Origin of the sequence: Pseudomonas psychrophila HA-4 (assembly GCF_000282975.1) — a bacterium.
GTDB lineage: Bacteria > Pseudomonadota > Gammaproteobacteria > Pseudomonadales > Pseudomonadaceae > Aquipseudomonas > Aquipseudomonas psychrophila_A.
On record NZ_ALJC01000032.1, the window covers coordinates 1 to 56,684 of the forward strand.

At 57.5% G+C, this 56,684-nt stretch carries 52 protein-coding genes (1 of these 52 running past the window's edge); 20 read left to right on the forward strand and 32 right to left on the reverse strand.

What is annotated here, in order from left to right:
• Positions 1 to 296: 296 nt before the first annotated feature.
• On the forward strand, positions 297 to 2,159 hold the full coding sequence (locus B347_RS0104280) for a DEAD/DEAH box helicase (protein WP_019408473.1): 1,863 nt from the start codon (positions 297 to 299) through the stop codon (positions 2,157 to 2,159).
• Between the two features lie 72 nt (positions 2,160 to 2,231).
• On the opposite strand, the gene B347_RS0104285 is transcribed toward B347_RS0104280, so the two are convergent.
• Positions 2,232 to 2,810, reverse strand: a complete 579-nt coding sequence (locus B347_RS0104285; protein WP_019408474.1) for a YceI family protein — start codon at positions 2,808 to 2,810, stop codon at positions 2,232 to 2,234.
• Between the two features lie 32 nt (positions 2,811 to 2,842).
• Positions 2,843 to 3,394 (reverse strand): cytochrome b, encoded by a 552-nt coding sequence (locus B347_RS0104290; RefSeq protein ID WP_019408475.1) that lies wholly within the window; start codon positions 3,392 to 3,394, stop codon positions 2,843 to 2,845.
• Positions 3,395 to 3,681: 287 nt separating this feature from the next.
• On the opposite strand from B347_RS0104290, the gene B347_RS0104295 reads away from it, so the two are divergent.
• Positions 3,682 to 5,088 (forward strand): adenosylmethionine--8-amino-7-oxononanoate transaminase, encoded by a 1,407-nt coding sequence (locus B347_RS0104295; protein WP_019408476.1) that lies wholly within the window; start codon positions 3,682 to 3,684, stop codon positions 5,086 to 5,088.
• Positions 5,089 to 5,160: 72 nt separating this feature from the next.
• Entirely contained in the window at positions 5,161 to 5,880 is a 720-nt protein-coding gene (locus tag B347_RS0104300; protein ID WP_019408477.1) for a 16S rRNA (uracil(1498)-N(3))-methyltransferase, read from the forward strand.
• Between the two features lie 30 nt (positions 5,881 to 5,910).
• Here the strand turns inward: B347_RS0104300 and B347_RS0104305 are convergent, their stop codons facing one another.
• Both B347_RS0104305 and B347_RS26525 read right to left on the reverse strand, forming a co-directional pair.
• Positions 5,911 to 6,876: a GlxA family transcriptional regulator gene (locus B347_RS0104305; protein WP_019408478.1), complete on the reverse strand. Its 966-nt coding sequence runs from the start codon at positions 6,874 to 6,876 to the stop codon at positions 5,911 to 5,913.
• Between the two features lie 28 nt (positions 6,877 to 6,904).
• Positions 6,905 to 7,069: a hypothetical protein gene (locus tag B347_RS26525; RefSeq protein ID WP_019408479.1), complete on the reverse strand. Its 165-nt coding sequence runs from the start codon at positions 7,067 to 7,069 to the stop codon at positions 6,905 to 6,907.
• Here B347_RS26525 and B347_RS0104315 point away from each other — a divergent pair.
• On the forward strand, positions 7,068 to 7,709 hold the full coding sequence (locus B347_RS0104315) for an HD domain-containing protein (RefSeq protein ID WP_019408480.1): 642 nt from the start codon (positions 7,068 to 7,070) through the stop codon (positions 7,707 to 7,709). The two genes, B347_RS26525 and B347_RS0104315, sit on opposite strands and share 2 nt — an antisense overlap.
• An 8-nt stretch (positions 7,710 to 7,717) precedes the next feature.
• Here B347_RS0104315 and B347_RS0104320 read toward each other — a convergent pair whose 3' ends face one another.
• Positions 7,718 to 8,959 (reverse strand): D-amino acid dehydrogenase, encoded by a 1,242-nt coding sequence (locus B347_RS0104320; protein WP_019408481.1) that lies wholly within the window; start codon positions 8,957 to 8,959, stop codon positions 7,718 to 7,720.
• Between the two features lie 109 nt (positions 8,960 to 9,068).
• Here B347_RS0104320 and B347_RS0104325 point away from each other — a divergent pair, with 109 nt between their 5' ends.
• On the forward strand, positions 9,069 to 10,001 hold the full coding sequence (locus tag B347_RS0104325; protein WP_019408482.1) for a LysR family transcriptional regulator: 933 nt from the start codon (positions 9,069 to 9,071) through the stop codon (positions 9,999 to 10,001).
• A gap of 348 nt (positions 10,002 to 10,349) precedes the next feature.
• Here the strand turns inward: B347_RS0104325 and B347_RS0104330 are convergent, their stop codons facing one another.
• The 3 genes from B347_RS0104330 to B347_RS0104340 all read right to left on the reverse strand — a co-directional run bounded on the left by B347_RS0104330 (position 10,350) and on the right by B347_RS0104340 (position 14,104).
• Complete coding sequence (locus B347_RS0104330; RefSeq protein WP_019408483.1) at positions 10,350 to 12,341, reverse strand: pyrroloquinoline quinone-dependent dehydrogenase; 1,992 nt, start codon at positions 12,339 to 12,341, stop codon at positions 10,350 to 10,352.
• Position 12,342: 1 nt separating this feature from the next.
• Complete coding sequence (locus B347_RS0104335) at positions 12,343 to 12,714, reverse strand: hypothetical protein (RefSeq protein WP_019408484.1); 372 nt, start codon at positions 12,712 to 12,714, stop codon at positions 12,343 to 12,345.
• A gap of 124 nt (positions 12,715 to 12,838) precedes the next feature.
• On the reverse strand, positions 12,839 to 14,104 hold the full coding sequence (locus B347_RS0104340) for a cation:proton antiporter (protein ID WP_019408485.1): 1,266 nt from the start codon (positions 14,102 to 14,104) through the stop codon (positions 12,839 to 12,841).
• 322 nt (positions 14,105 to 14,426) lie between these two features.
• On the opposite strand from B347_RS0104340, the gene B347_RS0104345 reads away from it, so the two are divergent.
• Positions 14,427 to 14,813, forward strand: a complete 387-nt coding sequence (locus B347_RS0104345; protein ID WP_019408486.1) for an MAPEG family protein — start codon at positions 14,427 to 14,429, stop codon at positions 14,811 to 14,813.
• An 87-nt stretch (positions 14,814 to 14,900) separates the two neighbouring features.
• Here B347_RS0104345 and queC read toward each other — a convergent pair whose 3' ends face one another.
• Together queC and B347_RS0104355 are read right to left on the reverse strand one after the other, a co-directional pair.
• On the reverse strand, positions 14,901 to 15,602 hold the full coding sequence (queC, locus tag B347_RS0104350; protein WP_019408487.1) for a 7-cyano-7-deazaguanine synthase QueC: 702 nt from the start codon (positions 15,600 to 15,602) through the stop codon (positions 14,901 to 14,903).
• Between the two features lie 121 nt (positions 15,603 to 15,723).
• Positions 15,724 to 16,866, reverse strand: coding sequence for a murein transglycosylase A (locus B347_RS0104355; RefSeq protein ID WP_019408488.1), 1,143 nt, complete (start codon positions 16,864 to 16,866; stop codon positions 15,724 to 15,726).
• 128 nt (positions 16,867 to 16,994) lie between these two features.
• Here B347_RS0104355 and B347_RS0104360 point away from each other — a divergent pair, with 128 nt between their 5' ends.
• A complete protein-coding gene (locus B347_RS0104360) occupies positions 16,995 to 17,444 on the forward strand; it encodes a c-type cytochrome (RefSeq protein WP_019408489.1) in 450 nt (149 codons plus the stop codon).
• Between the two features lie 161 nt (positions 17,445 to 17,605).
• On the opposite strand, the gene B347_RS0104365 is transcribed toward B347_RS0104360, so the two are convergent.
• The 4 genes from B347_RS0104365 to B347_RS0104380 form a co-directional block, all read right to left on the reverse strand.
• On the reverse strand, positions 17,606 to 18,001 hold the full coding sequence (locus B347_RS0104365; RefSeq protein WP_019408490.1) for a DUF1090 domain-containing protein: 396 nt from the start codon (positions 17,999 to 18,001) through the stop codon (positions 17,606 to 17,608).
• Between the two features lie 91 nt (positions 18,002 to 18,092).
• A complete protein-coding gene (gene ligB, locus B347_RS0104370) occupies positions 18,093 to 19,730 on the reverse strand; it encodes an NAD-dependent DNA ligase LigB (RefSeq protein ID WP_019408491.1) in 1,638 nt (545 codons plus the stop codon).
• 191 nt (positions 19,731 to 19,921) lie between these two features.
• Positions 19,922 to 21,112, reverse strand: a complete 1,191-nt coding sequence (gene metK / locus B347_RS0104375; protein WP_019408492.1) for a methionine adenosyltransferase — start codon at positions 21,110 to 21,112, stop codon at positions 19,922 to 19,924.
• Positions 21,113 to 21,131: 19 nt separating this feature from the next.
• The gene (locus B347_RS0104380; RefSeq protein ID WP_019408493.1) at positions 21,132 to 22,127 is read right to left on the reverse strand and encodes an ArsR/SmtB family transcription factor; all 996 of its coding nucleotides are present in this window, start codon (positions 22,125 to 22,127) and stop codon (positions 21,132 to 21,134) included.
• A 261-nt stretch (positions 22,128 to 22,388) separates the two neighbouring features.
• On the opposite strand from B347_RS0104380, the gene tkt reads away from it, so the two are divergent.
• The 5 genes from tkt to fba all read left to right on the forward strand — a co-directional run bounded on the left by tkt (position 22,389) and on the right by fba (position 28,304).
• On the forward strand, positions 22,389 to 24,386 hold the full coding sequence (gene tkt, locus B347_RS0104385) for a transketolase (protein ID WP_019408494.1): 1,998 nt from the start codon (positions 22,389 to 22,391) through the stop codon (positions 24,384 to 24,386).
• 121 nt (positions 24,387 to 24,507) lie between these two features.
• Positions 24,508 to 25,563, forward strand: a complete 1,056-nt coding sequence (epd, locus tag B347_RS0104390; protein ID WP_019408495.1) for an erythrose-4-phosphate dehydrogenase — start codon at positions 24,508 to 24,510, stop codon at positions 25,561 to 25,563.
• A 26-nt stretch (positions 25,564 to 25,589) separates the two neighbouring features.
• Complete coding sequence (locus B347_RS0104395; protein ID WP_019408496.1) at positions 25,590 to 26,753, forward strand: phosphoglycerate kinase; 1,164 nt, start codon at positions 25,590 to 25,592, stop codon at positions 26,751 to 26,753.
• Positions 26,754 to 26,785: 32 nt separating this feature from the next.
• Positions 26,786 to 27,004, forward strand: a complete 219-nt coding sequence (locus B347_RS0104400; protein WP_019408497.1) for a hypothetical protein — start codon at positions 26,786 to 26,788, stop codon at positions 27,002 to 27,004.
• Positions 27,005 to 27,239: 235 nt separating this feature from the next.
• Positions 27,240 to 28,304 carry a class II fructose-bisphosphate aldolase gene (gene fba, locus B347_RS0104405; protein WP_016782491.1) on the forward strand — a complete coding sequence of 355 codons (1,065 nt, stop codon included), beginning with the start codon at positions 27,240 to 27,242 and terminating at the stop codon, positions 28,302 to 28,304.
• Positions 28,305 to 28,392: 88 nt separating this feature from the next.
• Here the strand turns inward: fba and B347_RS0104410 are convergent, their stop codons facing one another.
• Positions 28,393 to 28,770: a hypothetical protein gene (locus tag B347_RS0104410; protein ID WP_019408498.1), complete on the reverse strand. Its 378-nt coding sequence runs from the start codon at positions 28,768 to 28,770 to the stop codon at positions 28,393 to 28,395.
• A 189-nt stretch (positions 28,771 to 28,959) separates the two neighbouring features.
• Here B347_RS0104410 and B347_RS0104415 point away from each other — a divergent pair, with 189 nt between their 5' ends.
• Positions 28,960 to 29,454 carry a M48 family metallopeptidase gene (locus B347_RS0104415; RefSeq protein ID WP_019408499.1) on the forward strand — a complete coding sequence of 165 codons (495 nt, stop codon included), beginning with the start codon at positions 28,960 to 28,962 and terminating at the stop codon, positions 29,452 to 29,454.
• A gap of 33 nt (positions 29,455 to 29,487) precedes the next feature.
• Positions 29,488 to 29,784: a winged helix-turn-helix domain-containing protein gene (locus tag B347_RS0104420; protein WP_019408500.1), complete on the forward strand. Its 297-nt coding sequence runs from the start codon at positions 29,488 to 29,490 to the stop codon at positions 29,782 to 29,784.
• Between the two features lie 6 nt (positions 29,785 to 29,790).
• On the opposite strand, the gene B347_RS0104425 is transcribed toward B347_RS0104420, so the two are convergent.
• From B347_RS0104425 to B347_RS0104485, 13 genes are all read right to left on the reverse strand, one after another.
• The gene (locus B347_RS0104425) at positions 29,791 to 30,243 is read right to left on the reverse strand and encodes a GNAT family N-acetyltransferase (RefSeq protein WP_019408501.1); all 453 of its coding nucleotides are present in this window, start codon (positions 30,241 to 30,243) and stop codon (positions 29,791 to 29,793) included.
• 74 nt (positions 30,244 to 30,317) lie between these two features.
• Complete coding sequence (gene yccS / locus B347_RS0104430; protein WP_019408502.1) at positions 30,318 to 32,492, reverse strand: YccS family putative transporter; 2,175 nt, start codon at positions 32,490 to 32,492, stop codon at positions 30,318 to 30,320.
• Positions 32,493 to 32,785: 293 nt separating this feature from the next.
• Positions 32,786 to 33,964 (reverse strand): NAD(P)/FAD-dependent oxidoreductase, encoded by a 1,179-nt coding sequence (locus B347_RS0104435; RefSeq protein ID WP_026013986.1) that lies wholly within the window; start codon positions 33,962 to 33,964, stop codon positions 32,786 to 32,788.
• 144 nt (positions 33,965 to 34,108) lie between these two features.
• Positions 34,109 to 35,446, reverse strand: coding sequence for an ATP-dependent RNA helicase DbpA (gene dbpA, locus B347_RS0104440; protein ID WP_237719100.1), 1,338 nt, complete (start codon positions 35,444 to 35,446; stop codon positions 34,109 to 34,111).
• A gap of 153 nt (positions 35,447 to 35,599) precedes the next feature.
• Positions 35,600 to 37,030: a multidrug transporter subunit MdtD gene (mdtD, locus tag B347_RS0104445; protein WP_019408505.1), complete on the reverse strand. Its 1,431-nt coding sequence runs from the start codon at positions 37,028 to 37,030 to the stop codon at positions 35,600 to 35,602.
• Between the two features lie 138 nt (positions 37,031 to 37,168).
• On the reverse strand, positions 37,169 to 38,506 hold the full coding sequence (locus B347_RS0104450; RefSeq protein ID WP_019408506.1) for a TldD/PmbA family protein: 1,338 nt from the start codon (positions 38,504 to 38,506) through the stop codon (positions 37,169 to 37,171).
• A complete protein-coding gene (locus B347_RS0104455) occupies positions 38,506 to 39,948 on the reverse strand; it encodes a TldD/PmbA family protein (protein WP_019408507.1) in 1,443 nt (480 codons plus the stop codon). Before B347_RS0104455 ends, B347_RS0104450 begins: the two co-directional genes overlap by 1 nt.
• Before the next feature lie 230 nt (positions 39,949 to 40,178).
• Positions 40,179 to 41,882: a choline dehydrogenase gene (gene betA, locus B347_RS0104460; protein WP_019408508.1), complete on the reverse strand. Its 1,704-nt coding sequence runs from the start codon at positions 41,880 to 41,882 to the stop codon at positions 40,179 to 40,181.
• Between the two features lie 138 nt (positions 41,883 to 42,020).
• Positions 42,021 to 43,493, reverse strand: coding sequence for a betaine-aldehyde dehydrogenase (gene betB, locus B347_RS0104465; protein WP_019408509.1), 1,473 nt, complete (start codon positions 43,491 to 43,493; stop codon positions 42,021 to 42,023).
• A gap of 111 nt (positions 43,494 to 43,604) precedes the next feature.
• Complete coding sequence (betI, locus tag B347_RS0104470; RefSeq protein ID WP_019408510.1) at positions 43,605 to 44,198, reverse strand: transcriptional regulator BetI; 594 nt, start codon at positions 44,196 to 44,198, stop codon at positions 43,605 to 43,607.
• Positions 44,199 to 44,659: 461 nt separating this feature from the next.
• The gene (choV, locus tag B347_RS0104475) at positions 44,660 to 45,838 is read right to left on the reverse strand and encodes a choline ABC transporter ATP-binding protein (protein WP_019408511.1); all 1,179 of its coding nucleotides are present in this window, start codon (positions 45,836 to 45,838) and stop codon (positions 44,660 to 44,662) included.
• The gene (gene choW, locus B347_RS0104480; RefSeq protein ID WP_019408512.1) at positions 45,835 to 46,680 is read right to left on the reverse strand and encodes a choline ABC transporter permease subunit; all 846 of its coding nucleotides are present in this window, start codon (positions 46,678 to 46,680) and stop codon (positions 45,835 to 45,837) included. Before choW ends, choV begins: the two co-directional genes overlap by 4 nt.
• A gap of 69 nt (positions 46,681 to 46,749) precedes the next feature.
• Positions 46,750 to 47,697: a choline ABC transporter substrate-binding protein gene (locus B347_RS0104485; protein WP_019408513.1), complete on the reverse strand. Its 948-nt coding sequence runs from the start codon at positions 47,695 to 47,697 to the stop codon at positions 46,750 to 46,752.
• A gap of 358 nt (positions 47,698 to 48,055) precedes the next feature.
• On the opposite strand from B347_RS0104485, the gene B347_RS0104490 reads away from it, so the two are divergent.
• Positions 48,056 to 49,432 carry an L-serine ammonia-lyase gene (locus B347_RS0104490; RefSeq protein WP_019408514.1) on the forward strand — a complete coding sequence of 459 codons (1,377 nt, stop codon included), beginning with the start codon at positions 48,056 to 48,058 and terminating at the stop codon, positions 49,430 to 49,432.
• A gap of 175 nt (positions 49,433 to 49,607) precedes the next feature.
• Complete coding sequence (locus B347_RS25515) at positions 49,608 to 50,597, forward strand: RHS repeat-associated core domain-containing protein (protein WP_019408515.1); 990 nt, start codon at positions 49,608 to 49,610, stop codon at positions 50,595 to 50,597.
• Between the two features lie 55 nt (positions 50,598 to 50,652).
• Here B347_RS25515 and B347_RS0104500 read toward each other — a convergent pair whose 3' ends face one another.
• Complete coding sequence (locus B347_RS0104500; protein ID WP_019408516.1) at positions 50,653 to 51,003, reverse strand: DUF6124 family protein; 351 nt, start codon at positions 51,001 to 51,003, stop codon at positions 50,653 to 50,655.
• 559 nt (positions 51,004 to 51,562) lie between these two features.
• Here B347_RS0104500 and B347_RS26375 point away from each other — a divergent pair.
• Together B347_RS26375 and B347_RS0104510 are read left to right on the forward strand one after the other, a co-directional pair.
• Positions 51,563 to 52,210: a hypothetical protein gene (locus B347_RS26375; protein WP_192812350.1), complete on the forward strand. Its 648-nt coding sequence runs from the start codon at positions 51,563 to 51,565 to the stop codon at positions 52,208 to 52,210.
• A gap of 338 nt (positions 52,211 to 52,548) precedes the next feature.
• Positions 52,549 to 53,652, forward strand: a complete 1,104-nt coding sequence (locus B347_RS0104510; protein WP_019408518.1) for a GlxA family transcriptional regulator — start codon at positions 52,549 to 52,551, stop codon at positions 53,650 to 53,652.
• 172 nt (positions 53,653 to 53,824) lie between these two features.
• On the opposite strand, the gene B347_RS0104515 is transcribed toward B347_RS0104510, so the two are convergent.
• From B347_RS0104515 to B347_RS0104525, 3 genes are all read right to left on the reverse strand, one after another.
• Complete coding sequence (locus B347_RS0104515; protein WP_019408519.1) at positions 53,825 to 54,079, reverse strand: hypothetical protein; 255 nt, start codon at positions 54,077 to 54,079, stop codon at positions 53,825 to 53,827.
• 247 nt (positions 54,080 to 54,326) lie between these two features.
• Complete coding sequence (locus B347_RS0104520; protein ID WP_019408520.1) at positions 54,327 to 54,743, reverse strand: DUF3010 family protein; 417 nt, start codon at positions 54,741 to 54,743, stop codon at positions 54,327 to 54,329.
• 14 nt (positions 54,744 to 54,757) lie between these two features.
• Entirely contained in the window at positions 54,758 to 55,159 is a 402-nt protein-coding gene (locus B347_RS0104525) for a lysozyme inhibitor LprI family protein (RefSeq protein ID WP_019408521.1), read from the reverse strand.
• Positions 55,160 to 55,388: 229 nt separating this feature from the next.
• On the opposite strand from B347_RS0104525, the gene B347_RS0104530 reads away from it, so the two are divergent.
• Both B347_RS0104530 and B347_RS0104535 read left to right on the forward strand, forming a co-directional pair.
• On the forward strand, positions 55,389 to 56,366 hold the full coding sequence (locus tag B347_RS0104530) for a dipeptidase (RefSeq protein ID WP_019408522.1): 978 nt from the start codon (positions 55,389 to 55,391) through the stop codon (positions 56,364 to 56,366).
• A gap of 88 nt (positions 56,367 to 56,454) precedes the next feature.
• Positions 56,455 to 56,684: the start of a 4-vinyl reductase gene (locus tag B347_RS0104535; RefSeq protein WP_019408523.1), read on the forward strand. 301 nt of this gene lie beyond the right edge of the window; the window shows 230 of its 531 coding nt (coding positions 1–230); its start codon is at positions 56,455 to 56,457; its stop codon lies off the right edge, out of view.

Genomic DNA, 56,684 nt, shown 5'->3' on the forward strand with positions numbered 1-56,684 from the left:
CGCTCGCTCCTACAGGGGATGTGCGGTACCGCTCCACAAAACCGTTGAGCAGCATGAAATCGGCGCGCCGTGAATGCTCTGTTATACTCCGGTTTTTCCGCCAGGCTTACGCCCGGCCGCTCGTCCTTGTACAAGGCATTCCACCCCGTTACGGCGCAGCTTTCGGCCAGCGCGAGCGGTGTGAGTGGGCCTTCAGGACTGGAGCAGGACCGGACGGGATTGCGTCACCTTAAACGCCATTCACGCCAGGCAAGACTATCCCTTTGGGCCAAGCCCTAACTAAAACAGGATTACTCATGTCCTTTGCTTCCCTCGGTCTCTCCGAGGCTTTAGTCCGCGCCATTGAAGCTGCGGGCTATACCGAGCCTACTCCGGTGCAACAGCGGGCCATTCCCGCCGTGTTGCAAGGTCGCGATTTGATGGTCGCGGCTCAGACAGGTACTGGTAAAACCGGTGGTTTCGCTCTTCCGATCCTGGAAAAGCTGTTTCCCAATGGCCACCCAGACAAATCCCAGCGTCACGGTCCGCGCCAACCCCGCGTACTGGTCCTGACCCCAACTCGCGAACTCGCCGCTCAGGTACACGAGAGCTTCAAGCTCTATGCCCGCGACTTGAAGTTCGTCAGTGCCTGCATCTTCGGCGGCGTCGGCATGAACCCACAAGTTCAAGCCATGTCTCGCGGTGTTGACGTACTGGTTGCCTGCCCGGGTCGTTTGCTCGACCTGTGCGGCCAAGGCAGTGTTGACCTGTCCCACGTTGAAATCCTGGTGCTCGATGAAGCCGACCGGATGCTCGACATGGGCTTCGTCCACGACGTGAAAAAAGTCCTCGCGCGTCTGCCGGCCAAGCGTCAAAACCTGCTGTTTTCGGCGACGTTCTCCAAGGACATCACCGACCTGGCCGGCAAGCTTTTGCGCAACCCTGAACGCATTGAAGTCACGCCGCCGAACACCACGGTTGAGCGTATCGAACAGCGTGTATTCCGCCTGCCAGCGACCCACAAGCGTGCCTTGCTGGCGCACTTGATCACCGCAGGTGCATGGGAGCAAGTGCTGGTCTTCACCCGTACCAAGCACGGCGCCAACCGCCTGGCCGAATACCTGGACAAACACGGCCTCAGCGCTGTGGCTATCCACGGTAACAAGAGCCAAAACGCCCGTACCAAAGCCCTGGCCGACTTTAAAGCCGGTTCTGTGCGCATTCTGGTAGCGACCGATATTGCTGCGCGTGGCCTGGACATCGACCAGTTGCCGCACGTGGTCAACTTCGAATTGCCAAACGTTGATGAAGATTACGTTCACCGTATCGGCCGTACAGGCCGCGCTGGTCGTTCGGGCGAGGCGATCTCGCTGGTGGCTCCTGACGAAGAAAAACTGCTGAAAAGCATTGAGCGCATGACCAAGCAGAAAATCGCCGATGGCGACCTGATGGGTTTTGACTCCAGCGCCGTAGAAGCTGAAAAGCCTGAAGTACGCGAGCGTCCAGATGTGCGTAACCCGCGCAATCCGCCACGCGGTCCACGCGGCGACGGCCCAGGTAATGGCGGCGGTGGTGGCGGTCGTAAAGACAAAGGTAAGGACAAGGGTAAAGAGAAGCCAGCCGCTGCACGCGGTGAGCGCCCGGCACGTGAACAAAAGCCACGTGAAGCCCAGCCTGCCCGCGAACAGCGTCAGCCAACGCCTCGTGCCGACGCCAACCGTGCGCCGGACGAGTTCCGCGATGACGATGTGGACAACTTTGGTAACCGTGCTGATTACGTCAGCCCTTACCAAAACAAAAACAACCAGAGCCGCGGCCGTCGTCCGGGTGCTCCGGCGCAAGGCGCGGGTGCAGGCACTGGCGCGGGTACTCCGGCCCGTACGGGCGGTCGTCAAAATGGTCCGCGTACTGGCAGCGGCGCAAGCACTGGCACCCCGCCAGCCAAGCGCAGCGGCCCACGCAGCGGCGCACCACGTGATGGCCAAGCTCGCCGCGACAACAACCGTCCGGCGCGTGATGATTCGCGTCAAGAGCCAGCCGTTAAAGGCCCGCGTGAGAACCAGCCGAAGATCATGCACAAGGAATCGAAAACCGATCGTTTCCTGACGCCCGAGCAACTGGATCAACTGCCGAACCGCCCTCGTGGCGAGAAGCCTGCGCTCTTAACTCGCAACCGCTGAGTTAATACCGCATAAAAAAACGCCCTCGATCGAAAGATCGGGGGCGTTTTTTTTAGCCGTATTAAAGCGCTATTACTTGGCCTTCACGCCTTCCAGCGAGATGTCCAGGTCCAAGGTCTGGGAGGTTGGGCCTGGGCCTTTGATACCGAAGTCGTTCAGGTTCAGCGTGGTGGTCGCGTTGAAGCCAGCGCGTTCGCCGCCCCATGGATCCTTGCCTTCGCCGTTGAACGTCGCTTTGAAAGTGACAGGCTTGGTGACGCCGTGCAGAGTCAGGTCGCCAGTCACGTCAGCAGTCTTGTCGCCAGTTGACACAACCTTGGTCGACTTGAAGGTCGCTTCAGGGTATTTGGACACGTCCAAGAAGTCTTTGCTGGCAATGTGCTTGTCACGTTCAGCGTGGTTGGAGAACAGGCTGGCAGTTTGCAGCGTGATGTCAATCTTGCTATCAGCAGGCTTGGCTGCGTCCCACGAGAAAGTGCCTTTCCAGTCCTTGAACGTGCCATGAACGAAGCTGTAGCCCAAGTGGCTGATTTTCCAGTCGATGAAGGCGTGCTGGCCTTCTTTGTCGATGGTGTAATCAGCAGCCATGGCTTGACCGGCGGTCAGCAGTGCAGTCCCAAGTGCCAAAGCAGCGAGCGTCTTTTTCAACATGCGTTCTATTCCTTTTGAGTTTAGGTTGAGCATCAGGCTTTGCGCCCCAGCATACGAGTCAGGGTCACATCACGATCGATAAAGTGGTGTTTCAAAGCGGCCAGACCATGCAAGCTGGCGAAAATCACCACGGTCCAGGCCAGCCATAGGTGCACAACGCCGGCAACATCAGCCTGATCAGGCAGGCTGGAGATCAGTGCCGGTACTTCAAACAAACCGAAAACAGGAATACCAACGCCTTCGGCTGTTGAGATCAAATATCCCGCGATCATGAGGGCAAACAAGCTGAGGTACAGAAACGCGTGCCCCAACTTGGCGCCGATACGGGTTGCACGACTATAGCTTTCAAGTGCTGGCGGCGCCGGGCTGATTAACCGCCAAACCACGCGGATCAGCATGACGGCCAGTAATGTCAGGCCAATGCTTTTATGCAGGTCAGGGGCTTCTTTGCGCCAAGGGTCGTAGTAGTCGAGACCGACCATCCACAAGCCCAACGCAAACAATCCGAACACCGCCAGTGCAACCGACCAGTGCAGAAAAATACTGACAGCACCATAGCGAGAAGAAGAGTTACGTAGCTGCATAGCCAACATCCTGTGGGAATTGACGCTAAGACTAATGATTTACCTATCGAATGAAAGCGCATTTTTTTGCTGCAAGGTATCGATAAATACGATCTGTAGCCTGGTGAGAAAAAATTAAGCAAACATTAACAGTAGCCCGTGTGGGGTCTTTTATGCCGAGCGCCGCAGTGAAAGTAAAGACGAAGGCAACGCAGTAAACGTAATGACTTGTTACGAACCTGTGCATTGCATAGTCTTGCGCGATTGTTTGCCCGCACACGCCGGGAGCCAGCGCCAGGAGAGTGGAAATGGGCCTGAATAATCAGTGGATGCAGCGCGACCTTGCCGTGTTATGGCACCCCTGCACTCAAATGAAAGATCACGAACAGTTACCTTTGATCCCGATCAAACGCGGTGAAGGCGTGTGGCTTGAAGACTTCGAAGGCAAGCGCTACTTGGACGCAGTGAGTTCTTGGTGGGTCAACGTATTCGGTCACGCCAACCCGCGCATCAACCAGCGCATTAAGGATCAGGTCGATCAACTGGAGCACGTGATCCTGGCCGGTTTCAGCCATCAGCCGGTGATTGAGTTGTCTGAGCGCCTGGTGAGAATGACGCCCGCAGGCCTGACGCGTTGCTTCTATGCCGACAACGGCTCGTCGTGTATCGAAGTCTCATTGAAGATGAGTTTTCACTACTGGCTTAACCGTGGCCAGCCGAACAAAAAACGTTTCGTGACCCTGACCAATAGCTACCACGGCGAGACCATGGCCGCGATGTCAGTGGGCGATGTGCCGTTGTTCACCGAAACCTATAAAGCGTTGCTGCTCGACACGATCAAAGTGCCAAGCCCTGATTGCTATGTGCGCCCTGAAGGCGTGAGCTGGGAAGCACATTCACGCACGATGTTCTTGGCCATGGAGCAGACCCTGGCCGAGCACCATGACACGGTTGCTGCTGTGATCGTTGAACCGCTGATTCAGGGCGCGGGCGGCATGCGTATGTACCACCCGGTGTACCTCACGCTGCTGCGCGAAGCCTGCGATCGTTATGGCGTGCACCTGATCCTCGACGAAATCGCCGTGGGCTTTGGCCGCACTGGCACCATGTTCGCCTGTGAACAAGCCGGTATTACCCCGGACTTTCTGTGCTTGTCCAAGGCGCTGACGGGTGGCTACTTGCCGCTGGCGGCTTGCGTGACCACCGATGAGGTGTACAGCGCGTTCTACGATGACTACCCGACCTTGCGCGCCTTCCTCCATTCCCACAGCTACACCGGCAACCCACTGGCGTGTGCAGCGGCTTTGGCCACGCTGGATATTTTCGAAGAAGACAACGTCATCGAAAACAACAAGGCGCTTGCCCAGCGCATGGCCAGTGCGACGGCGCACTTGGCGGACCATCCGCATGTCTCGGAAGTACGTCAGACGGGTATGGTGCTGGCGATTGAAATGGTCCAGGACAAAGCCAGCAAAACGGCTTATCCGTGGCAGGAGCGGCGTGGCTTGAAAGTCTTTCAGCACGCACTGGAGCGCGGTGCGTTGTTGCGTCCGCTGGGCAGTGTGGTGTATTTCTTGCCGCCTTACGTGATCACCCCCGAGCAGATCGACTTTTTGGCCGAAGTCGCCAGTGAAGGGATCGACATCGCCACCCGCACCGACATCAGCGTGGCGGTGCCAGCGAACTTTCATCCTGACTTCCGGGACCCGGGTTAACCGCGAGCGTGCTTTAACTCTCCCGCTCCCACAGGTCAGTGTTATCAGTATTCGAATTTTCAGAGAACTTAAATGAGATTGTCCCGCTTCTTTATCGATGCACCTTTGGGCCTCGGTGAACATGAATTGCCTGAAGCCCAGGCGCATTACATTGGCCGCGTGCTGCGCATGGCCGAGGGCGATGCCCTGCAAGTGTTCGACGGCTCGGGTCAGGAGTTTTTGGGGCGTTTGCTGGAAGTTGGCAAAAAGCGTGTGCGTGTCATGCTCGATCAAGCCTTTGACGGGCAGGTCGAGTCGCCATTGGCCATTCACTTGGGTCAGGGCTTGTCCCGTGGGGAGCGCATGGACTGGGCCATTCAAAAAGCGACCGAGTTGGGCGTAACAGAAATAACCCCAATCATGAGCGAACGCTGCGAAGTGCGGCTTAAGGACGAACGTGCCGATAAGCGTCTGGCGCATTGGCGGCAAGTGGCGATCAGTGCCTGCGAGCAATGTGGCCGTTCACGTGTGCCGGTGATTCACCCCCCGGTACTGCTGGGCGACTGGATCAAAACCACCGAGGCCGACCTCAAACTGGTTCTGCACCCTGTGTCAGAACCGTTGGCAAGTCATGCCAAGCCTGCGCGGCTGGCGTTTTTGATCGGCCCTGAAGGCGGCTTGACCGACAACGAAGTTGAGCAAGCCCAGGCTGCGGGCTATCAGCCCGCACGCCTCGGCCCGCGCGTGCTGCGTACCGAAACCGCCCCCGTCGTGGCATTGGCCGTGGCTCAGCAACTGTGGGGCGATTTCTAAGCCAAGCTCATTCCCCTGCAAGGATGGGGCTCATACCATCGCCGCGAAGTTCATCCGAAACTGCTGCGGCGACACGCCCAATCGGCGCATGAAAACGCTGCGCATGTGGTGCGCATCGCGAAAGCCGCATTCGTAAGCCACGGTCTTAAGGGCCACGGCCGGGTTTTCGAGCAGCGCACGCGCTGAATCTACCCGTGCACCTTCGACAAATTGAGCCGGAGTGACCCGTGTCTCTCGCGCAAACACCCGAGAGAAATTGCGCGGGCTCATGTTAGCCGCCTGCGCCAGTTCGCTGATGGTCAGATCGCCGCGCAGGTTTGCCTGTACAAAATGTTGCGCTGCCGCCACCGGTGAATCGCTGTTGGCGGTTGGTGTCAAGAACGGGCTGAACTGAGATTGCCCACCCGAACGCTGGGTAAATACCACCAGCCGTTTGGCGACATTCAGCGCCACCTCCGGGCCGTGATCTTGGCTCAGTACATACAGCGACAAATCAATCCCGGCCGTCACCCCGGCGGAGGTAAACAGGTTGTCGTCCTGCACATACAAACGATCAGCTTCCAGCTTGGCTGTGGGGCACAAACGTGCAAGTTCGGCGATGTCACCCCAGTGCGTAGTCACGTGGCGACCGTCCAGCAAACCTGCGCGGGCAAGCATCAGGGCACCGTTGCAAATAGAGCCAAATCGACGAGATTTTCGGCAAATACCCCGCAGCCAATGATCGAACTCAGGGCCGAAATTCTGATCGGGCAGCGCCGGACCGCCTGCGCACAGCACCAGGTCATAACCGGTTTTGGCTTGAGAGAAATGTCGGTGCGCCTGAATCGACAACCCGTTCGAGCAGGCCAATAACCCCGACTCCAACCCCAGCACCTCCAACTGGTAGCGCTTCTCGGGCACCAGAAAAGCATTGGCTTCGGCAAAGACGTCCAGCGGGCCGGTCACATCCAGCGCCTGCACGCCGGGGAAAACAATTAACGCTACGCTCAGAGTCATCAGGGTTAGCCGTCAGAAGGGTCATACATCAAATACTGCTGTCGGCCCCTGTGGCAAGCCCGTCAAAAAGCATGGCCGGTATTGCAACCTGATTGGCACGAATCGCACCTGCGTGTCGATTGTTGCCATTGGACCCTGCGACCACACTGAAATCCACAGCGCCACCCCGGCGCTTGATCGAGGAGTTCGTCATGAGTCAGACCATCGCAGGCATCGTCATCCCGGACAGTGCCTTGGCTAAAGCCACGACTGAATACATCCGTGATGTGGAGTCCGATCTGCTCTACAACCACTCACGCCGGGTGTTTTTGTTTGGCGCCTTGAGCGGCCAGCGCAAACAATTGGCCTACGACCCGGAGCTGCTTTACGTCGGCGCCATGTTCCACGACCTAGGGCTGGTCGAAGGCCATCGCACCGACAACGAGCGTTTTGAAGTGGACAGCGCCAACAGCGCCAAAGCTTTCATGAAACCCTTCGGCCTGAGCGACGACGATGTCGAACAAGTGTGGCTGGCCATCGCGCTGCACACCACGCCGGGCGTGCCACAACACCTGCGGCCAAACGTGGCGTTGGTGACGGCGGGCGTTGAAATGGACGTGCTGGGCATCGACTATGCGGCGTTCCCGACCGCGCAGCGCGAAGCCGTTGTGCATGCACATCCGCGTGGAGAAGGGTTCAAGGAATGCATCCTCTGCGCGTTCGCCAACGGCTTCAAACATCGCCCCGACACGACCTTCGGCACCGTTAACGCCGACGTGCTGGTGGACATCGATCCACGCTTCAAACCGATGAACTTCGTCGAGATCATCCGTAAATCGCCGTGGGCTTCGTAACATCCAGTTCAGGCGGCCTTAAGCGACAAACCTTGCAGGTCGATGGAGGTTTTGCGCTGGCCAATCAGTTCGCTAAGCAAGCGCCCGCTGCCACAGGCCAGGGTAAAGCCGAGTGCGCCGTGGCCGAGGTTGAGCCACAGGTTGCGATAGCCGCTGGCGCCCAGAATCGGCACGCCGCTAGGTGTAGCGGGGCGCATGCCTGCCCATTCAATCGCCTGCGAGTAGTCGCCAGCGTCAGGAAAGGTGCGTTGGGCCAGTTGGCGCATTTGCGCGATGCGCCTGGGCTCAGGCGAGGGGTCGAAGCCGACGATATCGACCATCGCAGCAATGCGTAATTGCTCGCCAATACGGGCGTAAACAATCTTTCGGTCGTAATCGGTGATGCTCACGGTGGGTGTTTTTTGAGGGTCGCGCAGGGGCAATGTGAGGCTATAACCCTTGAGCGGGTACAGTGGCAGATTCAGCCCCGGCAGGCTCAAGGCCGGGCTGTTATGCCCCGCCGCGAGCACCAGTTGATCGACTGGCAGCACCTCGTCGCCCATGTGCACCGCCTTCACTTCGCCCTGCTCGTGGTGCAGGCGTGTGACGGTTTTGCCCAGCAAAAAAGTGCAGCGCCCCGAGGCCTGTAAACGCGCGACTAGCTGTTGGCAGAAAGCGTGGCAATCGCCGACTTCTTCGTCAGGGGTGTAAATGCCGCCGATAAAGCCCGCACCCTGTAAGTCGGGCTCCAGCGTTGAACATTCGTTGGCGGATAGCGCGTGTTGAAACGGGCTGTGGATAACACCCTGACGGGCTTTGGCGAAGTTCGACTGCTCACGAAAGGCCACCAGCTTACCGTTGCGTCGCCATTCAAAGCCGTTCAGGTGATCCTCTTCGCGCCATTGTTGCAACGTGGCCTGACTCAGCAACGCTAAACGCAGCAAATGCGCGGCGTTGCGCTGGTTCACCGAACCTCTGCACGCGGCCACGAATGACGCCAGCCAGCGCCATTGGGCCGGGTCCATGCGCGGGCGAAACTTAAGCGGCGAATCGCTGCGCAACATCCAGCCGAGTGCTTGCCATGGCACCCCTGCGTCGGCCAGCGGCGCAACATAGCGGTACGAAAATTGGCCGCCATTGGCAAAACTGGTCTGGCTGGCCAAGGTGGTACGCGCTTCAATCACGCTCACCTCAACGCCTTCGCGCACCAGCGCATACGCTGTTGCTAGCCCGATAACGCCACCGCCGATGATACAAACGTGCTGTCCCATGTCAGTCCTTAGCCCACTGTTGTGCGGGTTTCAGATTAGGGGCAGGTGACACGTCCTGAACAATGATTAAAGATACTCCACCTATAAACAAAGGTTATGGACTGCCGCCATGCGCTTACGCCACATCGAAGTGTTTCAGGCCATTCGACAGACTGGTTCGGTCAGCGCTGCCGCGCAACTGCTGCACGTATCGCAACCTGCCGTGAGCAAAGTGCTGCAGCATGCTGAGCAGCAACTGGGGTTCCCGTTATTTCTGCGCGTGCGCGGCAAATTGCAACCCACCCCTGAAGCCTTACTGCTAGAACGTGAAGTCGACAAAGTCACTGAGAGCCTGCAAGGCGTACAACGTTTGGCCGAAAGCCTGCGCCGCACGCCCGGTCATCGTTTGCGCATCGGCAGCACCCCGGCGTTGGCCTTGTCGTTACTGCCGCCGGTGATTGGCGAGTGGACACGTCTATATCCCGACACCCGTTGCGAACTGGTGAGCGCACACAGCCGTGAACTGGTGCAGAGTTTGCTGATGCGCGAACTGGATGTGGCCCTGACCTTCAAGCAGCCTGATCATCCAGGTCTAAAGGCGCAGTCATTGGCCCACGGCGTACTGGTGGCACTGGCGCCACGCGGTTACTGGCCGGATGAGCTGGAAAGCGAGCCGCTGGCGATGCAGGAACTGGCTGACGCACCCTTGATCGGCCTAAGCAGCGCCGACCCGTTGTATGCCCGATTAGACACCTACCTCAAAGCCATTGAGCCGCCGCCTCGCATTAACATTGCGGTGCAGACCTATGCACTGGCGCGGGCGATGGTGGAGTCGGGGGCAGGGCTGGCAATCATTGACCCCTTCACGGCATTGGACGCTTCACCGGCAAGCACCTTGATCCGGCCATTAAGCCCGGCGCTACCGATAACCCTCTATGCGCTGACTCGAGCCGACGAAGCCCCGGTGCATATGCTGGAAGGGTTACTGGAGTTGTTCGCCGAGCGAGCCAATGAACAGCTGCGGCGTATAGAGGGGGCTGACGCCACTCGTCGGGAGGATTGATGCTGTTTCTAGAGGCTAAGCCGTTTTAACTGCCCAAGTAGGTAGGTAGGGTGTGGGATGGCTGGTTTGATGGAGAGGGTGTCACTGCAGATTTTATTAGCAGCGTTGTTAAACCATTAGCCCAGCAACGGGATGAATTTCTGTAGCAGTTGACGAGCCTTGCGAGGCTACGTCCGGCGGCGCAGCCGTCGTAAACGGGTTACCGAGGTTCTTCAGTTAAATCGAGTTTTGTGGGTTTACGATCGCTTCGCAATCGGACGCAGCCTCGCAGGCTCGACAGCTGCTACGAGGTGCGTTAACCGCTAACGTTGCTCTCACAGGGTGGTAGACCCTGTGAGAGCTTCGCGTTTACTTAGGCAGTGCGTACACCACGACTTGGTCGCCGACTTGATCTTTCATGATCGAGTTGCCGCCTGCGACAAAGGCGACGTATTGCTTGCCTTTGTATTCGTACACGGCAGGGTTGGCGACGGCGGGGGCCATCACGATGTCCGACCACAATTCTTTACCGTCATCCAGTGAGTAGGCGCGAACCTTGGCGTCCATCGACGCACCAATGAACACCACGCCACCGGCCGTCACTGCCGGGCCGCCAATGGTTGGCGAGCCCATGTCGGCAGGCATGTACCAGCCCCATTGCTGCACCGCACCCATTGGACGACGCCATTTCACGTCACCCGTGTGCATGTCGATGGCCACCAGTTCACCGAACGGCGGCGCCCAGCACGGCATGCCGGCCCAGTTCTGCGCGTTCAACAATGACATGCCGTAAGGCGCGCCAATCTGCGGGTAGAAGCCGTTTTCGTTGCCGGAGTCTTTAGGCTGCTTGTCGTATGACGCACGATCCCACAGCTTGATCATTTGCACGATGTGCGAGGTATTGACGATGGCAACCTGGCTGACCGGGTCGAACGCGACACCGCCCCACTGCACGCCACCGGCGCTGTCCGGGTAGGCCAGCACGCCGTTGCCTTTGAGGCCAGGCGGCGAGTACATGCCGTTGTATTCCAGGCCGTCCCACATTTTGGTGCACTGGCCAAAGCCGACAATGTCAGCGATTTTCCAGATCGCCGGTTTTTTCGACTGGTCCAGCAATGGAGCAGGTTTGGTCGGGAACGGTTGGGTCGGCGAGTACACTTCGCCAACTGCCTCACCTTTTGGCACGGGGCGCTCTTCAATCGGCCATACGTCTTCACCGGTACGACGGTCAACCGTGAACAGGAAGCCCATTTTGGTCGCCTGAACCAGCGCCGCCACAGGTTTGCCATTGACGGTGATGTCCATCAGGGTCGGGGCAGAGTTGATGTCGTAGTCCCAGATGTCGTGGTGAACCCACTGACGCGACCACACCACCTTGCCGGTGTTGATGTCGAGTGCAGTGGTCGAGGTGCCGAGAGGAATCGGCTGTGTCCGATTGCCGCCCCAGTAGTTGGGCGACGGTGAAGACACGGGGATGTACAGCAAACCGAGGGCCGGGTCATAGGACATGGCGGTCCAGATGTTGGCAGTACCGGTTTTCAGGGCTTCGTCATCAGGGATCGGCTTGAATTCCCACTCCAGCTCGCCAGTGCGGGCGTTGAGGGCAAACAACGAGCCTGGCGATTCGACTTCAAATTCCCAGTCTTTACCGGCCCAGCCCACGATTAGCTTGTCACCGATAACGGTGGGCGGCTGCAGCTGCGACAACGGCCATTTGGCGTTGACCTTGTTCCACTGGTTGACGTCGACCACGCCGTTTTTGCCGAAGTTTTCGCACGGCTTGCCGGTGTCAGCATCGACCGCGTAAAGCTGCGCAGTCATGTTGCCCAGGTACACGACCTTCTGACAGGCGACGCCCGCTTGCGGGTTTTTTTCCTGCCAGTAAGCCACGCCACGAGACTTCAGTGCGGGCTGTGTTTCGGCCACTAAGGCGGACTTGGTATCAAAGGTCCATTTCTCTTTGCCCGACTCGGGATCGAGCGCAATGATCCGGTAAAAAGGCGTGCCGATGTACAGCGTGTCGTTGGCAAAAATGGGGGTGGCGGACCATACGGTCGCAGGGATTTTACCCGTGCCATCAGACATGTCGCCGGTGAAATACTGCCAGACCTTCTTCAACTGCCCGACGTTGTCCTTGTTGATTTGCGTCAGCGGTGAGTACTTCTGCGAGCTCAGTTGGCCATGAAAGCTGTCCCATTCTTTACCCGTGGGCAGCGGCAGTTTGGCGTCTTCAGCCGAGATGCTCGACTCGGCCAAGATGGGCGATGGAACCACGTAAGGCGTGTCAGCATAGGCCGTTGAAATGCCTGCCAACATGCACAGGGCAGGTGCTGCCAGCAGGTGTTTTTTGAATCCACTCATATCACGCGCTCCTTGTTGGCTTGCCGCCAAACGTTTCAATGACGACGCCCACGGCGCACACGACCAGTACGGCCGCTGTCCACCAGCCATGCAGCAACAACGCGGCAAAAAACGTTCCGATCACACCGACCCAGCCCAAGAACAGGAAAAAATTCCTGGCGCCTCCGGGCCTGGTTTTGGTCAGTAAAACGCCAAGTATCAACAACACTAAGGCAGCAAGCATTGTGACAATCGCACCACCGGAACCCGTTACGCCTGACAGCGGGGTGAAAAACCTCCACGCCGTAATGCACAAAGCAACCAGGGCCGTGATGATCACGATGTTAGCGCCAAGATGGCGCCGGGGTGGTGCAAAGGTGGCAGACGTACTCATCCCTCTCTCCTTTTCGTGACGTACTTTTTTACATTTAGAAAAAGAGTGTAGCCAAGCTGGAGGGAAACGCCGCGATGAGGAGGAAATCCCCGTAGGCGCCGTGGCTCCTACGGGGGGGCGAGGGTTAATGCGCCTGTTCAGACTGCGGCGCAGTGGGTGCGTCTTTGGTGACGTGCTTGACCAGTTTGCCGATAGTCAGGCCCTGGAACAGGATCGAAGACAGCACCACGATGTAGGTAATACTCAGGATCAGGTCGCGTTCAGGACCCAGAGGCAAGGCCAGGGCCAGGGCCACAGAAACACCGCCCCGCAGGCCGCCCCAAGTGAGGATGCGGATAGTGCCGCGCGGCACCGTACGCCAGCGGCGCAACAGCACAATGGCCGGGGCCACGGTGAGCAAACGCGAGAGCAAAATCGCCAAGGCCAACACGCTGGCTGCCAGCAAGTGCAGCCACGAAAACGGCAGCAGCAACAGCTCCATACCGATCAACGCAAACAGCAGTGCGTTGAGCATGTCATCGAGCAATTCCCAGAAACCGTCCATGTAGCGACGGGTCATCTCGTTCATCGCCTTGTTGCGGCCCAGATTGCCGATGATTAGACCGGCAACCACCATCGCAATAGGCGCCGATACATGCAGCTCGCTCGCCATGGCCGAGCCGCCAATCACCAGCGCCAAGGTCAGCATCACTTCGATCTGGTACTGCTCAATGCTTTTGATCATTCGATACACCAAATAACCAATCAGGCCACCGAACACCACACCGCCAATAGCCTCGTGCGCGAACAGCATCGCTGTGGCACTGATGCTCGGGGTTTCGCCCAGTTGCACGATGCCGAGCAACACGGTGAACACCACAACGGCGGTGCCATCATTGAACAGCGACTCGCCCACAATGGTGGTTTTCAGCGGCTTGGAGGCATTGGCCGTACGCAGTACGCCGAGCACCGCAATCGGGTCGGTGGGGGAAATCAGCGCGCCAAACAGCAAGCAATACATGAAGCTGATGTGCCAGCCGAACAATTCAAAAATCCAATACGCCAGGCTGCCGATGACCGTGGTTGCGATCAACACACCGACGGTGGCCAGCAGACCGATAGGCCAGCGATAGCTGCGCACGTCATTGATATTGACGTGCAAGGCACCGGCAAACAGCAGGAACGACAGCATCCAGTTCATCAGCAAATCGCCGAAGTCGATCTGGCCGATCAGCTCTTGCACACGGTCTTCGAGCCCCGGATAACCGAGAAAACTCAACCCCTGCAACAGCAGCGAAAACATAAGGGCGGTGACCATGACGCCAATCGTGGGCGGCAGGCCGATAAAACGGAAATTCACGTACGTGAGTAGTGAGGTCAGGCAGATAAACGCAGCAACAAGCTCAAGCATCCGGGATCCTGTGGTGGCGTGAGTGAATGAAAGCCCGATCAGTTCGGACTATACGTTTGATGTAATGGCAGCTGTCAGGGACACATCTTTACCCGGTACAGCCTTCGATTAGCGTATGCGTTGGAACAGGCTGCGATGATTTGATCGACAACGTGCTTGGACACGCACCCGGCGTAAAAGATCGCTGGAAGTTTAGAGGGGGGCTGTTACAACTAAGAGAGCGCTAGCAGAGCCAAGAACCTTTTGGTGGCCCAAGGCTCTTAGCCTGTGGGCGGGTGCTGATTCGGCAGGCTCGTAATGAAACTCTAAAAAGGAAATTCCAATGACGGTTGCCTTCTGGTGTGTACTGATTGCCCTGTGTTTACCGTACGTGTGTACCGGCATTGCCAAGTTCAGCCAAGGCAAGTTCGGGCCTCGGCAGAACCACGATCCGCGTGCGTTTCTCGACACGCTGGAAGGGTTTGCTAAACGCGCTCACAACGCCCAGCTCAACAGCTTTGAAGTAACCCCGGCGTTTGCAGCGGCGGTGATCATTGCTGACATCGTGGGCAATGCCCAACCTGTGACCATCGACGTGCTGGCTGTGGTGTTTATCACCAGCCGCCTGCTGTACATCATCTGCTACCTAGCTGACTGGGCGCTGATGCGTTCGATTGTCTGGTTAATCGGCATGGGGCTGATCGTCAGCTTCTTCTTTGTGTCGATGTAAGTCGCAGCCCGTGTAGTCGAGGCCTGCGGCAACGACTACACGTTGTTTCACACCGAGCGTGTGGACAGTGCCCAATGGGGCAGGGTATTAGGCGGTTCTTTGCTGCTTAATCCGCAAGCTTTGACGCACCTCGGCGGTGTTGTTCAGGTACTCGGCTAACCCTTTTGAGCGCAGGCTGCACGCCGCGCAATGGCCGCATCCAGCGCCTTTTATGCCGTTATAGCAAGTCAGTGTTTGGTCGCGAATCAAGTCCAATTGGTGGTGCTCGTCAGCCAGCGCCCACACTTCGGCTTTGTTTAGCCACATCAACGGCGTTTCGATGCGTACGTCGTAGGCCATGCCCAAGGTAATCGCTTGGTTAAGCGACTTCACGAACTCATCGCGGCAGTCCGGGTAGCCCGAAAAATCAGTCTCACATACGCCGGTGATGACCGTCTTGGCCTGCACTTGATAGGCGTAGATGGAGGCCAGTGTCAGAAATAAAATATTACGCCCCGGCACGAATGTACTCGGCAAACCGGTTTCAGGATCAGAGGCATCGGGCACTGCAATGTCGTCGCGGGTCAGGCTGCTGACCGTTAATTGATTAAGCAAGGACGCATCGAGAACGGTGTGCTTTGTAGCACCCAGTTGCTTGGAAAGGGTTTGCGCAATTTCAATCTCTGCTCGATGGCGCTGGCCATAGTCAAAGGTGATGCAGTGCACTTCGTCATAAAGGGGCAGTGCCTGCAATAAACAGGTGGTTGAGTCTTGTCCGCCACTGAAAACGATAACCGCTTTGTTAGTCATATTATTTGCCTAATTAAAAATGCGCAGGGATGACGCTGTACAGCAAGGGTCGAGCTTATTCCGCGATCTGTTTGAAGATCAAAAGATCGCGAGCAAGCTCGCTCCTACAGTGGGATATGCGTTACTGCGGCAGTGCTGCGCCTTTAGGCCACAGCAGCCAGATATTGCCTTTCTGCTTCATGTCGCCAGCAATTTGCCCGGCTTGCGGACCGGTGCCTACGAAGAAGTCAGCTCGCACTTCGCCAGCAATTGCGCCGCCTGTGTCTTGCGCGGCAACCGGGCGCACGATGGGGTGGCCATCTGCTTGGGTCGTCGACAACCATAGCAGGCTGCCCAACGGGATGACCTTGCGATCCACCGCTACGCTGTAGCCCGGTGTGAGGGGGACGTTCAGCGAGCCGCGCGGGCCTTCGTTGCTGTCAGGGTTTTGGGTGAAAAACACGTAGCTCGGGTTGCTGGCCAGCAGTTCGTGCACACGTTCGGGGTGAGCCACCGCCCACGCGTGAATAGTACCCATGGTCACGTCTTCTTTTTTCAGCTCGCCCTGTTCAACCAGCCAGCGGCCAATAGGTTTGTACGGGTGGCCGTTCTGGTCCGCGTAGCCAATGCGCAGTTGGCGGCCATTGTCGAGTTGCACGCGGCCAGAGCCCTGGATTTGCAGAAATTGGAGGTCCATCGGGTCGGTCAGCCATGCCAGCACCGGGGCATTCAAGCCGTTGCTGTTGATGGTTTGTGCGGTGTCGTAAGGCTTGAGCACGCGACCTTCAAGGCGTCCGCGCAGGCGCTTGCCTTTGAGTTCAGGGTAGATGCTGTCCAGGTTCACCACGATCAGGTCGGACGGAACGCCGTAAATGGGCACGTTGGCGGTGGCGGTAGGTTTCAGGCTGCCAGGGTAAACCGGTTCGTAATAGCCGGTGATCAAGCCGTCGCTGCTGCCTTCGGCCGAGCGCAAGCTGTACACATCGAGGTGGGTTTGCAGGAAGTTGCTGATCTCGGCCACGCTCGGGTTGGCGGGCAAGCTGGCAGCAGCGCTGCAAATGTTGCCCCAGTTAGGGTCAGCTTTGAGGCGGGTACACGCACTGCGCCATGAGGCAAAACCGCTTTGCAAATCGGTGCCGGTGACTTCGGGGAGGGCGCTCCAGTCAGCCTTGCTATAGGTGGTATGAGGTTCAGGTTTTGCGTTGTCTTTGTCGGTGCCATTGCAGCCAACCAGCAGCATGACAACGGGTAACGCCCAGGCCAGAGGCTTTAAAAGTGATCTCATCAACGGTGTTCCTTAAAGGTTGCCGAGGTCTACTGACCTGCTAGGCAATCCGTATATTTAATAGGGGTATTGGTCTTTACGCGTGACGCGAGGATACTGGCCGCCGTTTTCCGTGACGTGAAGCCACCATGACTGCTAAACACTGTTTCGTTATATTGCTGGCCTGCCTCACGCTCTCGGCGTGTGGCGGCATTGATCCCGACTCACCGCTGGGTCAGCGTAAAGTGATTTTCAAGCAAATGCTCAAGACCAGCGAAGAGCTGGGCGGCATGTTGCGGGGCCGGGTTCCGTTCGATGGCCCGCGCTTTGCTGAAGCCTCTATGCAACTGGATGCGTTGGCTCACGAGCCCTGGAGGCTTTTTCCTCAGGTCAAAGAGTCGGAACAAACCAGTGCCACTGATGCCGTTTGGCAAAAGCAGGCGCGTTTTCAGTCATTGGCGCGCGAGTTGGAAGCTGCTACGGGCGAGTTGGTGATCGCCAGTCAGGTTCAACCGTACAAAGCCCGCAACTTAACGCCAGCGGTGCAGAAAGTCGAAGACACGTGCAGCGCTTGCCACAAAGAATTCAGGAATCACTGAAGACGGCTAGAGTCAAAACCCCCTCACCCTAGCCCTCTCCCGGAGGGAAAGGGCACTGATCGAGTGGTTTTTGGATTCGGAACTCGACCCTCAGGCCGCTGAAAATCTACAGCATCCCCCAGTCAGCTCCCTCTCCTTGCGGGAGAGGGCGCTTTACCGGTTTATTTATCCAGTTGGTCCAGCGCTTCTTGCAGTTCTTTGCGTGACTCAGCGAGCTTAGTTTTGCGCTTGTCGATTTTTTCCGCATCGCCTTTCTTCATGGCTTTATCTAAGTCTGCCTGGCGTTTGCTCACTTCGTGCTTGGCTTCCAGCACCTTGTTTTCGCGCTCTTTCTTTAGGCCCGCATCGGTGCAGTTTGCATTCACTTCGCTTAGGGCTTTTTCTAGGCCTGCTACTTGGTCGCTGTTGCCGTGGGCACGCGCTTGTTCAAGTTGCAGAGTGATGGCTTGCTTCTTGGCTGCGCAGCCCGTCAGTTCTGGGGCTTGATCAGCGGCCATCAAAGGGGCGGCCAGCAGGCCACACACAGTAAACATGACGAGTGGTGAAAAACGTTTCATAAAAGGCTCCGTGACTAAAAGGTGACAATAAACACAATTGGAAAAAACCGATGCGCAGCATACGCCTCGTATAAAGGTGCGGGTGCGGTCTCTAATCGAAACCGGCAATCCCGGCAGCCCGTAATTCTTCACTTAACGCCTGTACATTAGGTTCACGAAAAAACGCGCTCAGTTGCGCGGCACGTCGGGCGCCGATGCCTGAGTGTGCCTGCCAGGCCTGCTCGTCGCGTGCGACCAGCGCCTGCCATGACTGCCCCAGCGGGGCATCACCCGTGGGCGGCAGCCCGAGGGCTTTGACCCAACGTTCAAACGGTTGTTGCCGCGCACTGTGTAAGCTTGCGAGCAAACGCTCGCTGCTGCGCTCACCGAAGCCAGCAATGTTAGCAAGCTGAGCGCTGTCCAGGGTTAACCAATCAAGCAGGTGGGTGACGCGCCCTGCATTAACCAGCGTTTTCCAGGTGCCAGGCCCGATGAATGGCAGCGCCAGCCCTTGTTTACCGCTGAGCCAATTAAGGCGTGCCAAAAACTGGCTTTCGCATTCCGGTGCCGCCTGCCAGCAGCTTAGAGCATGAAAGTTATGGGGGTTGGGTGTTTTGACTTCAATGCGCTCGCTGGCGCGCAACGCCACGCTGTCCAGCCGTGGAATAGTCATGCCCGCTAGGCTGATGGCCACAAGATCTCCGGGGCGTATATCCAGGCTTTGCCAACGCTGCAACGAACCTGCGCTGATGCGTTTGATGGTGCGGTCGTCTAGACGAACCGGGGTCAGTTCTAGCATGGGCGTGATGCGCCCGGTACGGCCAATGTTGAACGTCACTTTGCGCACTTCACTCAATGCTTGGGCATGTGGGTATTTCCACGCGGCTGCCCAGTTGGGTGGCTTGGCCTGCCAGCGCTCTGCCGCCGGGCGCTGGTTTTGACGCAATACCACGCCGTCACTGGCGAAGGGCAATGGACTGTTATACCAATGCTCGCGCCAGTACCGGGCGTGATCTAGGTGTTCGATAGGGTGGCTGTAGGTGTGGCTGTCGGTGAATCCCAGCGCGCTCAATTGCGCTATACGTTCGGCTTGCGCTGGCGGGCCTTGGGGCCAGTCCCATACAAATAGCCCGATACCTTGGCCTTGTTCTGGGCTCAATTGATGACGTGCCATCAACCCGGCCACGGTGCTACGCGCATTGACGCTGCCTGCCTTGGCTTGAATGTGGCCGGGCAAACGCCAATACAGTTCGCCTTGCAGCAACTTGTCCACAGGCTGTGACAGTTGTTGAGGGATGGCCTTGATGGCCCGCGCCGAGCGGGTCCAGTCTTGTCCCTTTTGCCCGTCGCCTCGGCTGATGACGCGCTGCAATTTGCCCTGTTTATAGATCAGCGTGACCGCCACGCCATCGACCTTAGGCTGAATCCACAGGTCCTTGCGCCCCTTAATCCACTCGTCAACCGCAGGCTCATCCGCCAGTTTGGTCAAGCCTGTTTGGGCCACGGGGTGCGAGATGGGGCCGCTTGCGGTCTGTAGCGGGTTGTCTGCGCCAAGGCATTGTTCTAGACGGCTGCGTGACTGATCGTAAACCCCGTCGCTAACCAGTGACACTCCGAGGCGGTGGTAACTGTCGTCCCAGACCTTGAGTTGCTGGCGCAGTGCGTAAGCGTCGGTGCAGGTGTTGGCGAGTGAGTTGAAACTGATAATGGCGAGCAAAAGCCCACTGAAAAGACGGAGTGTGGCCAGCATCATGAGCGTCCTTGCCCGGAGTGAACGCTTAAGGCTAGTGGAAGGTTGCCAGCGCGCACGGCCAGAGGATTACTGGGTATTTCGTTCTTACACAGCCCCTGTAGGCGCAATCGAGCGTCGAACGACTGCTCCTACAAAAGCCAGCCACAAAAAAGCCCCGGACAGTAACCTGTCCGGGGCTTCTGGCTTACTTACAAACCGGCGGCAGAGCGCAGTTCTTCAGCGCGGTCGGTACGCTCCCACGTGAACGTGGTGAAGGTATCGTCGCCAACCGTTTTGGTCTGCGGGGTCCGGCCGAAGTGACCGTATGCAGCAGTTTCCTGGTACATCGGGTGCAGCAGATCAAGCATTTTGGTGATGGCGTATGGACGCAGGTCAAACACCTCACGCACCAATTTGATGATCTTGTCGTCGGAGATTTTGCCAGTGCCGAAGGTGTTCAACGAAATCGAAGTCGGTTGAGCGACGCCGATTGCGTAGGAAACCTGGATCTCGCAACGCTCAGCCAGGCCGGCAGCCACGATGTTCTTGGCCACGTAACGACCGGCGTAAGCTGCCGAACGGTCAACCTTGGATGGGTCTTTACCCGAGAACGCGCCGCCGCCGTGACGGGCCATGCCGCCGTAGGTGTCAACGATGATCTTGCGGCCGGTCAGACCGCAGTCGCCAACCGGGCCACCGATGATGAACTGGCCAGTCGGGTTGATGTGGAACTGGGTGTCTTTGTGCAGCAGATTGGCAGGCAGTACGTGCTTGACGATCAGCTCCATTACGCCTTCGCGCAGGTCTTTGTTCGACACTTCCGGGTTGTGCTGGGTCGACAACACGATGGCGTCGATGGCCACTACCTTGCCGTCTTCATAACGGCAAGTCACTTGCGACTTGGCGTCTGGACGCAGCCAAGGCAGCAGGCCGGATTTACGGGCTTCAGCCTGACGCTGCACCAGTTGGTGCGAGAACGTGATCGGGGCTGGCATCAGCACGTCAGTTTCGTTGCTGGCGTAGCCGAACATCAGGCCTTGGTCGCCGGCGCCCTGATCTTCAGGTTTTGCACGGTCAACACCTTGGTTGATGTCTGGGGACTGCTTGCCAATGATGTTCATCACGCCGCAGGTCGCACCGTCGAAGCCGACGTCGGAGCTGGTGTAACCAATATCGGTGATCACGTCGCGAACGATCTGTTCCAGATCAACCCAAGCCGAAGTGGTCACTTCGCCCGCGATGATTGCTACGCCGGTTTTCACCAGAGTTTCGCAGGCCACACGGGCGTGCTTGTCTTCAGCAATGATGGCGTCCAGCACCGCATCAGAAATCTGGTCGGCGATTTTGTCCGGATGCCCTTCAGACACGGACTCGGAGGTGAAAAGGGAGTATTCGCTCATCTCGACGGTTTCCTAATATTTACCGATGGTGAGTGTCGCCAGCCGGCCGCTGAAAGTGGCGTACCTGAATCTGGAAACCATTACGTAAGCCTATATAGAGGCTTTCCCCGGGAACGAGTCCCGCAGCGGTGGCCCAATGGGCCAGATCATCTTGTTCAAAACCAAGCCACAGATCACCGCAAGCCTCTCGGGCCCACGCCTGATTATGGCTACACAACTCTGTTACCAACAGGCTACCGCCAGGTTGCAGTAAGGTGGCCAGTTGCCTGAGTGCTTCAGCCGGTGCCGCGAAATGGTGCAAGACCATGTTCACTACCACGCAATCGGCCTGAATCTGCGTATCGTGCAGCGCGTCGGCCAGCAGCAGGCTGACGTTGTTCAGTAACTCGCGTTCACAGAGCTGGCGGGCCAGCTCAAGCATCACCGAGCTGTTGTCCAGTGCCGTGACCTGTTGGAAGCGGCGGGCCAGGTCGGGCAAGAAACTGCCATCGCCGGGGCCAACTTCCAGGGCCGTGGCCGCTGGGCTAAAGCTCTGTTTGTCGAGCAGCGCCAAGACGCTATCCCGATACTGTGGCAAGCCAGCGATCAAATCCTGTTGAGCGCGAAATTTCTCGGCAATACGCGAGAAAAAGTCCTGACTGGCCGCTGCTCGGTGTCCATGTACGGCACTGATGCGCGCTTGCACGTCGGCGGGCAAGGTCAGATTGTCGACCTCTTCCAGCAACGCAGCATGCAACTTGCCGCCCAGCAGTTCGGTGTGGGGCAAGGCCCGACGATAAAAAATGGCATTGCCTTCACGACGCGTCGCCACCAGTTGCGCTTGGGACAACACCTTGAGGTGATGGCTCATGCCTGACTGGCCGGTTGCGAAGATGTGCGTCAGTTCCAGCACGCCAAATGAATCGTTGGCCAACGCGCGCAGCACATTGAGTCGCAGCGGGTCGCCTCCAGCCTTGCACAGGGCGGAGAGCTCGTCGCAATCGTCATGGCGGATAGAAGGCACGCGTAAGTTCATGGGGCCGCAGTCTAGTTACCCGCCTCACGCCCCGCAAGTTCAATATCAAAACTTTTTGATATTGATTAGTAACCGGCACGTTTGTCGGAGCATCTGTGCTGATTAACGAAATGAAATGTCCGATCTTCAACAGGTTGAACGGTTAAGCGCAGGAAAAACGCTTCAAGCGACTATCTGTCATTGCCCCGAGGGCAGTGCGTGAGGGAAAATGCTCGCCTTTTTTCCGTTTCGATTTAATTTTCAATACCCAGGAGAACAGCGATGCCCAGCCGTCGTGAGCGTGCCAACGCCATTCGTGCACTCAGCATGGATGCCGTGCAAAAAGCCAACAGCGGCCATCCAGGTGCCCCTATGGGTATGGCGGATATCGCCGAAGTACTGTGGCGCGATTATCTGAAGCACAACCCGAGCAACCCGTCGTTCGCTGACCGTGACCGCTTTGTGCTGTCCAACGGCCACGGTTCGATGTTGATCTACTCGTTGCTGCACCTGACCGGCTATGACCTGTCGATCGACGACCTGAAAAACTTCCGCCAACTGCACAGCCGTACCCCGGGGCACCCGGAGTTCGGTTACACGCCGGGCGTTGAAACCACCACAGGTCCTTTGGGGCAGGGCTTGGCTAACGCCGTGGGCTTTGCCTTGGCTGAAAAAGTCATGGGCGCGCAGTTCAACCGTCCTGGCCACAACGTTGTCGATCATCACACCTACGTGTTCTTGGGTGATGGCTGCATGATGGAAGGCATTTCCCACGAAGTTGGCTCGTTGGCCGGCACCTTGGGTCTGAACAAACTGATCGCGTTCTACGACGACAACGGCATCTCGATTGATGGCGAAGTTGAGGGCTGGTTCACCGACGACACGCCAAAGCGTTTCGAAGCCTACAACTGGCAAGTGATCCGCAACGTTAACGGTCACGATCCAGAAGAAATCAAAATCGCGATCGAAACGGCTCGCAAAAGCGACCAGCCAACGCTGATCTGCTGCAAAACCACCATTGGTTTTGGTTCGCCGAACAAGCAAGGTAAAGAAGAAAGTCACGGTGCTCCATTGGGCGCGGACGAAATCGCCCTGACCCGTAAGGCGCTGGACTGGAACTACGGCCCATTTGAAATCCCGGCTGATATCTACGCCGAGTGGGATGCTAAACAAGCCGGTGCCGCGGTTGAGTCCGAGTGGGACAAGCGCTTTGCGGCCTACGCTGCCGAGTTCCCAGAACTGGCGAGCGAATTGACCCGTCGCCTGAGCGGCAAACTACCCGCTGACTTCGATGCCAAGGCAAACGCCTACATTGCTGAAGTCGCTGCTAAAGGCGAAACCATCGCTAGCCGTAAAGCTAGCCAAAACGCCCTGAGCGCCTTTGGTCCGCTGCTGCCAGAACTGTTGGGCGGCTCGGCTGACCTGGCTGGTTCCAACCTGACCATTTGGAAAGGCTGCAAAAGCATCACCGGCGAAGACGCCAGCGGCAACTACGTGCACTACGGTGTACGTGAGTTCGGCATGAGCGCCATCATGAACGGTGTGGTTCTGCACGGCGGCCTAGTGCCTTACGGCGCAACCTTCCTGATGTTCATGGAATACGCCCGCAACGCCATCCGCATGTCGGCCCTGATGAAGCAGCGCGTGATCTATGTGTTCACCCACGACTCCATCGGTCTGGGCGAAGACGGCCCGACGCACCAGCCGGTTGAGCAACTGACCAGCCTGCGGACCACGCCGAACTTGGACACTTGGCGCCCAGCCGACGCAGTGGAATCCGCGGTGGCGTGGAAGTTCGCCCTGGAGCGCAACGACGGCCCGTCCGCGTTGATCTTCTCGCGTCAGAACCTGACACACCAAACCCGTGATGCTGGCCAGATTGCCGACATCAACCGTGGTGGCTACGTGCTCAAGGACTGCGCAGGCGAGCCTGAGCTGATCCTGATCTCTGCCGGTTCCGAAGTCGGTCTGGCTGTTCAGGCCTACGACAAACTGACCGAGCAAGGCCGCAAGGTGCGTGTTGTTTCGATGCCATGCACCAGCGTGTATGAAGCTCAAGATGCAGGCTACAAGCAGTCGGTTCTGCCGCTGCAAGTGAGCGCGCGTATTGCCATCGAAGCCTCCCACGCAGACTACTGGTACAAGTACGTGGGCCTGGAAGGTCGCGTCATCGGCATGACCACCTACGGCGAGTCGGCGCCTGCGCCAGCCTTGTTCGAAGAGTTCGGTTTCACTCTGGAAAACATCCTAGGTCAGGCTGAAGAGTTGCTGGAAGACTAAGCAATCCCCCCGTAGGAGCTGCCGAGGTACGAAGGCTGCGATCTTTTAAAAATCAAAAGATCGCAGCCTGCGGCAGCTCCTACGGGGGATCGTTGTGTTTACACCCTGATAAGAGAACCCCATGCCTCAACCGCGTCCTTACAAAGTTGCACTCAACGGCTACGGCCGGATTGGTCGTTGCGTCTTGCGTGCGTTGTTTGAGCGAGGGGCAGATGCTGGGTTCGAAATCGTTGCACTGAATGATTTGGCCGACATGGCCAGTCTCGAATATTTGACGCGCTTCGACTCCACCCATGGCCGGTTTCCCGGCGACATACGGATCGAAGGCGACTGCCTGCATATCAATGGCGACTGCGTGAAAGTGTTCCGCAGTGCCACCCCCGAAGGTATCGACTGGGCTGCGCTGGGCGTTGACCTGGTGCTGGAGTGCTCTGGCGTCTATCACACCCGTGCCGACGCTCAGCGTTTCCTTGATGCCGGTGCGCCTCGCGTACTGTTTTCGCAGCCTATGGCCAGCGAAGCCGATGTCGATGCGACCATCGTTTATGGCGTTAACCAAGACAGCCTGACCGGCGACGAGCGTCTGGTGTCCAACGCGTCCTGTACCACCAACTGCGGCGTGCCGCTGTTGCGTTTGCTGGATGAAGCATTTGGCCTTGAGTACGTGTCGATCACCACGATTCACTCGGCGATGAACGATCAGCCGGTGATTGACGCTTATCACCACGAAGACCTGCGTCGTACACGCTCGGCGTTCCAGTCGGTGATTCCGGTGTCTACCGGCCTGGCCAAAGGCATTGAACGTTTATTGCCGGAACTCGCTGGCCGGATTCAAGCCAAAGCCGTGCGAGTGCCGACGCTTAATGTGTCATGCCTCGATATTACGTTGGTCACGGCGCGCGACACCGACGCCGTGGAAGTGAACCGCGTGCTGCACAAGGCGGCGACGAGCGGCCCACTTAAAGGCTTGCTGGCCTATACCGAATTGCCGCACGCCAGTTGTGATTTCAACCATGACCCGCATTCGGCCATTGTCGATGCCAGTCAGACACGCGTTTCCGGCCCACGGCTGGTGAACCTGCTGGCTTGGTTCGACAACGAATGGGGTTTTGCCAATCGAATGATCGATGTGGCAGAGCACTATTTACACGTAACCCACCCCAAAACCGCTCTCTAACTTTAGACACTCAGGAACTGCGACCCATGACCGTGTTAAAGATGACCGACCTCGATCTGCAAGGTAAACGCGTGCTGATCCGCGAAGACCTCAACGTCCCAGTCAAGGACGGTGTCGTCACCAGCGATGCGCGCATCCTTGCTTCGCTGCCGACCATCAAGCTGGCGCTGGAAAAAGGCGCAGCGGTTATGGTCTGCTCGCACTTGGGGCGTCCGACTGAAGGCGAATTCTCGGCTGAAAACAGCCTGAAGCCAGTGGCCGACTATTTGAGCAAAGCCTTGGGCCGCGAAGTGCCGCTGGTCAGCGACTACCTGAACGGTGTCGACGTTAAAGCGGGCGACATCGTGTTGTTCGAAAACGTGCGCTTTAACAAAGGCGAGAAGAAAAACGCCGACGAACTGGCCAAGCAATACGCCGCCCTGTGCGACGTGTTTGTGATGGACGCGTTTGGTACTGCTCACCGCGCAGAGGGCTCCACCCACGGCGTCGCCAAATTCGCTAAGGTTGCTGCGGCAGGTCCATTGCTGGCGGCGGAGTTGCAAGCGCTGGGCAAAGCCCTGGGCGCCCCGGCTAAGCCAATGGCGGCCATTGTTGCCGGCTCCAAGGTGTCGACCAAACTCGAAGTGCTGAACAGCCTGAGCCAGATCTGCGACCTGCTGATCGTGGGCGGCGGCATTGCCAATACCTTCCTGGCGGCTGCCGGTCACCCGGTCGGCAAATCGCTGTACGAACCCGACCTGCTAGAAACGGCTCGCGCTATCGCCGCCAAGGTCAACGTTCCGTTGCCGACTGACGTGGTGGTGGCCAAGGAATTCGCAGAGTCGGCCGCTGCTACCGTCAAATTGATCGACGATGTGGCCGCTGATGACATGATCTTGGACATCGGTCCACAAACGGCTGCGCACTTTGCCGAACTGTTGAAATCATCCAAGACTATTCTGTGGAACGGCCCAGTCGGCGTGTTTGAGTTCGACCAGTTCGGTAACGGCACCAAAGTACTGGCCCAGGCTATTGCTGACAGTGAGGCGTTCTCGATTGCAGGCGGTGGTGACACATTGGCCGCCATCGACAAGTACGGTATTGCTGATCAAATTTCCTATATCTCGACTGGCGGTGGTGCATTTCTAGAGTTCGTTGAAGGCAAAGTACTGCCTGCTGTAGAAATTCTAGAAAGCCGCGCTAAAGACTGAAAATGACTCAGGCCCTGAAAGGAAGCATGGACATGGTCAAGTTGTTACCGCTGTTAATGATCGCGGGCTTTTTGGCCGGTTGCTCCGGTTCCTCCAAGCCATCGGCAGAAGCCGCAACTCCTGAAGAGAGTGGCTGTTACCAGGCAGATTGGCAGGCGCAAAGCGTGCCGCTGGTTAATAAACGCTCAGGGCCTGAGGCGCTGGAAAAGTACGAAACGCCTCACGCTTCAAAAGAGCGTGGATGCCCTTAGCGTCCGCAACATCTGTAGGAGCGAGCTTGCCTCGCGATCTTTTGATTTTTTTAAGAGATCGCGAGGCAAGCTCGCTCCTACAGACGGCGTGAAGCTATAGCTGGAGCTGTAACGTTTCAGCCGCATCGAATTCGCAGAATCGGGATAAACCCCCGATCTGCAATAACTTGAATAGCAGCCGCCGCTACGGCAGGCTTGCACGATTAACGACCCTCGTCCGGGAGAGACACGCACAATGGCACTTATCAGCATGCGCCAGATGTTGGACCACGCCGCCGAATTCGGCTACGGCGTTCCAGCTTTCAACGTCAACAACCTTGAGCAGATGCGCGCCATTATGGAAGCCGCTGACAAGACTGACTCCCCGGTGATCGTTCAGGCCTCGGCCGGCGCACGCAAATACGCGGGTGCGCCTTTCTTGCGTCACCTGATTTTGGCGGCAATCGAAGAGTTCCCACATATCCCGGTGTGCATGCACCAGGACCACGGCACCAGCCCTGACGTGTGTCAGCGCTCGATCCAACTGGGCTTCAGCTCGGTCATGATGGACGGCTCGCTGGGCGAAGACGGCAAAACCCCAACCGACTACGACTACAACGTTCGTGTTACACAGCAAACCGTTGCCTTGGCGCACGCTTGCGGTGTGTCGGTAGAAGGTGAGTTGGGCTGCTTGGGTTCGCTTGAAACCGGTATGGCTGGCGAAGAAGACGGCATTGGCGCAGAAGGCGTTCTGGATCACAGCCAAATGCTGACTGACCCCGAAGAAGCGGCTGACTTCGTGAAGCGCACTCAAGTGGATGCCCTGGCCATTGCCATCGGTACTTCCCACGGCGCTTACAAGTTCACCAAGCCACCTACTGGCGACGTGCTGGCGATTGACCGCATCAAAGAAATCCACAAGCGCATCCCTAACACTCACCTGGTGATGCACGGTTCGTCTTCGGTGCCACAAGAGTGGTTGGCGATCATCAACGAATACGGAGGCGACATCAAAGAAACCTACGGTGTGCCAGTAGAAGAAATCGTTGAAGGCATCAAGCACGGCGTGCGCAAGGTCAACATCGACACCGACCTGCGTCTGGCATCCACTGGCGCAATGCGTCGCCTGATGGCCACCAACCCAAGCGAGTTTGACCCGCGTAAATTCTTCGGCGCCACTGTGACGGCCATGCGTGACGTGTGTATCGCACGTTACGAAGCGTTCGGCACCGCCGGTAACGCTTCGAAGATCAAGCCGATCTCCCTCGAAGCCATGTACCAGCGTTACCTGAAAGGTGAGCTGAACGCCAAGGTCAACTAAGTCAGGAAGACAGCTTCAAGTTGTTAGCGGCAAGCGGCAAGTTAAGACGCGACTCTTTGCTTGCAGCTTGCAGCTTGCAGCTTGCAGCTTAAGCCTGCGGATCGACCCCATTGCCTCTGAGCAATGCTTCTATCAGTGCACGGGACATTTCGACCGAGTGCACCAGCGACCACACCAACCCGCGTTCTATGCCACTGGCCAGTTCGGTTATTTCATCCGACACCTCTTCAGCGCTCTTGAGCATGACCCAGATGTGCAGCAAGGCGTCTGTTGCGCGTACATCGGCTAACACGGCAAATGGCGCCTGCGGGCTGATGATCTGTGCTTGAGTAGGCTTAAGCGAATCGAGGGCCACAGGCGAGTCTTGCTGCAAGCGATCAAGAATGTTCCGTGTGGCTTCATCGTGCTGATGATCATCGCGTTTGATGCGCTTTGCTTTGGGACCGTCGGGCGTCGTCTTTTTCATGTCTCTTCCACGGGGATCATCGGCGACTGGTGAAGATAGCCCCGCCACTTTCCATGCCGCAAGCAACGCTTACGGGTGTCATGCTTTCTCGGAAGCGTCTGCCTATTGGCAGCGTAAAAGTCTGACACGGTAGCCATAAGAGCTGAATTCGCTACACTGGCGCACTTTTACGCTGCGCGTTGGCGACTCATGACTGTTCTCAAATACCTTCAGGCATACCCCCAGACTTTGCAGGACCAAGTGCGCCAACTGATTGAGCGCGACCAGTTGGGCGCCTACCTGAGTGAGCGTTATCCACAGCGCCATGCGGTGCAAAGTGACAAGGCTTTGTACGTTTATGCGCAAGAAATCAAACAAGAGCACCTGCGCAATGCGCCGTCTTTTGACAAGGTACTGTTTGATAACCGGCTCGACCTGACCCATCGTGCGCTCGGGTTGCACACCACCATTTCGCGGGTGCAGGGTGGCAAGCTCAAGGCCAAGAAAGAGTTGCGCGTGGCCTCGCTGTTCAAGGACGCTGCACCTGAGTTTTTGAAGATGATTGTGGTGCACGAGCTGGCACATCTCAAAGAGTCCGACCACAACAAAGCGTTCTACAAATTGTGCGAACACATGTTGCCGGGTTATCACCAGTTGGAGTTTGACCTGCGGGTGTACCTGACGTGGCGAGATGCCCGCACTTAACCGTAGGGGCGTACTACTTAAAGGGAGTTCTGAATGGAAGTCAGTAAAACCAAAAGCAGTTTTTACCGGCGTTTGTACGTGGCTTGGTTGATTGACAGTCAGGCCGCCAGTAATGTGCCCGCGCTGACTGAGGTCACCGGCATGCCGCGCAGGACGGCCCAAGACACCATCGCCGCCTTGGCGGATCTGGACATTGTGTGTGAGTTTGAGCAACAAGACGGCGGCCGTAATCATGCCGGGCGCTATCAGATTCACAGTTGGGGGCCGATCGATAAAGCCTGGGTTGGCCAGCACCTGACGCAAATCAAACAAGTGCTGGGCTACCCTTAAGCCGCTTTAGCCCCGGCGCATGCCGATGTGCGGGATGTCATCTTCAAGGTACGTTTCGCCCTCGGCGCTAAACCCGTGTTGCTCATAAAACGGCTGCAAATGCGCCTGTGCAGACATGAACACCGGTTGGTCCGGCCAGTATTCTTCGATGTGTTTCAGGGCCACTTCAATCAGTCTGTGCCCAAGTTTCTGCCCGCGACCCGCTGGGGCAATGATAACGCGGCCAATCACCACGTCACCGCCCTGAGACTCGGGGTCCAACAGGCGCGCATACGCCACCAGTTTGTCGTTTTGCCAGCCCATGACGTGCAGCGTATCGCCTGACAGGTCCTGCCCATCGACGTCTTGATAAGCGCATTTCTGCTCGACGACGAAGACCTCCGAGCGCAGCTCCAAAATGGCGTAGAGCTGTTCTTTGCCCAGATCGTTATGGTGTTTGCACAGCCAATCAGTGGTCACGGTGTTGTCCTTGTTATCAAAACGATAACCCGATAGTAGGCGTGAAGCTCAGTCACGCCAAGTTGCGACACGGGCTACGGCGCTTTGACCAAATGCGCAGCCAAGGTGCGCAGTGGACCCAGTTGGCGGCAAATCAGCGCCAATTGGGTTTGCACCAGCCGCTGGTTCTCATCGATGTCATCTGGCATTTGTTCCAGCTCGTTGGCCAGCGTCTCTTCCTCATCACTCTGTACGGCCACCGGGAGTTTGGCGGCCAGGCCTTGGGCGATCAGGTCGATGCTGTCAGCGATGCGCTGCCCCGCGCCTTCGATCAGGTGTTCGCGCATTTCACTCGGCAACTCGGTATCGCGGTGTGCACCCAGGCCCGACAAATAGCTGAGCAAGGTGTGTGACAGCACCAGAAAGCGGAAGCCCATGTCGGCGTCCTTACGGAAGTGCCCCGGCTCCATCAGCATGTTGGCTAGTGTGGTCGATAACGCAGCGTCGGCGTTGTGGGCGTTACGTCGCGCCAGACGATACGCCAAGTTGTCGCTTTTGCCCTGCGCATATTGCTGCATGATCTGGCGCAGGTACTGGCTGTTACAACTCAAGGTGTTGGCCAGCGCCTGATTGAGCCGTCGACCCTGCCAGTCCGGCAAGAACAAGAACACCGCTGCGGCCGCAATCACGCTGCCCACCAAGGTATCGAACAGCCGTGGCAGGAACAGCCCGTAACTGTCGCCCACCTGATTGAAGCAGAACAGAATCATCAACGTGATCGCCGCCGTGCTCAGGGTGTAGCGCGTGGTTCGGTTGATAAAGAACACCACCCCGGCGACCACCGCAAACATCGATTGCACCAGTGGGTTAGGGAACAGATCAAACAGCGCCCAGCCCACGGCTAAGCCAATGGCGGTACCTATGATCCGCTGGCTGAACTTGCGTCGCGTCGCGCCATAACTCGGCTGGCACACGAACAACGTCGTAAGGATGATCCAGTAACCTTGGCTTGGGTGAATCCAGTGCACCATCCCAAAACCGATGCTCAGTGCCAACGGCAAGCGCAGGGCGTGGCGGAAGATCAGCGATGTTGGCGTCAGGTGCTGGCGCAAGCGCGACCATACATCCTTGAGGTTACGGGGCGAACGGTCCAGCAGGCTGCTGTCGGTCGCGTCTGCCAGGGTGTCGGGGTTGCCGGCATCACTTAACAAGCGGTCCAGTGTGCCGAGGTTGGCCGCTAGGGCTCGCAATGAACGCAACAGCCCGCGCCAGGCCGGGTTGCTCTGGATGCGCAAGTGTTCGAGGGAGGCGTGCAGGTCGCCCAGCGCCTCGGCAAAGCTGTCGTCATAGACAAACGGCTGGCGCAGCTTGATCGAGTCTGAGAGGCGCTGGCAGGCCACGCCTTGCTGGCGCAGCAGGCGTTGGCAGCGGAACATTACGTCACTGTGGAAAAAGGCATCGGCCAGCGCGTTGTACGGGTAGTGCGATGAGCTGGCACGTTCGTGGATGTCTTGCGCGAGGAAGTACAGCTTGAGGTAGCGACTGATTTTTGAGCCCGGCCGTGAATTGCCGACCCGGTGCAAAATGATTTCTTTGGCAGTGTTCAGCGCGGCCACGACGCGGCCGTTTTGTCGGGCCAGTTCCAGTCGACCGGCTTCTACATCGAGATTGCGAATGGGTTCAAACAGCGCCGACTTGAGCTTGAGGTAGAGGCCAAGCTCCCAGAACAACCGCGACAGACTTTGTTGCACCGGCTGATTGGAAAACAGTGCCTGCCACAGCACCGAGAGCAATCCGTACCACGCAGCGCCTGCCACCAACAGCAAAGGTTCATGCCAGAAATCGGTCACTTCGCCGCCGCGTTGATCCACCCCGATCATCGTGTACACGGCCAGAATCAGCGTCGCAGAGGCAATTGCCCCGTAGCGCTCACCTAACGCCCCGAGCATGGTCAGGGCAAAACTGGCCAGTGCCAGGCCACATACCATGAGCCACGGGTAGGGGAATAACAATTCGACGGTGATAGCCGAGGCGGTGAAACACACCAGCGTCACCAGCAGGGCATTGAGGCGACCCTGCCAGCTGTCATCGGTTTCGGACAAGGCGCTGGCGATAATCCCCAAAAACAGTGGGATTAACAGCTTCATCTCATCTTGGTACCAGCAAAAAGCCATGCTGCCGGTCAGGGCAATGAACACCCGAACGCTGTAACTGAACTTGTCCCGCGCCCATAAGCGGCGCAGTGAATGCCTGAAGCTTTTCGATGACATGAAGTGACGGTGCCTGGCGCGTGATTGGCTAAATTGAGCCAGATAAGACGTTAGCGCAATGGCACTGTTCACATCGAATAGAAAATATTTTTTTGCCTAAATGCAACCCCGAGTTGAATGTTTGCCTGGATCTCGTAGCAGTTGCCTCGCGAGGCGAGGCTACGTCCGATTGCGCAGCGATCGTAAAGCCAGAGAACTCGGTTTAACTGGAGAGCAGCGATAGCCCATTTACGACTGCTACGCAGCCGGAGGTAGCCTCGCGAGGCTCCTCAACTGCTACAAAGTTGGCAGCGCTACACAAACTGCGCGGCTGCATACCCCGACGCCCAGGCCCACTGGAAGTTGAAGCCACCCAGGTGGCCGCTCACATCCAGTACTTCGCCGACAAAATACAGCCCTGGGCTTTTCAGCGATTCCATCGTTTTGGACGACACTTCGCGGGTGTCCACGCCGCCCAGCGTGACCTCGGCAGTGCGATAGCCTTCGGTTCCGGCGGGCACGACTTTCCAGCTCGCCAGTTTGTCCGCCACGTCGGCCAGTTCGCTTGGGGTGTATTGCTTCATGGGCTTGGACACAAACCAGTGTTCAGCCAGCAAATTGGCCATCTTCTTGGTGAAGACTTCACCGAGCAGGGTTTTCAGCTCGCTGTTCGGGCGCTCTGCCTGTTGGGCTTGCAGCCAGCTCAGCGCGTCCAGGTCCGGCAGCAGGTTGATCTCAACCGTGTCGCCGCTGTTCCAGAACGACGATATCTGCAAAATCGCCGGGCCACTCAGGCCGCGGTGAGTAAACAGAATGTTCTCGCGAAAGCTGTGATCGTTGCAGCTCACCAGACAGTCCACCGAGGTGCCCGAGAGCTCGGTACAGATCTCTTTGAGCTGATCGGTAATGGTGAACGGCACCACCCCGGCGCGGGTTGGCAGCAACGTGTGGCCAAACTGCTTGGCCACTTGATAACCAAACCCGGTGGCGCCGAGGGTCGGGATCGACAGACCGCCGGTAGCGATCACCAGCGACTGGCAGTGCAACTGATCCAGCGTGGTCTTGAGGCTGTAGCCAGTGTCGGTTTTTTCGATCTGCTCAACCGAGGTGTCCAAGTGCAGGCTGACGCCCGCCTGTTGGCACTCGCTGAGGAGCATTTCGAGGATGTCGCTGGACTTGTTATCGCAGAACAATTGGCCGAGTTTTTTCTCGTGGTAAGGCACGCCGTGCTTGCTCACCATTTCGATGAAATCCCATTGGGTATAACGGGCCAGCGCCGACTTGCAGAAGTGCGGGTTCTGCGACAGGAAATTGCTCGGTTCGGTGTACATATTGGTGAAGTTGCAACGGCCACCGCCCGACATCAGGATTTTCTTGCCCGCCTTGTTGGCGTGGTCGATCAGCAACACCTTGCGCCCACGCCCGGCAGCGGTCAGCGCGCACATCAAACCTGCGGCGCCTGCGCCAATAATCACAACGTCGGTGGTACGCAAAGCGGTGTCCTCGGTAAAAACAGCCCTCACCCCAGCTCTCTCCCGGAGGGAGAGGGAGCCAGATCGAGGAGATCTCTGAGATGTATGCAAATCAGCCCCCTCGCCCTCCGGGAGAGGGTTGGGGTGAGGGGCTCTTAAATGGGTTTACAGCACCCGAACGCGCAGCGAACGGCCTTTGATTTTGCCGTCGCTCAAGCGCTGGGCAGCTTGCTTGGCAATGGTGCGGTCTACGGCCACGTAAGCCTGGAAGTCAAAGATCGCGATTTTGCCAACTTGGGTGCCCGGGATACCCGCGTCGCCCGTCAGTGCGCCAAGAATGTCGCCTGGGCGAACTTTATCTTTACGGCCTGCACCGATCACCAGTGTGCTCATGGTTGGCAGCAAGGGTGCGCCGCCTTGAGAGGTGAGCGAGTCTAGCGATTCCCAGTTCAGCGGGGCTTTCTGCAATTGCTCGATGGCCTGGGCGCGATGCGCTTCGGACGGTGCCACCAAGCTGATCGCAATGCCTTTTTCACCAGCGCGACCGGTACGGCCAACGCGGTGAATGTGGATTTCCGAATCGCGGGCCAACTCAACGTTGATCACCATGTCGAGTGCGTCGATGTCCAGGCCTCGGGCCGCAACGTCAGTCGCCACCAGTACCGACGTCGAGCGGTTGGCGAACATCGCCAGCACTTGATCGCGGTCGCGTTGTTCCAAATCGCCGTGCAGGCCGACCGCAGAAATACCTTTGGAGGTCAGGTGATCAACGGTTTCCTGCACCTGCTGCTTGGTGAAGCAGAACGCTACGCACGATTGCGGACGGAAGTGCCCCAGCACTTTGGTCACGGCACTCATGCGTTCTTCAGGCGAGATCTCGTAGAAACGCTGTTCGATTTGGCTGTCGGTGTGCAGCGCTTCAGCTTTGACCTGTTGCGGGTTACGCATGAACTTGGACGACAGCTGCTTGATGCCCACCGGGTAAGTGGCCGAGAACAGCAAGGTCTGACGGCGTTCAGGGGTCTGCTGAATGATGTCTTCGATGGCGTCGTAGAAACCCATGTCGAGCATGCGGTCAGCTTCGTCGAGCACCAGCGTGTTCAGGCCATCGAGTACTAGCGAGCCTTTACGCAAGTGTTGTTGGATACGGCCCGGGGTGCCGACGATGATGTGCGCGCCGTGCTCCAGCGAACCGATTTGCGGGCCGAACGACACGCCGCCACACAGGGTCAGCACTTTGATGTTGTCTTCGGCACGGGCCAGACGGCGGATTTCCTTGGCGACTTGGTCAGCCAGTTCACGCGTTGGGCAGATCACCAGCGCTTGGCAACCGAAGAAGCGCGGGTTGATCGGGTTCAGCAGGCCGATGCCGAATGCAGCGGTTTTGCCGCTGCCGGTCTTGGCCTGAGCGATCAGGTCCATGCCTTTAAGAATCACCGGCAAGCTCTGCGCCTGAATCGGCGTCATCTGGGCATAACCGAGGGAGTCGAGGTTAGCCAACATGGCGGCGGACAGAGGCAGAGTGTTAAAAGCGGTGGCAATGGTGGTCACGGGACTGGCCTGCAAAACAAAATGTCGCGCAGTGTAACAGCCCTGTGCCCATTGCCAGAACATTCTGGACGAGAAGTACCCCGGACCCCGGAGGAACGGAGGGTATTAATGGTCCAGATCATGCTCCGAGTTGGCTTTGGGTTTGCGCCCGTCTTGCGGTGACAGTTGCAAGAAAATCGCCGCCGCCAGCATGGCCATAATCCCGACCGTCAGGAAGGTCAGTTGGAACGCGCCCAGCACCGTGTCCACGCCGTCATTGGCGCCGTCCCCGGTGAAGCCGCCCAGCAGGGCGCCGGCACATGCAACGCCCAGACCGAGCGACAGTTGCGCCACAACCGACAGCAAGCTGTTACCGCTGCTGGCGCTGGCGTCATCGAGGTCAATCAGGGTCACGGTGTTCATCGCCGTGAACTGCAAGGAGTTGATCGCGCCAAGAACGGCCAGCATCGCCAGCAGTAGCGGGTAGGGTGTCTGCGCGGTGACCAGGCCCATGCTGGCCAGCATGATCCCGAGTGCGAGCGTGTTGCCGGTCAGAATGGTGCGATAGCCCAGGCGCTCGATCAGTGGCCGCGCTACCCACTTGGCCAGCATTGCGGCTGCCGCGAGCGGCAACATGCTCATCCCGGCTTGCGAGGGCGAATAGCCCAAGGCTACTTGCAGCAGCAACGGCACCAGAAACGGCAACGCGCCACTGCCCAAGCGGGCGAACAAGTTGCCCAAAATGCCCACGGCAAAGGTTTTGGTTTTAAACAGCACCGGCGAGAACAGCGGGTTGCTGATATTGGCTGCGCGCAACCAATACGCGGCCAGGCACGCCAGCCCTGCAAACAGCAGCAACATCACCCGCAGGTGCGGCATGTGCAACTCGCCTAGGCCTTCCATCGCAATGGTGATAAACACCATGGCTGCGCCAAACAGCACAAAACCCAATGCGTCGAAGCGCGTGCGTTCGTCGCCGCGCAAGTCCGGGATAAAGTGCCAGACGGCCCAGCAGCCGAGCATGCCCACTGGCAAGTTGATCAAGAAAATCCAGTGCCAGCTCAGGTACTGCACCATCCAGCCGCCCATGGTCGGGCCGATCAGCGGGCCGAGCAGGCCGGGGATGGTGATAAACCCCATGATGCGTACCAGTTCCGAGCGCGGATAGGCTTTGAGCACCACCAAGCGCCCGACCGGGATCATTAAGGCACCGCCCAGGCCTTGCAAAACGCGGGCTGCAATCAATTCGTTGAGGGTGTTCGACACCGCGCAAAACAGCGATCCGAGACTGAACAGCAGAATGGCACTGAAGAAGATCTTTTTGGTGCCGAAGCGGTCAGCGATCCAGCCCGACGCCGGGATCAGCAAGGCCACTGTGAGCATGTACGCAACGATTACCCCTTGCATGCGCAGCGGGTTTTCCTTGAGGTCGCGGGCCATGTCGGGGAGGGCGGTATTAAGGATGGTACCGTCGAGCGATTGCATGAAGAACGCGATGGCCACCACCCACGGCAACCAGCGTAATGTTTCAGGCGTGAGAACCGGGCGTATGGGCATAGGACCTCTTTTTACGTTCAATCAAAGAACCTGTGGGAGCGGGCTTGCTCGCGATGCAGACAACTCGGTTTGTCTGCTTCACCGCGCCGCTGCCATCGCGAGCAAGCCCGCTCCCACAACTCAGCGTGATGTTGCCTCTTACAGCGTCAAGGTGAGTTTTTTAACCAACGCACCCGGCAGCAGGTTCGACGCAGTCTGGCGCTGGTCGTACGTACTGGCCGACAACAACAGCTCCCGGTCTGCGGTCAGCGCTTCAAGCTCTGAACCCAGCAGGCTGTATACGCTGTCATCAAAACGCATGGTGTTGACCGGCGCCTTGATCTGGCCGTCTTCAACCCAGAAGGTGGCAAAACGCGTCATGCCCGTGAGGCGCGCTGCTGGTTGATCAGAATAGTTCAAGTACCACAGGTTGCTGATGTACAGACCGGTGCCCAGTTGCTTAAGAATATCGGCTTGCGCCAGTGTTCCTGCGGCCATTGCCAGTGCGCTGGGGGCTTCACCCGAAGGGGCGCCGTTGACCTCCAGTCCATACTCGGCCGCGCTACGCGAACCGACCAATTGCTGATGGGCCTTGCCCTGTTTGACCAGCGACAAATCCTGACGCGGATACCCTTCGCCCGAAAAAGCAGGGCTCAAGGATTGGCTCACGTGTTCGTCCAGTGACACCAGCGGGCTTAATGAGGCATCCCCGCCGTAGAGCTTTTGCAGCGGGCTGTATTTACTCGCCAAGGCCTGCGCCGAGAAACCGCCCCAGCACAACATGCTCATCACTTCTTCCAGCGCCGCGGGCGCCAAGTAGGCACGGTACTGGCCAGGCGCGAGAACGTGCACCGGGCGGTCCAGAAACGCCAATTGCTCGCGTGCCAGTTGCATGCGCTGGGCGAAGCGTTCGCTGTTCCAATCGGCCCCGGCGTAGCTGGCTTTCACCGCTTGGCCGTTGCTGTGGAACAGGCTCCAGTCAAAGTTAAAGCTGTTGGCCTGATGCCAGCCAAACGCACCTTCAGAACTGGCATAGCCATAGCTGATCGGGCCGCAGGCGTAGAACCCAACCAGATCGACACCAGCGGCGGCATGGCGGATGTCATCGAGCACCTGAGCGGTGTTTGGCAAGGGATCGGCCTGCACGTTGTGGCTGTGCCAAGGCTGTGGGTTAAGCCGTAAGTACGGATCGGCTGGCAGCAGCGGCAAGGTTTCACGCAGTTGTTTCAGTGCATGGGCCACGCGCTGCTGATCGTCAGCGGGCGCACCTGCCAACGTGACGCTGACGCTGGCATGACGACCGTTGTTAATCAGCTTGAGGACGATACTGGCCTGTTGCACCTGCCCGGCCTGGCGAACCTTGCCCTTGTTAAAGCGGATAAATTCAGAGGCTTCGGCGTCGTAGCCCAGGGTGAATTGCTCGGGGCTTTGAATCGCGTTCCGCAGCCACGCTACCAACCCTTCGAACTGCTCGGCCTGACTCAATGGGGTACTCATCAGGCATCACCTCCAAACACATCAATGTTACTGAACACACACGCCGGGGACGCATGGCCCACGCGGATCACCTGGTTCGGTTCGCCTTTGCCGCAATTGGGTGTGCCCAACACTTTGAAGGTGCTGGCATCGCCCACGGCGCTGAGGTTGCGCCAGAACTGCTCGGAAATACCTCGGTAGTTGGGGTTTTTGACCACACCCTTGAGCTCGCCGTTCTCGATCAATTGGCCCCATTCGCAACCGAACTGGAATTTGTTGCGGGCATCGTCAATCGACCACGAGCGGTTGTTGGCCATCAAAATGCCGTTTTCGATGCCGCCAATCATCTGCGCCAGCGATTGATCGCCGGGCTCGATGTTGAGGTTGGCCATGCGGTCAATCGGCGCGCGGTTCCAACTGCACGCGCGGCTGTTGGCCACGCCTTCAAGGCCTGCGCGGAACTGCGACAGCGCCCCGCCCAACGGGCGCAGCAGCACGCCTTCGCGGATCAGAAATGCTTTGTGCGCCGGGGTGCCGTCATCGTCAAAACGATAGCTGGCGAGTTGCTCCGGGATGGTCGGGTCGAAGGTTACGTTAAGCAATGTTGAGCCGTATTGCAGGTGGCCGAAATCGCTGGTTTTAACAAAACTGGTGCCTGCGTAGTTGCGCTCATCACCCAGAATGCGGTCCAGCTCCAGCGGGTGACCGATGGACTCGTGGATTTGCAGAATCATCTGGTCGGGCATCAGTAGCAGGTCGCGCTTGCCGTGTGGGGTGTTAGGCGCAAGCAACAGTTGCAGTGCCTGATCGGCGACCGTGGGGCCTGCGCCGATCAGCCCACTGCGGCTGATCGCATCAAAGCCGCCTTGCTGGCCAAAGTTCTCGCGGCCTAAGCTGCGGCTTTGGCTGTCGTTGCCGTCATAGGCGGTGACGCTGATGCCGGGAAATACAAAACGCTGGGCTTGGCGCAGCTCGGCGCCCGCACTGTTCAGGTAGATCTGTTCGACGTTAGTCAGGCCGAGCGAGACCTCCCAGCTCACCAGTCGCTCGTCTTTGGGCACAGAGGCTGATTCTGCACTCAGCAGTTCATAGCACTCACTCAGCGACGGGAAGGCCTGATCAAGATTGGGTGAAAAATAATCGGCCTGTGCGCTGGAAACCGGCTCTTGGCTCAGATCGAGCAGCGCGTGGTCGGCAATCAGCTGGGCTTGGGCTTCGGCGCGTTCGAGGGCCGCTTGCAGCCCGGCGTGCGACAGGTCATTGGTCGCGGCATAGGCTTCAACCCCTTTGAGTCGCACCGTCAGCATGGCGCCTTGGTCGTGCCTGAATGACGGGGGTTCTGCAACATTCTTGCGTACCGACAGGTATTGCCCCGACTCGCGTACATAACGCAGCGAAAAGAACTCGGCCCGCGTGCGCAGCGCGGCAAAGCGTTGCTGGAGCTGAGGGTAAAAATCGAACATGCACGGATCTCCGAAAGCGGGGAATCGGGTGTACAGCGGGGAGTGAGGCGCGAAACGAGGGTCTAGAGTAGGCCTGCGTTGAGGTGGGGGCAAGCGGGGGAGAATGAAATGAAAAGCCCGTAGTCGCTGCCGAAGGCTGCGAAGGGTTGCGGAGCAACCCGTTATCTTGAAGTCTCCAGGGACCTCATCGCAGCCTGCGGCAGCGACTACAGTTATTGCGTATTGCGGTGTTACTGCGCGGTACGGCTCACGTCACGCAGTGGCTTGCCACGTACTGGCGCGTCGCCTGCGACGTAGTAGTCGGCGGTGCTGCGCGGCAGTGGCTGGCGACCACGGATCTTGTCGGCGATTTTCTCGGCGATCATGATCGTCGGCGCGTTCAAGTTACCCGTGGTGATGAGCGGCATGATCGAGGCATCAACCACGCGCAGACCCTGCAGGCCATGCACGCGGCCTTCGCCGTCAACCACGGCCATCTCGTCGGTGCCCATTTTGCACGAGCAAGACGGGTGAAACGCGGTCTCGGCGTGTTCACGGATAAACGTGTCCAGCTCTTCATCGGTCTGCTTGTCGATACCGGGGCTGATTTCACGGCCACGGAACGCATCCAACGCAGGTTGCTGCATGATTTCACGGGTCAGGCGGATGCCGTCGCGGAACTCTTGCCAGTCTTGCTCAGAGGACATGTAGTTGAACAGGATGCTCGGGTACTCACGCGGGTCCTTGGACTTCACGTTAATCCGGCCCCGGCTTGGCGAGCGCATGGAGCCCATGTGCGCCTGGAAACCGTGCTCTTTCACGCCATTGCTGCCGTTGTAGTTAATCGCCACCGGCAAGAAGTGGTACTGAATGTTCGGCCAGTCGAAATGCTCGCGGGTGCGGATAAAACCACCGGCTTCGAACTGGTTGCTGGCGCCAATGCCTTTGCCTAGGAACAACCACTCCGCGCCAATCGCGGGCTGGTTGTACCAGAGCAGCGATGGGTACAGCGACACTGGCTGAGTACACGCGTATTGCAGGTACAGCTCAAGGTGGTCTTGCAGGTTTTGGCCTACACCCGGCAGGTCGTGCACCACAGGAATGTCGAGGCTGTTTAGCAGTTCGGCCGGGCCAACGCCGGAGCGTTGCAGCACGGTCGGCGAACCGATGGCGCCACTGCACAGCAGCACTTCCTTGCGCGCACGGGCTTCAATGCGTACGTGGTTGTCGCCGGTCATGTAATGCACGCCGACGGCACGCTTGCCTTCAAACACAATTTTGTCGGTCAGGGCGTGGGTGACGATAGTCAGGGTCGAACGCTGCTTGGCGGTGTCTAGGTAACCGCGAGCGGTACTGGCGCGACGACCGTTAGGCGTCACGGTACGGTCCATCGGGCCGAAACCTTCTTGCTGGTAGCCGTTCAAGTCTTCAGTGCGCGGGTAACCGGCTTGTACGCCTGCTTCAACCATGGCGTGGAACAACACGTTGTTGCCCGCTTTTGGCGTGGTCACGCTAACTGGGCCATCGCCACCGTGGTAGTCGTTAGGGCCGATGTCGCGGGTTTCGGCCTTGCGGAAATACGGCAGGCAGTCCAGGTACGACCAGTCTTCGAGGCCCGGGTTTTTCGCCCAGCCGTCGTAGTCCAGCGCGTTGCCACGGATGTAGCACATGCCGTTGATCAGCGAAGAGCCGCCCAGGCCCTTGCCACGGCCACATTCCATGCGGCGGCCGTCCATGTGCGGTTCTGGGTCGGTTTCAAAGGCCCAATTGTAGCGACGGCCTTGCAGCGGAAACGCCAGTGCCGCAGGCATCTGGGTACGGAAATCTAAACGGTAGTCCGGGCCGCCAGCTTCAAGCAGCAGCACGGTGACGCCTGGGTCTTCAGTCAGACGGGTCGCCAAGGTGTTACCGGCAGAGCCGGCCCCCACAATAATGTAATCGTAGTCAGTCGTCATGCTTCCTCCAGCGGGAAGTTACAAGCTTCAAGCTGCAAGTAAACGCAGCGAGCGTTGTCAATGAGAATGGGGGGGCAAGTTAAAGCCGCTTTTGATCGGGCTGTAACTTGCCGCTTGCAGCTAACAGCTTGCCGCTCCTCAGAACACTGAGGCGTAATCGCCCAGTTCGACCTGTACCGATTTGATCTGGGTGTACTGCGCCAGCGAGCTGATGCCGTTTTCACGGCCAATGCCCGACTGCTTGTAGCCGCCGACCGGCATTTTTGCGTCGGACTCGCCCCACGCGTTGATCCAGCAGATACCCGCTTCCAGTTGATGAATCACGCGGTGCGCGCGGCTCAGGTCTTTGGTCACCACACCCGCGGCCAAGCCGAACTCGGTGTCGTTGGCGCGGCGGATCACTTCATCTTCGCTGTCGTACGTGAGGATGCTCATTACCGGGCCAAAGATTTCTTCTTTGACGATGGTCATCTCGTCGGTGCAGTCGGTGAACACGGTCGGTGCCACGAATGCGCCTTTGGCCAGGGCACCTTCGGTCAGGCGTTCGCCGCCGCACAACAGGCGAGCGCCTTCTTCCTTGCCTTTGGCAATGTAGCCCAGCACGCTTTCCATGTGAGCAAAGCTGACCAGTGGGCCGAAGTTGGTGTTTTCGTCTTCTGGGTTGCCGATGCGGATGCGTGCAACGCGTTCCACAATTTTGGCTTCAAAGGCGGCTTTGAGCGCAGTCGGGATGAACACGCGGGTGCCGTTGGTGCACACCTGACCCGAGCTGTAGAAGTTGGCCATCATCGCGGTATCAGCTGCGCGATCTAGGTCGGCATCGTCAAAAATGATCAGCGGCGACTTGCCGCCCAGTTCCATGGTCACTTCTTTCAAGGTCGATTGCGTGGCGCTGGCGGTGACTTTCTTGCCGGTTTCAACGCCGCCAGTGAACGAAATTTTCTCGATGCGCGGGTGCTCGGTCAGCCAGGCGCCGACTTCACGGCCGCTGCCGGTCAGTACGTTGAACACACCGTTTGGCAAGCCTGCTTCGGTGAAGATTTCAGCCAGCTTCAACGTGGTCAGCGACGTGACTTCGCTTGGTTTGAAGATCATCGCGTTACCGGCAGCCAGCGCCGGGGCGGATTTCCACAACGCGATTTGGATCGGGTAGTTCCACGCGCCGATACCGGCGACCACGCCTAACGGCTCGCGGCGCGTGTAAACAAAAGAGGTGGTGCGCAGCGGGATCTGCTCGCCTTCGATGGCGGTCGCCAGGCCTGCGTAGTATTCCAGCACGTCGGCGCCGGTGACGATGTCAACGTAACGGGTTTCGGAGTACGACTTGCCGGTGTCCAGGGTTTCCAGGACGGCCAGTTCATCGTTGCGCTCACGCAGGATTTCAACGGCGCGGCGCAGAATGCGGGAGCGCTCCATCGACGTCATCGCGGCCCAGATTTTCTGGCCTTTTTCAGCGCTGACAACAGCGCGCTCAACGTCTTCTTTGGTAGCACGTTGCACGTGAGCGAGGACTTCGCCGTTAGCCGGGTTGATGGCATCGAAAGTAGCGTCGCTACCGGCGTCGGTGTAACCGCCGTCGATGTAGAGTTTTTGCAGTTCGAAACGGGCCATAAAATCCTCGCAAGTGCAGACAAGTGGTTGGCGTTAATCGTGAGTCGGGGTGCCATCTAACTGTGGCACCGCAGAATCACGACAGTTCAGGGGTTAAGCGTGAATTGGGGCCTAACGCGCCTGTTTCGCCAGTTGTAGATCCATGTATTCGTAGCAGATGCGTTGTGCCTGCTCGGTGTCGAAAGCGTCTCCCGACAGGGCACCCCGCAACCATAGACCATCAATGAGGGCTGCCAGACCGCGTGCGGCATTGCGGGCTTCAGCCAGCGGCAGTGCCCGACGGAACTGGCAGCACAGATTGGAGTACAGACGGTGATCGTTGATCCGCTGCAATCTGTGCAACGACGGTTGGTGCATGCTGGTAGCCCAAAAGGCCAGCCAGGTTTTCATGGCAGGGCCGCTGACTTGGCTGGCGTCAAAGTTGCCTTCAACGATCACCTTCAAGTGCGCCCTTGGGCTGTCGTCCTCAAGCGCTTTGCGGCGCTCCCTGACGCTCTCGATCAAGACGTTCATCAAGTACCGCATGGTGGCGGCAATCAAACCGTTCTTGTCACGAAAGTAGTGACTGATGATGCCGTTCGACACGCCCGCCAAGCGGGCGATCAGCGCAATGCTGGCATCTGCCATCCCGACCTGATCGACCGCCAATAATGTGGCTTCGATCAACTGCTGGCGGCGTATGGGTTGCATACCGACCTTGGGCATTTTTGTACATCTCCTTGGGCCGACGAACCGTGCACAACGGTAATTGAACGACGGCCAGTCTATTTTATTTTGATTGATCGTTCAATCAACAAAAACGAGCTCTGCGACAACTCGTCGCGTGCTGTGGTGATTTTCTATGAGCAAACGGCGAAAAACGACACGCTAAATGCCTCAGGATGCAAAGACCCGGTAGGCGCGAGTTTGCCTACAGAGAGAGGCAAGGTCCGGTTTTAGCGCTGTCTTTATATCACTCGACCGTTAGTCGCTGTGCGTTGGCGCGGCTTAGCCGCTGGATGATGGGGGGCGTATCGAGAGGGGGGAGGTAACGTGCTTGACCCGTTTGAGTGCCGTGGTCAGTGGCTTGGACGCGTTTATAGCTGAAGGGCCATACCTCATGTATGAGCGAGCTTGACTCGCGATCTTTTAAACGATCAAAAAATCGCGAGACAAGCGGCCAGTGATTAGCCCAGGTTTTTACCTAGCAGGGCGTGATACAGCTCGGTATCACCCAAGATCCCTACCACTTTTTGATTGTCGTGCAGCACCAGTTTGTTACCGGTCTGGTAACGGATTTGCAGCGCATCACGCATGCCAATACTCGAATCTACCAAGGTCGGCCCACGGCCCAGGGTTTCAACCGCTTGCCCGTGCTGCCACTGCTGTAAATCAACCACGCCTGCGCCATTACGCACGCCTTTGATGGTGTTGCCTTCCGCCAGATCAATCCAAGAGTCATCTCCCGGATCAATGCACACCGAGCCATTGATGCGTTTGCAGTTGTCCAGCGTGCGCATCAGGCTGCGCCCGCACAACACGTTCAGCGGGTTGGTATGCGCCACGAACGTACGCACATAGTCGTCCGCCGGGTTGAGCACGATTTCTTCAGGCTTGCTGTATTGGATGATCTTGCCGTCTTTCATGATCGCGATGCGGCTGCCCAACTTGAGCGCCTCATCCAAATCGTGACTCACGAACACAATGGTCTTGCTCAGCTTGCGCTGCAGTTCCAGCAATTCGTCTTGCAGGCCTTGGCGGATCAGCGGGTCGAGCGCCGAAAAGGGTTCGTCCATCAGCAGAATGTCGGCATCCATCGCCAACGCCCTGGCCAGGCCGACACGCTGCTGCATGCCGCCGCTCAACTCGTCAGGCTTTTTATTGCGCCATTGCGTGAGGCCCACCAGCTCCAGCTTTTCATCGACCAGTGTCTTGCGTTCTTTTTCAGGACGGCCCTGCATTTCCAGGCCAAAGCTGATGTTTTCACGCACCGTCAGCCACGGCATAAGGGCGAACTTTTGAAACACCATCGCAATGCGCTTAGTGCGCATCATTTTCAGCTCTGCGGGTGTGCACGACGCGATGTCGATTTGCTTACCTTCGTGCTCCACATACAGCTGGCCACGGCTCACCGTGTTGAGGCCATTGATACAGCGCAGCAAGCTGGATTTGCCCGAGCCGGACAAGCCCATCAAGACACAAATCTCGCCTTTGTCGATGTCCAGGCTGGCTTTTTCAACGCCGACAATCTGCCCGGTTTTTTTCAGAATCTGGTCCCGTGAAAGGCCTTGGTCTAGCAGGCTCAACGTCTCACGCGGATCTTTGGCGAAGATAACGTCAACATTATCGAAGCGAATAATACTCATGCGTCAGCTCCTTTTTTGGCTTCCGGCTGTTTGCAGATCCGGTCGAGCATGATCGCCAGTAACACAATCGCCAGCCCGGCTTCAAAGCCCAGGGCAATGTCGGCAGTGTTCAGTGCGTTGACGACCGGTTTGCCCAAGCCATCAGCACCCACCAGAGCCGCAATCACCACCATCGACAGCGACAGCATGATGCATTGGGTAATCCCGGCCGCGATGCTTGGCATGGCGTGCGGTAGCTCGATGCGGGTCAGTAACTGGCGGCGTGAACAGCCAAAGGCCTTGCCCGCATCCAGCAGTTCATGGGGCACATCACGAATGCCCAAGTAGGTCAGGCGGATCGGCGCGGCAATCGCAAACACCACCGTCGAGATCAGCCCCGGCACCACGCCCAGACCAAACAGCGTCAGGGTCGGGATGAGGTAAACGAAGGTCGGCACGGTCTGCATCAAGTCCAGCACCGGGCGCATAAAGGTATAAAACGTAGGCTTGTGCGCGGCGAGAATCCCCAAGGGCACGCCAATAATCACGCAGACAAAAGTGGCAAACAGCACCTGCGCGAGGGTTTCCATGGTCTCTTGCCAATACCCCAGGTTGAGGATCAGCAGAAACGACAGCGCTACAAACACCGTGAGGCCCCACTTGCGTTGAATGTAATGCGCAAACAAGGCGATCAACCCGATAAACGCCAACGGGTTGAACCAGGTCAGCGCAAACGTCACGCCGTGAATCATCGCTTCGAGTGTGCTCGCGATAGCGTCGAAGGTGCTGGCACCGTTTTTGGTCAACCAGTCAACGAAGCTTGCGATGTACTCGCCTAGAGGCATTTTGTGATCAATCAGCATGGTAGTGAACGTCCGCATGCAGGAGGAATTGAAACGGAGCCAGGCGGACACGCCGCCCGGCGCCCGCGATTACTTCGCGAGGCTGGCCTTGACTGCCTCAAGGCCCGGCTTGCCATCAACCGTGGTCACGCCCGCGAGCCAGGTTTCGAGCACCTGGGGGTTCTGTTTAAGCCAGGCTTTGGCGGCCACGTCCGGCTTGATCTTGTCGTCCAGCACCTTGCCCATCAGGGTGCTTTCCATGTCTAGGGTGAAGACCAGATTTTTCAGCAACTGGCCCACGTTCGGGCATTCCTGGGCGTAGCCCTTGCGGGTGTTGGTATAGATAGTCGCTTGGCCATAGTTAGGGCCAAAAAACTCATCGCCGCCGGTGAGGTACTTCATTTTGAAGCGAGTGTTCATTGGGTGAGGCTCCCAGCCCAAAAACACCACATCGGTGCCACGGCGCTGAGCGCGATCCACTTGCGAGAGCATGCCTGCCTCGCTTGATTCCACCACCTTAAAGCCCGCGTCCTTAAGGCCGAAGGCGTTCTTGTCGATCATGGTCTGGATCATGCGGTTGCCGTCGTTGCCCGGCTCAATGCCGTAGATCTTGCCGTCCAGCTCCTTCTTGAATTTGGGCAGATCAGAAAAGTCTTTAAGCCCCTTGTCATACAGCGCCTGAGGCACGGCAAGGGTGTACTTGGCGTTTTCCAGATTGGCGCGCACGGTCTCCACCGTTCCCGCCTCTCGGTACGCCTTAATGTCGTTTTCCATGGTGGGCATCCAGTTGCCCAGGAACACATCCATATTCTTGCCATCTGCCAGCGACTTGTAAGTCACCGGTACCGAAATCATCGTCGTTTTGGTCTTGTAGCCCAGCGCATCCAGCACGGCGCTGGTGACGGCGGTGGTCACAGTGATGTCGGTCCAGCCGACGTCCGAGAAGTTAACGGTGCTGCACTGTGCAGGTTCAGCAGCCTGGGTGAGGACAGGCAGACTCAGCAATGCAGCCAACAGCAAGGGGGAGGAATGTTTCATGCAACAACTCCTGTGTGTCTGGGGGGCGGTTTTCGATCGGAAAGCCGCACGGATCAGTTGCGGTTGGACGATGCCCGGCAAACCAGCTGCCAGCGCATCCAGCAATCGAGTCGAGACTGATCATGTAACAGCCAAAATCAAACGCCTACAGGGTGCGTCGTATCCAGTACAGGCAGGGTCGTATCTGATACCTGCGAGGTCGTATCTGGACGTTTCCTGCCCCAAAACAGCACTTTTAGAGCATCTGCACCGCATAAAACGGCGAGGGCGCTGGCAGGCAATAGCGAGTCGTAGCTGGACGTTTTAGGCCGACGCAAACAGCCCATGATGCATGTTCATACCCACAAGGTTCTTGCTCATGGCTATCAGCGTGTTCGACCTGTTCAAGATTGGCATCGGCCCCTCCAGCTCCCACACCGTGGGCCCGATGCGGGCGGCTGCCCTGTTCGTGCAAGGGCTGCGCGAACGTGATCAGTTGCCACAGGTGCGACGCATTGAAGTGCAGCTTTACGGTTCGCTGTCGGCCACCGGCGTTGGCCACGGCAGCGACAACGCCGTGATCATGGGCTTGATGGGCGAATGGCCAGACGCCATTGACCCGTCGCAAATCGGCCCGCGCATGACCGAACTGCACGACAGCCAAACGTTGCTGTTGGATGGCTACTTGCCGATCCCGTTCGTGTGGTCAAACGACATGCGCCTCATCGACGAAAACCTGCCCTTTCACCCCAACGCCATGACCTTGATTGCCGAAGACCTGAACGGCGAACTGCACCGCGACACCTATTATTCGGTGGGCGGCGGCTTTGTGGTGGACGCGGCACAAGCGGCCAGCGGTGTGTTGGACATGGACCGCACGGAGCTGCCCTATGATTTTTCCAGCGCCGTCGAACTGCTCAACCTGTGCCGCGAACATCACCTCAGCGTCGCTGCATTAATGATGGCCAACGAACGCACATGGCGCAGCGAAGACGAAATACGCTGTGGCCTGATCACACTCTGGCGCGCCATGCAGGACTGCGTCGAACAAGGCCTCAAGCATGAAGGCATCTTGCCTGGCGGGCTGCACGTACGGCGCCGTGCGGCGCGCTTGCACCGCAGCTTGCAAGAGCTGGGCAAACCCAACGTCATCGGCTCCACTCTCAGCGCCATGGAATGGGTCAACCTGTTCGCCCTGGCAGTCAACGAAGAAAACGCCGCGGGCGGGCGCATGGTCACTGCCCCGACCAACGGCGCGGCAGGCATCATCCCGGCTGTGTTGCACTACTTCATGAAATTCAGCGACGAGGTCAGCGAAGCCAACGTGGTTGACTATTTATTAAGTGCGGCGGCGATTGGCATCTTGTGTAAAAAGAACGCCTCGATTTCGGGCGCCGAAGTGGGCTGTCAGGGCGAAGTGGGTTCGGCGTGCGCCATGGCGGCGGCCGGGCTGGCGCAAATCCTCGGCGCCACGCCTGAGCAACTGTGCAACGCCGCCGAAATTGGCTTGGAACACAACCTGGGCCTCACCTGCGACCCGGTGGGCGGGCTGGTGCAAGTGCCATGCATCGAGCGCAACGCCATCGCGGCGGTCAAAGCCATCAACGCCGCGCAAATGGCCCTGCGCGGGGACGGACAACACTTCATCTCACTGGACCGGGTGATCCGCACCATGCGCGACACCGGCGCCGACATGCACGACAAATACAAAGAAACCTCACGCGGCGGGTTAGCGGTGAGCGCGGTGGAGTGCTGAGATTGTCCAAAAAACCCGTAGCAGTTGCCGAGCCTGCGAGGCTACGTCGCAGCCTCGCGTAGCTCGGCAACTGCTACGAGGGCGCGTGCGGCAGTTACCTAGCAGATCTGCCAGTAGCCGGCTGGCAGCATTGAGCACACGCTGCACGGCACGCCTTTTAATGTGAGTGTGCCCCATGTCCTTACCCGCCGACTTTACCCGCTACCGCTACGACCCGCTGGACCGCGTGATTGAAGTAGCAGGCAATCAGCGCTTCTACACAAAAAACCGTTTGGCCACTGAGATACAGGGGGCGGTACACCGCAGCGTGTTTCAGAGTGGCGATCAGTTATTGGCTGAGCGTGGGGTCAGTGGCTGCACGCTATTAGCGACGGATCAACAACGCTCGGTGTTACACACGGTTAATCCCGATAAAACCCAATCCATTGCTTATAAAGTGTATGGCCATCGCCCGGCTGAAAGTGGCGTGTCTAGTTTGCTGGGCTTTAATGGCGAACGGGCTGATCCCGTGACGGGGCATTATTTATTGGGCAATGGGTATCGGGCGTTTAATCCGGTGTTGATGCGCTTTAATAGCCCGGACAGTTGGAGTCCGTTTGGGCGGGGCGGGATTAATGCGTATGGGTATTGCCACGGAGATCCAGCTAATCAGGTAGACCCTTCTGGGCATACAGCTGTGTTTTTGAAAAGAATATTACGCGGCATTAAAGTTATGAAGAAAGCGCCTAAAATTTTGATTGAGTATTTTGATAACGGCATTCCCAAGCACCGTGACGTTGTACCTTTCACAAAGGATGTGTTATCGAGTAAAGCCGTTAGTTATAAAAAGCTCTATCCGGGTCTTGAAGTATCTAAAGCAAAGCTGGCGCATCAATATAAAATATCAGTTGGACTGGTGGAGGGTCTTGGTAAAAAGTTCGAGTTGAATCAGGACAGTATTAGGATTGAAAGTTTTCTTTTGTTTGAAAAAGCGTCTGCAATTAATAGCGTTATTAACTATTTTAATATTCCGATTCCTGAGTTGCCAGTTAAGAAATTGAGCCGTCTCATGACTAAAGGATTCACACTTGATGTCATTAACCCGTTACGGGAAGTCGTCAATTCGCATGCTTGGGTGCATGAGCCTCGCCATCTTTGGCCAGACAACATTCGAGTTAAACCTTAATCCATAGACGGCTTGATCAATTAACGCGCCTGTCGCCAATCAGGCGCGTGCTGCTTTAGTGCGTTACCAGACGGTCCAGCGACTTATCGACATACGCTTTGGCCAGCTCCGCCAAGTGCATGATCGACAACACCAGATCACGCGGTATCCCGCTCAAACCATTCCCCGCCTCACTCGCCGAAGCGACCATGCAGCGCAACAAGTCTGACGCCTGGGCCAAAGCCGCTTCTAGATTGACGCTGTCATGGATGGCATACGTGGTAGTGCCTACTTCGCGAGCAGGCTTATGGTCGTGCAGGTAGTAGTTCAATGCGCGGTCGGTGGCTGCACGGTCCAGTAACGGTGATGTGCACTCAGCAGCATCTTGTTGGGTAGAAGCAGGTGGGTCTGGAACAATTTTTTTCATGGCACAACTCCGTATACATAAGAGGAGCTGTCACCTGTCGCGACTAAACGAATGGGTGGCAGCCGTACGCAGGTTAGTCGACCGGTGTATACGGAACCCGGCGCACCCGAAGGTGCCCTGCGCACGGCCACCCTAAAACGCAGGCCGTAAAAAAGCGCCTCGCGGAGGTGGCGCCTTGCGCCGTATACAAAACCGGGCGACTAAACCCGACCGCTGATTGTGCAGCGATGGGCGCAGACTAGACCCCGATTTTGGTGGGCGCAAGCGAGTGGGATTTTCTCGGAAGTTTCTATTGATTGAAAGGGAAACGTCGTACGAAACGGCTGATTTTCACGGTTCCAAGAAGGCTCACGTTATGTGTAGGAGCTCGCTCCTTTAGGACTTATACCTAGCAGTTCTGCCAGTAGGCAGCCGCATTGCGCCGGTGCAAGCTGAGCGTAAGTTCCTTGGCACGGCGAGCACAGATGCCCACAGTCCTCTATGTCTACGACCCACTGGACCGCTTGATCCAGTGACCGGGCATTATTTACTGGGTTATGGGTACTGTGGTGGGGATTCAGTGAATAGAAGCGACGCCAGTGGTCATCTATTCGATTATTTATTAAGACGTTATGCGTCGTTTTTTGGAAGCCGGAGTCTGAAGGAAGGTTTAACGCCTTCGTTTCTTCATGAGGGCGCAGCGGCAGGAAAAAAACTCACAACATTCACGAATGTTAGGCGGCTTTCACCTGGAAGTTTTTTTGCTGAAAAAGAAGTATCCAATGCTTTGCCGCAACTTGTTATTTCTGGTCATGGCAGTGTTGATGCTATAGGAGGCTATATAGGTGATGGCGGTCGAAAATTAAGATTTAACAGGCTAAAGCTCTTATTGAAAGCGCGAGGAATAAAGCCTGAAAGATACAGCAGTGCTCATTTTATGGTGTGTCATTCCGCAAGTGGTGGGGAGAACGCTTTAGCATTCGCGTTTAATAAAGAGTATGGAATCCCTACGGTCGGCTATTTAGGGCGGGTCGTTACTCAGAATGATCCAATGGGCATATTTACATCTCACATGCCTGATGTCGGTGGTTTTTATCGCCGCGCGCAAAAAATCAGGGTAATGACAGTGGCTGAAGGAACGGACGTAATAAAAACGCTTTCTGATATAGAAAACCCCTCAGATGAGATTGCAAGAGGATTTAACTATAAGCCTGTTTGGTACAGATAGAACGTCTGCGCCTTTTAAGCGCACCCCGCCCCCTTTCAGCGCACATCATCCACCAGCACCTTTGGTGACACAGACGCGTCCTACGTGTTTCCCACAAGTGCTACCAATGTGCTCAACACGGCTCTGCGACCTGCGCTACGTCTGTTTAGAGTTGTTTAATTCGGTGTTCGCTACCACCCGCCTAGACGCATTGCGACGTCGTTTTCAGACTTTGTTGAATACGCATTCAAGTTTAGGCACGGCATTTGCCTTGTGATTGCAAAGCCCCCGCTAATCGTGGGCCATAACAAGAGCCTGTGCCTGGGGCCAATACCCGCTTTGTGTGAGGAGATATCGTGATGACGTCGTTCAACTCCGGGGCTCAACCCCAGAACCGTACGCCTCAATCTATCGGTTTTTTGCTGCTGGACAATTTCACGCTTATTTCTCTGGCCTCGGCGATAGAACCCTTGCGCATGGCTAATCAGTTGTCTGGCCGTGAGTTGTATCGCTGGAGCACCCTTAGTGCAGACGGCAGCCAGGTGTGGGCCAGTGATGGTTTGCAAATCACCCCCGACGCCAGCATGCACAAGGCTCCGGCGTTGGACATGGTGATTGTGTGTGGCGGCATTGGTATTCAACGCACGGTTACCCGCGAACACGTTTCGTGGCTGCAAAGCCAGGCGCGTCAATCACGGCGCCTGGGTGCGGTGTGTACCGGCAGTTGGGCGCTGGCGTATGCCGGGTTGCTCGACGGGTTTGATTGCAGCGTGCACTGGGAATGCCTGGCGTCGATGCAGGAAGCTTTCCCACGGGTGTCCATGAGTACTCGTCTGTTTACCCTGGACCGCAGCCGTTCCACCAGTTCGGGCGGCACTGCGCCGATGGACATGATGTTGCACCTTATTAGCCGTGATCATGGCCGCGAACTGTCGGCGGCGATCTCGGAGATGTTTGTGTATGAGCGCATTCGTAACGAGCAAGATCACCAGCGCGTGCCGCTCAAGCACATGCTCGGCACCAACCAGCCGAAGTTGCAGGAAATTGTTGCGCTGATGGAAGCCAACCTTGAGGAGCCCATCGACCTCGATGAGCTGGCGGTGTACGTGACCGTGTCTCGTCGTCAGCTAGAGCGCTTGTTCCAAAAGTACTTGCACTGCTCGCCGTCGCGGTACTACCTCAAGCTGCGCTTGGTGAGGGCGCGGCAGTTGCTCAAGCAAACACCGATGTCGATTATTGAAGTGGCAGCGGTGTGTGGGTTTGTTTCCACGCCGCACTTTTCCAAGTGCTACCGCGAGTACTTTGGCATTCCGCCGCGTGATGAGCGTGTAGGGTCGAATACGGCGCAGCAAACCACGCTGGTGGCGATTCCTCATTCGTTGTTGTTGGCGCCATTGGCCGGGCCGATGTCGGCGCTGAATCAGGCACGCAATGAATCGACGTTTGCGAGTGTGAGGGTGTAGAGCAAGCTCAAAATCGCCCTCACCCTAGCCCTCTCTCTCTCTCTCTGGGAGAGGGAACTGATTGGGGGATGCTGTAGATTTTCAGCGATCTGAAAGTCTCACGCTGAATTTAAGAAGCATTTGGTCAGTCCCCTCTCCCTCTGGGAGAGGCGTGGTGAGGGGCTTTTGACTGTCAATCCCGGCTTTGCTTGAACTGCACCAATCCCGGTAGCAGTTGCTTGTCGATGGCCTGGCGCACGGCAGGCAAAATGGTCGCGCTGCCGGCGTAGAGTTTTTCGACTAGGCCTTTGAGTGCGCGGGCATTGGTTTCATTCAGTCCGCATACCACGCTTGAGCACGCTTGTTCAGCGTTACCCGACACTTCAAACCCCAGCGAACGCAGTTGGTTCAGCAGGTCCTGCTCATCAATCAAATCTGCGTGCATCATGCTTTTTCCCTTCCACAGAGGCGCGATCGAAGTTTGATTCTGGTAGCGCTTCAGTAAAGGGGCAAGCGAGGTTTTATGGGATGTCTGGTACGCCTAAGAACAGGTCGTTTTTGGCTAAGTACCCGTGCTAGGGGCTGGGCACACTCAGCTCAGCAACATTGCCGTGGGTTTGGTCACCGTCTCGGCTTCACACACTTTTTGCCCCGAACCTGTCACGGCAGGTTTGGGGCTTTTTTGTGCCGGGTTTTTAGCCCTTTAGCAGCGCCGCACATGCCGCTTTATAGGCTTCGTGCTGGTATTTGTTGAGCGATGCAGGCAGGTCGAACGCATGCTTTTTGAATTGCGCGTTGAGGGTTTGCGGTGACAGCAATTGCACCTCGCACGCGTCCAGCAACTGGATGATGCCCTCGATCTTGAAGGTCGTGGGGCCACCGGCGAATTCGCCTTTTTTGCTGCGTTTTTTGATAGCGATACGGGTGATGGAGTTGGCCTTCACAAACGCTGCGATCTGTGCGGCGAAGGCTTTGACGTTGGCGGCGTCTTCATCGTCGTCGAGGGCGATTTTTTTAGTGGCATTGGCTACGTGCTCCAGGCCATTTGTACCTTGGCTCGCCAAGGCGAAAATGGCTTCGCTGCCTTTGATTTCGATGCCGCAAATAGTCATAAAAGCCCCACAGGTCATTCCTGACCAACCGATTCCAAAAATTCCGAGCGGTCATCACTGATGGCCGCCATGCAGTCGTTTAGGGCGATGTTGAACGCTTGGGTGCCCGCCGTTGCCGGGAACACTACAATCGCGCAATCGGCATCACGCTGGTGCAACCACAGCGCCTGCGCCGCTTTGATCTTGCTGGTGATGTTGTTGAGCTGGGTCGCGTTGCTGCCGTAAAGCGACTTCATGCGCGCTTGCAGCGCTTCGAAGTTCTCGGTTAGCAATTGCTCGGCAGCCTGTTTGCTGTACACCGAACACGCCAGTGTTTGCTGGTCGTTCTCTACCGCATCACACGGGTTGTAATCGGCATCATCGGCGGCGTACGCACCACTGGTGATCAACGCCAAGGCCAGGAGAATCGGTTTCATTGCGGCTTCCTAATCCATAGTTGGGACGGATTCTGGCTTAAGCGTCGGCCAATTAACAGCCACGCCTCGTAAGCAAAGGTCAGGGCCGCCCCATGCTTTGTCGCGGATTGACGCTTTCGGCAATCGCGCTGTCGCTTTTGCACCCGGCTGTTTTTAACCCCAAGCCTATGCTGGCCCCAAAGCGCCGGCAGACGATTCGGCGCAGCAATCGCCTATAAGGGGACGCCTGATGAGCCCAGCCGAGTTGCACGCAGACAGCATCGTTATCGACGGGCTGATCATTGCCAAATGGAACCGCGAGCTGTTCGAAGACATGCGCAAAGGTGGCCTGACGGCCGCTAACTGCACGGTGTCGGTGTGGGAGGGGTTTCAGGCCACGATCAATAACATCGTCGCCAGCCAGACCCTGATCCGCGAAAACAGCGACTTGGTGATCCCGGTCAAAACCACCGCCGATATTCGTCGCGCCAAGGAACTGGGCAAAACCGGGATCATCTTCGGCTTCCAGAATGCCCACGCATTTGAAGACCAACTGGGTTACATCGAGATCTTCAAACAGCTCGGCGTTGGCGTCGTGCAGATGTGCTACAACACGCAAAACCTGGTAGGCACCGGCTGCTATGAGCGCGATGGCGGGCTCTCGGGTTTCGGCCGCGAAGTGGTAGCTGAAATGAACCGCGTCGGCATCATGTGCGATCTGTCGCACGTGGGCTCAAAGACCTCTGAAGAGGTCATTCTCGAATCGAAAAAACCGGTCTGCTACTCGCACTGTTTGCCGTCCGGCCTCAAAGAACACCCGCGCAACAAGTCTGATGCTGAACTCAAGTTCATTGCCGACCACGGTGGCTTCGTCGGCGTGACCATGTTCGCGCCGTTCCTGGCCAAGGGCATCGACTCTACGGTCGACGATTACGCCGAAGCCATCGAATACACGATGAACATCGTGGGCGAAGACGCAATTGGTATTGGCACCGACTTCACCCAAGGCCACGGCCAGGACTTTTTCGAAATGCTGACCCACGACAAAGGCTACGCCCGGCGTCTGACCAGCTTCGGCAAGATCATCAACCCGCTGGGCATCCGCACCGTGGGCGAGTTCCCGAACCTCACCGAAACCCTGCTCAAGCGCGGCCACAGCGAACGCGTGGTGCGCAAGATCATGGGTGAGAACTGGGTGAACGTTCTAAAAGACGTCTGGGGCGAATAACGCCATGCCCTCACCCAACCCTTTCCTCCGGGAGAGAGTTGGATGAGGGGCAAAACGAATACTTATCTAATTTCTGGAGTTTTATTCCATGGCTAAAATCGCCCCGCAATTACCAATCGAAGTCGACAGCGAGACCGGCATCTGGACGTCCGACGCGCTGCCAATGCTCTACGTGCCACGGCATTTTTTCGTCAACAATCACATGGGCATCGAAGAGGTGCTGGGCGCTGAGGCCTACGCCGAGATCCTTTACAAGGCGGGTTACAAGTCTGCTTGGCACTGGTGCGAAAAAGAAGCCGAATGCCATGGTTTGGAAGG

Excerpts from the sequence above, each read along its gene's own strand:
- B347_RS0104280 (WP_019408473.1), top strand. The coding sequence starts at position 297 with ATGTCCTTTGCTTCCCTCGGTCTCTCCGAGGCTTTAGTCCGCGCCATT.
- B347_RS0104285 (WP_019408474.1), bottom strand. The coding sequence starts at position 2,810 with ATGTTGAAAAAGACGCTCGCTGCTTTGGCACTTGGGACTGCACTGCTG.
- B347_RS0104290 (WP_019408475.1), bottom strand. The coding sequence starts at position 3,394 with ATGCAGCTACGTAACTCTTCTTCTCGCTATGGTGCTGTCAGTATTTTT.
- B347_RS0104295 (WP_019408476.1), top strand. The coding sequence starts at position 3,682 with ATGGGCCTGAATAATCAGTGGATGCAGCGCGACCTTGCCGTGTTATGG.
- B347_RS0104300 (WP_019408477.1), top strand. The coding sequence starts at position 5,161 with ATGAGATTGTCCCGCTTCTTTATCGATGCACCTTTGGGCCTCGGTGAA.
- B347_RS0104305 (WP_019408478.1), bottom strand. The coding sequence starts at position 6,876 with ATGACTCTGAGCGTAGCGTTAATTGTTTTCCCCGGCGTGCAGGCGCTG.
- B347_RS0104315 (WP_019408480.1), top strand. The coding sequence starts at position 7,068 with ATGAGTCAGACCATCGCAGGCATCGTCATCCCGGACAGTGCCTTGGCT.
- B347_RS26525 (WP_019408479.1), bottom strand. The coding sequence starts at position 7,069 with ATGACGAACTCCTCGATCAAGCGCCGGGGTGGCGCTGTGGATTTCAGT.
- B347_RS0104320 (WP_019408481.1), bottom strand. The coding sequence starts at position 8,959 with ATGGGACAGCACGTTTGTATCATCGGCGGTGGCGTTATCGGGCTAGCA.
- B347_RS0104325 (WP_019408482.1), top strand. The coding sequence starts at position 9,069 with ATGCGCTTACGCCACATCGAAGTGTTTCAGGCCATTCGACAGACTGGT.
- B347_RS0104330 (WP_019408483.1), bottom strand. The coding sequence starts at position 12,341 with ATGAGTGGATTCAAAAAACACCTGCTGGCAGCACCTGCCCTGTGCATG.
- B347_RS0104335 (WP_019408484.1), bottom strand. The coding sequence starts at position 12,714 with ATGAGTACGTCTGCCACCTTTGCACCACCCCGGCGCCATCTTGGCGCT.
- B347_RS0104340 (WP_019408485.1), bottom strand. The coding sequence starts at position 14,104 with ATGCTTGAGCTTGTTGCTGCGTTTATCTGCCTGACCTCACTACTCACG.
- B347_RS0104345 (WP_019408486.1), top strand. The coding sequence starts at position 14,427 with ATGACGGTTGCCTTCTGGTGTGTACTGATTGCCCTGTGTTTACCGTAC.
- queC (WP_019408487.1), bottom strand. The coding sequence starts at position 15,602 with ATGACTAACAAAGCGGTTATCGTTTTCAGTGGCGGACAAGACTCAACC.
- B347_RS0104355 (WP_019408488.1), bottom strand. The coding sequence starts at position 16,866 with ATGAGATCACTTTTAAAGCCTCTGGCCTGGGCGTTACCCGTTGTCATG.
- B347_RS0104360 (WP_019408489.1), top strand. The coding sequence starts at position 16,995 with ATGACTGCTAAACACTGTTTCGTTATATTGCTGGCCTGCCTCACGCTC.
- B347_RS0104365 (WP_019408490.1), bottom strand. The coding sequence starts at position 18,001 with ATGAAACGTTTTTCACCACTCGTCATGTTTACTGTGTGTGGCCTGCTG.
- ligB (WP_019408491.1), bottom strand. The coding sequence starts at position 19,730 with ATGCTGGCCACACTCCGTCTTTTCAGTGGGCTTTTGCTCGCCATTATC.
- metK (WP_019408492.1), bottom strand. The coding sequence starts at position 21,112 with ATGAGCGAATACTCCCTTTTCACCTCCGAGTCCGTGTCTGAAGGGCAT.
- B347_RS0104380 (WP_019408493.1), bottom strand. The coding sequence starts at position 22,127 with ATGAACTTACGCGTGCCTTCTATCCGCCATGACGATTGCGACGAGCTC.
- tkt (WP_019408494.1), top strand. The coding sequence starts at position 22,389 with ATGCCCAGCCGTCGTGAGCGTGCCAACGCCATTCGTGCACTCAGCATG.
- epd (WP_019408495.1), top strand. The coding sequence starts at position 24,508 with ATGCCTCAACCGCGTCCTTACAAAGTTGCACTCAACGGCTACGGCCGG.
- B347_RS0104395 (WP_019408496.1), top strand. The coding sequence starts at position 25,590 with ATGACCGTGTTAAAGATGACCGACCTCGATCTGCAAGGTAAACGCGTG.
- B347_RS0104400 (WP_019408497.1), top strand. The coding sequence starts at position 26,786 with ATGGTCAAGTTGTTACCGCTGTTAATGATCGCGGGCTTTTTGGCCGGT.
- fba (WP_016782491.1), top strand. The coding sequence starts at position 27,240 with ATGGCACTTATCAGCATGCGCCAGATGTTGGACCACGCCGCCGAATTC.
- B347_RS0104410 (WP_019408498.1), bottom strand. The coding sequence starts at position 28,770 with ATGAAAAAGACGACGCCCGACGGTCCCAAAGCAAAGCGCATCAAACGC.
- B347_RS0104415 (WP_019408499.1), top strand. The coding sequence starts at position 28,960 with ATGACTGTTCTCAAATACCTTCAGGCATACCCCCAGACTTTGCAGGAC.
- B347_RS0104420 (WP_019408500.1), top strand. The coding sequence starts at position 29,488 with ATGGAAGTCAGTAAAACCAAAAGCAGTTTTTACCGGCGTTTGTACGTG.
- yccS (WP_019408502.1), bottom strand. The coding sequence starts at position 32,492 with ATGTCATCGAAAAGCTTCAGGCATTCACTGCGCCGCTTATGGGCGCGG.
- dbpA (WP_237719100.1), bottom strand. The coding sequence starts at position 35,446 with ATGTTGGCTAACCTCGACTCCCTCGGTTATGCCCAGATGACGCCGATT.
- mdtD (WP_019408505.1), bottom strand. The coding sequence starts at position 37,030 with ATGCCCATACGCCCGGTTCTCACGCCTGAAACATTACGCTGGTTGCCG.
- B347_RS0104450 (WP_019408506.1), bottom strand. The coding sequence starts at position 38,506 with ATGAGTACCCCATTGAGTCAGGCCGAGCAGTTCGAAGGGTTGGTAGCG.
- B347_RS0104455 (WP_019408507.1), bottom strand. The coding sequence starts at position 39,948 with ATGTTCGATTTTTACCCTCAGCTCCAGCAACGCTTTGCCGCGCTGCGC.
- betA (WP_019408508.1), bottom strand. The coding sequence starts at position 41,882 with ATGACGACTGACTACGATTACATTATTGTGGGGGCCGGCTCTGCCGGT.
- betB (WP_019408509.1), bottom strand. The coding sequence starts at position 43,493 with ATGGCCCGTTTCGAACTGCAAAAACTCTACATCGACGGCGGTTACACC.
- betI (WP_019408510.1), bottom strand. The coding sequence starts at position 44,198 with ATGCCCAAGGTCGGTATGCAACCCATACGCCGCCAGCAGTTGATCGAA.
- choV (WP_019408511.1), bottom strand. The coding sequence starts at position 45,838 with ATGAGTATTATTCGCTTCGATAATGTTGACGTTATCTTCGCCAAAGAT.
- choW (WP_019408512.1), bottom strand. The coding sequence starts at position 46,680 with ATGCTGATTGATCACAAAATGCCTCTAGGCGAGTACATCGCAAGCTTC.
- B347_RS0104485 (WP_019408513.1), bottom strand. The coding sequence starts at position 47,697 with ATGAAACATTCCTCCCCCTTGCTGTTGGCTGCATTGCTGAGTCTGCCT.
- B347_RS0104490 (WP_019408514.1), top strand. The coding sequence starts at position 48,056 with ATGGCTATCAGCGTGTTCGACCTGTTCAAGATTGGCATCGGCCCCTCC.
- B347_RS25515 (WP_019408515.1), top strand. The coding sequence starts at position 49,608 with ATGTCCTTACCCGCCGACTTTACCCGCTACCGCTACGACCCGCTGGAC.
- B347_RS0104500 (WP_019408516.1), bottom strand. The coding sequence starts at position 51,003 with ATGAAAAAAATTGTTCCAGACCCACCTGCTTCTACCCAACAAGATGCT.
- B347_RS0104510 (WP_019408518.1), top strand. The coding sequence starts at position 52,549 with ATGACGTCGTTCAACTCCGGGGCTCAACCCCAGAACCGTACGCCTCAA.
- B347_RS0104515 (WP_019408519.1), bottom strand. The coding sequence starts at position 54,079 with ATGATGCACGCAGATTTGATTGATGAGCAGGACCTGCTGAACCAACTG.
- B347_RS0104520 (WP_019408520.1), bottom strand. The coding sequence starts at position 54,743 with ATGACTATTTGCGGCATCGAAATCAAAGGCAGCGAAGCCATTTTCGCC.
- B347_RS0104525 (WP_019408521.1), bottom strand. The coding sequence starts at position 55,159 with ATGAAACCGATTCTCCTGGCCTTGGCGTTGATCACCAGTGGTGCGTAC.
- B347_RS0104530 (WP_019408522.1), top strand. The coding sequence starts at position 55,389 with ATGAGCCCAGCCGAGTTGCACGCAGACAGCATCGTTATCGACGGGCTG.